This is a genomic window from Micromonospora purpureochromogenes (assembly GCF_900091515.1).
GTDB classification, from domain to species: domain Bacteria; phylum Actinomycetota; class Actinomycetes; order Mycobacteriales; family Micromonosporaceae; genus Micromonospora; species Micromonospora purpureochromogenes.
In genome coordinates this window covers 4694575-4749272 of the sequence record NZ_LT607410.1, presented here as the reverse complement: position 1 = coordinate 4749272, position 54698 = coordinate 4694575, and the positions used below count along the sequence as shown (strand labels likewise).

The window sequence follows — 54698 nt, the reverse complement described above, 5'->3', positions numbered from 1 at the left end:
GGTGGTCTCGGCGAAGGCCCGCATCATGTCGGTGCGGGACCGGGTCACGGTCTGCTGCCGCTCCGCCTCGGCCAGGGCCGCAGCGGCGGCGTCCACCGGCGTGGGGGAGTAGCGGGGCGCGCCGATCTTCTGCTTGGCCCGCCGCTCGGCGGCCCCGATCTGCTCCAGCAGCGACAGGTACTGGCCGAGCTTGCGCGGACCCAGTCCGGTCACCTCGCGCAGCTCCTTCTTGGTCCGCGCCTCCTTGCGGAGCAGCGCGGCCAGGTCGCGCAGCTCGGTGGAGTCCGGCAGGCCGCCGCTGAAGTAGCGTTGCAGCCCGACGTCCTCGGCGCTCCAGAGCAGCAGCACCCGGGCCGGCGCGCCGTCCCGGCCGGCGCGGCCGATCTCCTGGAAGTAGCTGTCCGGCGAGTCGGGCAGCGCCATGTGCACCACCCAGGCGATGTTCGGCTTGTCGATGCCCATGCCGAAGGCCGAGGTGGCCACCATGATCGGCACCTGGTCGGCGAGGAACGCCTCGTGCAGCTCGTGCCGGGCGCCGGTGGCCATCCCGCCGTGGTAGTACTGCGACGGGAAGCCGGCGTCGGTCAACCGCTGGGCCAGCTCCTCGGCGGCCCGCCGGGTCGGCACGTAGATGATGCCGGGGCGTTGGTCGTCGCGCAGCAGCGCCACCAGCCGCCGCCACCGGTAGTCGTCGGTGGGGCAGTGCGCGACCTCCAGGAAGAGGTTGGGCCGGTCCAGCCCGGAGACCACCACCTCCGGGTCGCGCAGCCGCAGCCGGGCGATGATGTCGTCGCGCACCGGGGGTGAGGCGGTGGCGGTCAGGGCCACCACCGGTGGCCGGCCGATGCCCTCGATCAGGTGGCCCAGCGCCAGGTAGTCGGGGCGGAAGTCGTGCCCCCAGGCCGAGATGCAGTGCGCCTCGTCGATCGCCACCAGCGCCGGCTTCAGCGCCCTGACCTCGGCCATCCGGTCGGGGTTGCTGAGCTGCTCCGGGGTGATGAAGAGGAACTCGGCCCGGCCGTCGCGGATCTCCTCGATGGCCTGGGCCTGCTGGGCCGGGGACTCGTCGGAGCTAATCCGTACCGCCCGCAGCTCGGGGCGCTGCCGTTCGTTGAGGGCGGCGATCTGGTCCTGCTGCAGCGCCAGCAGCGGGGAGATCACCACCGTCGGTCCGGGGATCAGGCTGGCTGGGATCTGGTAGATCGCCGACTTGCCGGCGCCGGTGGGCAGGACCACCAGGGCGTCGCGTCGCTTCATCACCGCGCGCATGGCGGCGAGTTGGTTGGGCCGCAGCGCGGTCCAACCGAAGAGGCTCCGCGCCGCGCGGCGCAACGTCGTCGAGTGCATGGACAGCTTCATCGAGGGCCGGAGGTACCCGAGGAGATCAGCGCCGAAACCGTTGACACCGGCCGATCAGCCCGCCCATTATGAACGGTGCTCATGAACATACGTTCATAACGGGGAGGCTCGATGGAGACGGTCGCCAACACCCACCAGGCGCAGGCGTGGAACGGCTACGAGGGTCGGCACTGGGCCCAGCACCACGACCGCTACGACGCGGTGAACGCCGGCTTCAACGCTCCGCTGCTGGCGTACGTCGGGCCGGGCGACCGGGTGCTGGACGTCGGTTGCGGCAACGGGCAGCTCACCCGGCTGGCCGCCCGCCGGGTCGGCGACGGCCACGCGGTCGGGATCGACCTCTCCGCGCCGATGCTCGACCGGGCCCGGGCCGGCGCGGCGGCGGAGCAGGTGCGCAACGTCCGGTTCATCCAGGGCGACGCGCAGGTGCACCCGCTGCCCGACGCCGCGTTCGACGTGGTTCTCAGCCGGTTCGGGGTGATGTTCTTCGCCGACCCGGTCGCCGCGTTCGGCAACCTCGCCCGAGCGTTGCGCCCCGGCGGCCGGCTCGCCTTCGTCTGCCTCGACGACATCCGGCACAGCGACCTGGGGCGGATGTTCGCCGCGCTGGCGGCCCACCTGCCGCATCCGGGCACCGACGGCACGGGCGCCGCCGAGCCGCTCTCCCTCGCCGACCCGGCGGTCGTCGAGCGGGTCCTCACCGAGGCCGGCCTGGTCGAGGTGGCGTGCGTCCCGGCCGAGGCGTCCCAGCTCTGGGGGCGCGACGCCGTCGACGCCGGGGAGTTCCTCGCCGGCTGGGGACCGGTGCGGCATCAGCTCGACCGGGTCGACGCGGCGACCGCGGGCCGGGCGCGCGCCGCGCTGACCGACGCGCTGCGCGCCCACGAGGGACCCGAGGGGGTACGCCTGCGCGGCACCGCCTGGCTGGTCACCGCCCGCCGTCCGGCGTGACCCGGTCCCTCCCGCGGCCGGATCGCCGCGCCCCTCGCGGGACGGGGCACGTCGTGACCGAGGCGGCCCTAGGATGCCGGTGATGTCACCGAGGAGAGCCGCGGCGCTGCGCGGCGGCGACCGGAGCCTGCGCGAGCACCTGATCGCCGCCGCGCGACGGTTGGTCGCCCGGCGTGGCACCGTCGGGGTGACGGTCCGCGACATCGCCCGCGAGGCACAGGTCGCCGACGGGGTGCTCTACAACCACTTCGCCGACAAGGAGGAACTGCTCGCGTACGCGCTGCACGCGCACGTGCGGGCCGTCGAGGCGGAGCTGGCGGACGCGCCCCCGCAGGCGGGCGCGGGCACGGTGGCGGCGAACCTGCGGGCGTACCTGTCGCGGGCGCTCGCGCTGCACGCGGCGATCCTGCCGGCCATGGCCGGCGTGTTCACCCAGCCCGGGATGCTCGCCCGGCTGGCCGAGCTGCCCAACCCGATCGGCGGCGGGGCCGGCCTGCGCGACGAACTCGCCGGCTACGTCCGCGCCGAGCAGGAACTCGGCCGGGTGGCCCCGGACGCCAGCGCCGAGGCGGTCGCCGCGCTGGTCGTCGGCGTCTGTCACGACCTGGTGCTCCGCCACGTGCTCGACCCCGCCGGCCCCGCCCCGGAGCCCGCACCCCGGCTGGTCGACGACCTGGTCCGCACGCTCCTGCGCGGCGTCACCCCGGACCCGGGCGGTGCGGCGGTCAGCTCATCCGGAAGACCGGGCCGCGCGGGGTGAACGGCAGCCGGGCGCCCGCCGGCACCAGGAACGCGTGGTCGCGCCGGATCCGCAGCACGTCGCACTCGCCGTCGGTGACGACCAGGATCGGGCCGTCCGACGGGAAGTCCTCGGCCCGTTCCAGCAGCCGGATCCCGGGTTGCAGCACGGTGCCGCCCCGGCCGCGTACCCGCACCCGGCCGGCGATCTCCTCCACCGGCAGGTAGCCGGCGTCGTACGCCACCGCGTCGCAGAACACCACCCGGGCCGCCGGTACGTCCCGGGCCAGCGCGTACGAGGCGACCGCGCCGAGCGCCCGCCCCATCAGCCGGGCGCTCATCGACCCCGAGGTGTCCAGCACCACCCCGAACGTCCGGCGGCGCTCCCGCTCCTCCGGGCGGTGCCAGCCGGGGCGGGGGATGCCCGGGGTGCTCGCCTGGCGGCGGGACGGGCGGGCGTACGACCGCTGCCGCTCACGGGCCGGGAAGTGCTCGTCGAACCAGCGGGCCAGCTGCACGTCCCACGGCGGGGGCGGCGCGTCGAGCACCCGGATCTCGGCCACCAGGCCGGCCGGCAGCAGGCCGCGCCCGGCCGACTCGTGGAACGCCAACCCGCTGGTCAGCGCGCGACGGTAGTACTCGTCGAGGTCGACCGCCCGGCGCGCCTCGCCGGGCCCGGGCGTCCGCTCGCCCAGCATGTCGCCCAGCCCGGCGCCGCGCAGGGTGGCCAGCCTGCGGTGCCGGCGCAGGTCGGTGGCGATCCGGTCGTAGACCGCCTCGCTCGACAGCCCGCGCAGCTGCGGGTCGTGCAGCAGCCCGTCCGGCATGACACCGACGCCCATCTCCACCAGCCAGCCGTTGATGACGTAGTCGGTGGCGACGTTCCACAGGAACGGGTCGCGGTGCGCCACCCGGTCGGCGTGCCGCAGCGCGGCGTGCAGCATCTCGTGGGCCAGGACGAACCGGCACTCCTCCTCCGGCATCGCCCGCAGCGGGTTGACGTAGATCTCCCCGGCGTGCGCGTCGACCGCCGCCACCGCGATGTCCCAGGACCGGGCCAGCTCCACGTCGGCGACGATCCGGAAGCCGGCCGCCAGCGCCCCCAGCAACGGGTACGACGAGACGAACCAGCGCCGCGCCCGCTCCCAGGGGTTGTCCCGGGTGACACCCCCGGGGCCCGGCCTCGGCGCCCCGGCCTCCTCCACCGCCGCGCTCGCCGCCGCCGCCAGCCCCACCGCGAACCGCTCCGGCCAGCTCTGCCAGCGCACGCCGGGCGGCGGCCGCCAGCCGTACCGGTCGGGTGGCCGGGGGCGGCGGTCGAGGTCACCGCCGTGCCCGCCGACGCCGCACCCGGCGTACCCGTCGGGAACGCCGCTCGCCCGCCACCGGGCGGCCAGCCGGGCCTCGTCACCGGCCGGCAGCGGGGTGGGCAGCTCGGCCGGCGGCCGGCCCAGCTTGGCGTCGTGCTGGAACCGGGCCACCACCAGGCAGGCGGCGGCCTGCTCGGCCCGGTCGGCCGGGCCCTCCCGCTCCGGGGCGAGGTGGTCGAAGCCGAGGTGCAGCAGGCAGTGCACCAGCACCCAGTACCACTCGTCGGCGTCGGCGCGGCGCCGCCGGTTGACCACGACCTTCCCGTCCTCGCGGACCCGCGCCCACCCCCGCTGGTCGGCGAGCTCGTCGTCGTCGCACCAGGCGAACCAGGCGTTGCGCGCGCCGGCGGAGCAGAGCGGCCGGAACATCGGGTGCGCGGTCACCCGCTGCCTGGCCTGGCGGAACGCCTCCTCGTTCGGGTCCGGCCGGCGGCCGGCGCGGCGGGCGGCCACCGCTCAGGCCCGGGCCGCGACGAGCCGGGGCAGGTCCCGGGTCACCTCGACCAGGAACCACGCCGGCAGCACCGGCATCCCGTCGTCGTCGGTGGCGACGACCAGCTGGGCGCACTCCAGGGAGATCTCGGCCAGCTCCACCAGCAGGCCCTTGGCGCGCAGGGCGAAGTCGCGGACCGGGCGGGAGGCGTGGTCCCGGTCGGCGGGCAGTTCCTTGACCAGCCGCGCCCGGAACGCCTCGGCGAAGAAGTAGAGCAGGTCACGGTCGGTCGCCGCGCGCGGCCAGCCGGCGTCGCCCCGGACGATGGCGTCCAGGCCGTACCGGTGGCGCACCGTCTTGACGTACGCGGTGAAGCCGGCCGCGTGCTGCCCGGTCAGCGTGCCGGCCGCCAGCAGCCGGACGGTCGCCTCGTCGACGCCCTCGCCGAAGGAGCGCAGCGCGTCGGAGAGCATGTGCCAGCTGCGCGGGGTGGAGAACGGCTCCTCGGTCTTCGGCGGCGCCACCCACAACTGGTCCGGGCGCTCGGTCAGGTAGTCCAGCACCCACGGGTGCAGGCCCGCGCCGGCCGCCCAGGCCAGCCAGTCGGTGGCCGAGGCCCGCAGGTGCACGTGCACCAGCCGGTTGACCAGGGCGGACGCCATCGGCCGGGCGAGCGCGTTGTCGGTGGCCCGGTTGCCGGCGCCGATCACGATCGAGCCCGCCGGCAGCTCGTACGAGCCGATCCGGCGGTCCAGGATCAGCGAGTAGAAGGCCTTCTGCACCTCGGGGCTGGAGGAGTTCAGCTCGTCCAGGAAGAGGCAGTACGGCTCGGTGCGGGCGATCGACTCGGGCGGGGCGAAGCGGCTGCGCCCGTCGCGCAGCTCCGGCACGCCGATCAGGTCCTCGGCGGCGAGCTGGGTGCCGACCAGCGTCACGCAGGGCAGGCCGAGCGAGTCGGCGAAGGCCCGGACCAGCGAACTCTTGCCGATGCCCGGTGCGCCCCAGACGAAGACGGGCCGGACCACCGCGACGTGCAGCAGCAGCGCGGGCAGTTCGGCCGGGGTCACCGTGAGGGCGGAGTGCACGCCGATCATGATCGGGGCCGGGACCGGGCGGCGCACCCGAATATCGCGCCCGGGCCGGCGCCGATCCGGCCCGGGTGCCCCGGGTCAGCGCAGGCGGGGCAGCACCTCGCGCTGGTAGAGGTCGAACAGGCCCTGGGTGTGCGGGCCGGTGTTGGCGACGTAGACCTCGTCGAAGCCGGCCTTGGCGTACTGGTCGATCATCTCCAGGTGCGCGTCGGCGCTGTTGCCGCAGACGAACGACTTCTTCATCATCTCCGGCTTGACCAGCTGGGCGACCTGCTCGAAGTGGCGGGGGGAGGGCAGCACCTGGGACAGCTCGCCGGGCACCCCGGCGTTCGGCCACTTCTCGTACGCCAACCGCGCGCCCTCCTCCTCGCTGTCGGCGTACGCCGCCTTGAAGCCGGCCTGGCACGGCTTGTCGCCGCCGCCGCTCTCCCGGAACCGGCGGACCATGTCGGCGTCGGGCATGACGCTGATGTAGCCGTCGCCGATCCGGGCGGCCAGGTCGATCGCCTTGGGACCGAAGCCGGAGACGTAGACCGGTGGGGGCGCGTCGGGCAGCGTGTAGATCCGGGCGTGCTCGACGGTGTAGTGCTTGCCGTGGTGGTTGACGAATCCGCCCTGCCACAGCTCGCGCATCACCTCGACCGCCTCCTGCAGCATCTCCAGCCGGACGTCGGTCTGCGGCCAGGCGTCGCCGAGGATGTGCTCGTTGAGCGCCTCGCCGGAGCCCACGCCGAGCACGAAGCGCCCGGAGTGCAGGACCGCGCTGGTGGCCGCGGCCTGGGCGAGCACCGCCGGGTGGATGCGGACGGTCGGGCACGTCACCGCGGTGGTGACGGGCAGCGAGCAGACCTGGCTGAGCGCGCCGATGGTCGACCAGACGAAGGGACTCTGCCCCTGCGCCTCCACCCAGGGGTGGTAGTGGTCCGAGATCCACAGCGCCTCGAACCCGGCGCGTTCGGCGCCGCGCGCCTGCTCCAGCAACTCCGCCGGGGTGAACTCCTCACTGGACAGGAAGTAACCGATCTTCATCTTTCCCCCTCGCCGTCGCCCGGCGCCGGACGCGCCGGGCTGACCAGGGATGCCCTACCCCGGACTCGGGGGATCAGTCAGCGGCGGCCGAACATGGCCCGGATGGCGGCGAGCAGCAGCAGGCCGCCGACCACGACGCCGAGCAGGCGCACGCCGGGGACGTCGGCCGGCGAGGTGGCGTCGGCGAGCGGCAGCAGATCCATTCCCGCACTGTCGCACGCCGCCCCGGAGGGCGCCAGACGGTAACAGTAAGGTTTATTGACTATTTCGTTGCCCGGTGTGACCATGGCAGCACCGCGACGGCGAGAGGCCGTCGGACGACCACACGGGGGTACGGGGGCCGCATGAGCGAGCGCAACCTGGCAGGCCTGGCGGCCGCCGTCCTGCAGCCGGGTTTCGTCGGCACCAGCCCGCCCGACTGGGTCTGCCGCTGGCTCGGCGAGGGGCTCGGCTCGGTGGTCCTGTTCGCCCGCAACGTCGTCGACCCCGGCCAGCTGGCCGCGCTCACCGCGACCCTGCGCGCCGAACGGCCGGACGTGCTGGTGGCCATCGACGAGGAGGCCGGCGACGTCACCCGGATCGAGTCGGCGCTGGGCAGCTCCCGCCCGGGCAACTTCGCCCTCGGCGCGGTCGACGACCCGGCGCTGACCGAGGAAGTGGCCCGGGACCTCGGCGCCGACCTCGCCGCCCTCGGCATCACCCTCAACTACGCCCCGGACGCCGACGTCAACAACAACCCGGCCAACCCGGTGATCGGCGTCCGGTCCTTCGGCGCCGACCCCCAGCTGGTCGCCCGGCACACCGCCGCCTGGGTACGCGGCCTCCAGTCCGCCGGCGTCGCCGCCTGCGCCAAGCACTTCCCCGGCCACGGCGACACCCGGGTCGACTCGCACCACGACCTGCCCCGCATCGGCGCCAGCCGGGCCCGCCTCGACGCCGGCGAGCTGGTCCCGTTCCGAGCCGCCGTGGCGGCCGGGGTGCAGGCCGTGATGACCGGGCACCTGCTCGTGCCCGCCCTCGACGAGGAACTGCCCGCCACCCTCAGCCCCCGCATCCTCGGCGACCTGCTCCGCGAGGAGCTGGGCTTCTCCGGCGTGGTGATCACCGACGCGGTGGAGATGCGGGCGGTCACCGACCGGTACGGCTTCGCCGGCGCCGCCGTGCGCGCCCTGGCCGCCGGGGCCGACGCGGTCTGCGTCGGCGGGGAACGGGCCGACGAGGACGCCGCCCGCCACCTGCGCGACGCCATCGTCGCCGCCGTCATGGCCGGGGAACTGCCCGAGGAACGGCTCGCCGAGGCGGCCAAGCGGGTCGGTCAGCTCGCCGCCTGGACGGTGGCCGCCCGCGCCGACCTGCCGGCGGGGGGCGTGCCGGCCCACGACGGTTCGCCGGTCGGCCTGGCCGCCGCGCGCCGGGCCCTGCGGGTCAGCGGCGCCACCGCCGCTCTGCCGCTGGTCGCCCCCGCCCACGTGGTGGAGTTCTCCCCGCTGCGCAACATCGCCATCGGCCCGGAGACCCCCTGGGGCATCGCCGCCCCGCTGGCCGCGCTGCGGCCCGGCACCACCACCGCCCGGTTCGCCGAGTCCGAGGTGCCCGCGGATCCGACGGCCGGGGCCGGCGGCCGGCCGGTCGTACTGGTCGTCCGCGACCTGCACCGGCACGACTGGATGCGGTCCGCCGTCGAGCGGGCCCTCGCCGCCCGGCCGGACGCGGTCGTGGTCGAGCTGGGCGTGCCCGAACTGGTCGTCGGCCGGGTGCACGTGGCCACCCACGGCGCCACCCGCGCCGGCGCGCGGGCCGCCGCCGAACTGCTCGCCGGCCCCCGCTGACCACTCCGCCCCGCCGCACCGCGACGACGATCGCCCGGTGCGGCGGGCCCGGTGAGCGCGAGGAGTGAGCCGGGGTTGCGAGCCCCGCAGTCGCGAACGAAGGCGACCCGGTGAGCGCGAGGAGTGAGCCGGGGTTGCGAGCCCCGCAGTCGCGAACGAAGGCGACCCGGTGAGCGCGAGGAGTGAGCCGGGGTTGCGAGCCCCGCAGTCGCGAACGAAGGCGACCCGGTGAGCGCGAGGAGTGAGCCGGGGTTGCGAGCCCCGCAGTCGCGAACGAAGGCGACCCGGCGGCGGTCAGGCCGGCTCGAAGACCAGGTCGGCGTACTCGGGATGCCGCTCGATGTACGCCCGCACGAACGGGCACTGCGGCACCAACCGGCCGCCCTGCTCGCGCACCTGGTCAAGGGTGGCCCGGACCAGCGCGGCGCCGACCCCCATGTCCTGGAACTCCGGGCGCACCTCCGTGTGGGTGAAGATCCGCACCTCGCCGCGCGGCAGGTACGCCGTGAAGCCGGCCAGCGCGTCGTCGACCAGGATCTCGAAGCGATGCTTGGCGGGGTTCTCCTCGACCAGGTAGCTCACCGGCCCATTGTCTCCCGCTGCCGGGCCAGGGTGTGCAGTTCGCTGAGCAACCGGTCCACCTCGTCGGCCGTGTTGTAGTGGTAGACGCTGGCCCGGACCGCGCCGCCGGTCTCCCGCAGCCCCATCGTCCGGAAGTACTCGTAGGCGTAGTAGTCGCCGGAGGAGAGGCAGAGCCGCGCCTCGCCCAGCGCCGCCGCCAGCCCCGCCGGCGACCAGCCGGCGAGCCGGAACGACACCGTCGGGCAGCGCCGCGCCGCGGAGCCGTACACGGTCACCGCGGAGTTGTCGGCCAGCCCGGCCAGCAGCCGGTCGAAGAGCGCCTCCTCGTACGCCTGGGCGGCGGCCAGCCCGGCCCGGACCCGCTCCCGCCGGTCGCCGGTGGCGCTCGGGTCCAACCCGGCCAGGTGGTCCACCGCGGCGGCCACCCCGGCCAGCAGCGGGAAGCTCGGGGTGCCGGCCTCGAACCGGTCGGGCACCGCGTCGGAGGAGGGGACCAGCTTGGCCGGGTGCAGCGACTCCCACCGGGCCGGGTCGGCCACCATCGCGGCCAGGTGCGGGCCGGACCACTTGTAGGCGCTGGTGACCAGGAAGTCCGCGCCGGTCGAGGCGAGATCGGTCGGGCCGTGCGGCACGGAGTGCACCCCGTCGACGCAGACCAGCGCGCCGGCCGCGTGCGCGGTCTTGGCGATCGCCGCCACGTCCGGCATCGTGCCGACGGCGTTGCTGCCGGCGGTCACCGCGACCAGCCGGGTCCGCTCGCCGACCAGCTCGGCGTACTGGCCGGCGGGCAGCTCACCGGTGGCCGGGTCGAACTCCGCCCAGCGCACGGTCGCGCCGGCCGCCAGGGCCGCCTGCACCCAGGGCCGCACGTTCGCGTCGTGGTCGAGTCGGGAGACCACCACCTCGTCGCCGGGACGCCAGGTCGCGCCCAGGGTCCGGGCCAGCGTGTACGTCAGCGCGGTCGCGCTCGGCCCGAGCACCACCCCGCGCGGCGCCGCGCCGAGCAGGTCGGCCACCGCGGCGCGGGCGGCGTCGACCAGCTCCAGCGACCGGTGGCCGGGCGCGAAGGCGGGGGTGCGGTTGCCGAGCGCGGTGCCCATCGCCGCGCTGACCGCGTCGATCACCGACTGCGGGGTCTGGGTGCCGCCGGCACCGTCGAAGTGGGCGAAACCCTCGGTCAGGGCGGGGTAGGCGGCCCGGGTCCGGGCGATGTCGAACGGCATGACCGGACCCTAACGCGCGGCCCCGGGGCCCTGATGATCACGCGGGCGGTGCCGGTCCCGTCGCCGTCTCGTACCCTTGGTCGCGTGACGACGCAATCCGCTACCTCCCCGCTCACCCCCACCCGCCGCGTTGCCGGCCTGCTCGCCGGCCTGGCCCTCGGCGTGGCCGTGCTGGCCGGCTGCAGCTCCGAGGGGGCCGACACCGACTGCGGCCTGGACGCCTGCACGGTCACCTTCGACCGGGGCGTCGACGCCAGCGCGAACATCCTCGGCGTCGAGGCCAAGCTGATCGGGGCCCAGGGCGACCAGGTCACCGTCGAGGTGGCCGGCGAGCAGCTCTCGCTCACCGTCGGCCAGCAGGCCACCGAGGTGGGCGGCTTCGCGGTCACCCTGGACAGCGTCACCGACCAGCAGGTCAAGATCCGCGTGGCGCGCAACACCAGCAGCTGACGGCGTCGGGACGGCGCCGCGTCACGTTTGGGAATCTTCGCAATCGGAGATTGTGGCGCCATGTCTCTCACCGGGAACGCCGAAGCCACCGCCGCCCGCACCGCGGACAGCCGCTGGCTGGAACTCCTCACCCGGGCCGGTTTCATCGGCTACGGGGTCGTGCACCTGCTGTTCGCCTGGCTCGCCTTGCAGATCGCCTTCGGCAACTCCCGGGAGGAGGGCAACCAGAACGGCGCGCTGCGCACCCTGGGCGCCCAGCCCCTCGGCAAGTTCCTGCTGATCACGATCGCGGTCGGCCTGGTCGCCATGGCGATCTGGCAGGCGCTGGAGGCCGCCGTCGGGCACCGCTTCCTGCAGGGCAGGGACCGGCTCTTCGAGCGGATCACCTCCGTCGTCCGCACCGTGGTCTTCCTCTGGCTCGCCTGGACCGCCGTCAAGGTGTTCCAGGACGCCAGCTCCAACAGCGCCGACCAGCAGGAGGCCCTGTCCGAGAAGCTGATGACCTCCGCCGGGGGCCGCTGGCTGGTCGGGCTGGCCGGTCTGGTGCTCGCCATCGTCGGTATCGGCATGGTGATCTACGGGCTCAAGAAGAAGTTCGAGCGGAACCTGAAGACCGGCGAGATGAGCCCGAAGACCCGCACGCTGACCCGCCGGCTGGGCATGGCCGGCTATGCCGCCCGGGGCGCCGTGTTCGCGATCGCCGGCCTGCTGATCGTGGTGGCGGCGGTGAAGTACGACCCGGAGAAGGCCCGGGGCCTGGACGCCGCCCTGCGCACCCTGCGCGACCAGTCGTACGGCCCGATCCTCCTGGCGCTGATGGCGCTCGGCATCGCCGCCTTCGGGATCTACTGCTTCCTCCAGTCCCGGTACCGCAAGGTCTGAGGTGGTCGATTCCGGAACCACCGGGCACCATAGGGCCTTTGCCCGAAGCCCGGCCGGAGGGAGAGAGCGTGCAGGACTACCTGGAGACGATCGCCGCCGTGGCTGCCGCGGCGGCGATCGCCCTGTTGCTGGTCGAGGTGGTGCACCGGGTGATCCGGCGGTTCGGCCGGGGCTCGATGTTGATGACCGAGCTCACCGAGCACGCGCACCGCCCGTTCCAGATGGCCGGCACCGTCCTCGCCGTCCAGTTCGCGGTCCGGTTCACCACCGGGTACGCCGTCGGCAGGCCCTGGCGGCAGGTGGTGCTGCACGCCCTGGTGCTGGCCGTGGTCGCCGCCGTGGCCTGGCTGGTCGCCGCGCTGCTGGTCGCGATCGAGGACGCCGCCCTGGCCCGGTTCCGGGTGGACGTGCCGAACAACCGCCACGCCCGCCGGGTCCGCACCCAGGTGGTGCTGCTGCGCCGGCTGACCATCGCGGTGATCGTGGTGCTCACGGTAGGCGTGATGCTGATGACCTTCCCCGCCGTACGCGGCATCGGCGCCGGCGTGCTCACCTCCGCCGGTGTGGTGGGTGTGGTCGCCGCGCTGGCCGCCCAGAGCCTGCTCGGCAACGTCATCGCCGGCCTCCAGCTCGCCTTCAGCGACGCGGTACGCCTCGACGACGTGGTCGTGGTGGAGGGGGAGTGGGGCCGGATCGAGGAGCTGACCCTGAGCTACGTGGTGGTGCAGATCTGGGACGACCGCCGGCTGATCCTGCCCACCTCGTACTTCACCAGCAAGCCGTTCCAGAACTGGACCCGCACCGAGGCCGCCGTCCTCGGCACCGCCGAGTTCGAGGTGGACTGGGCGATCCCGGTGCAGGCGATGCGGGAGGAACTGCGCCGCCTGGTGGAGAGCACCGAGCTGTGGGACGGCCGGGTCTGCGTGCTCCAGGTGACCGACGCGACCGGCGGCACGATCACCGTCCGGGCGCTGGTCAGCGCCGCCGACGCGGGCAGCCTCTGGGACCTGCGCTGCCTGGTCCGGGAGCACCTGGTCGGCTGGGTGCGGGACCACCGCCCCACGGCCCTGCCCCGGACCCGCACCGAGGTCGGCGACGCCTCCGGCGCGCTGCCCTGGCAGTGGGCCCAGCCCCGCCGGCCGGTGCGCCGGCTCCAGGAGCCGGAGGTGCCCGACGACGCCCGCGTCTTCGGCGGCAGCCACGACGGCGACGCCCGCAGCGAGGCCTTCGTCGGCCCCGAGGAGCACGCCGACTCCCGCCGCTGAACCACCCGCTGACCGCACCCGCCGACCGGCCCGCGCGCCGTCGGCGGGTGCTTCGTCATAACGGCTTCCGCGTTTCGCCGGACGTTGCGGGTCCACCTGGGGTCAGATGTGGTTGGTCACTGCGCGCAGGATTGACGGGCGGCGACTCCGGGCATACAGCGCGGTGATGATGAAAGGAGGACAGCATGGCTGACGTCGCGAACCAACAGACGTCCCGGACCGGGAGCGAGCCGTCCACCGCCGAACTGGTGCAGCGGGCCACCGAGCAGGTCTCCCGCCTCGTACGGGACGAGTTGGCGCTGGCCCGGGCGGAGTTGACCCGGAAGGGCAAGCACGCCGGGATCGGAATCGGTCTCTTCGGCGGGGGTGGGGCGCTGGCCTTCTACGGGCTGGGCGCGCTGGTCGTCACCGCGGTGCTGCTGCTCGACCTGGTCATGCCGGCGTGGCTGGCCGCCCTGATCGTGGCGGTGGTGCTCTTCCTGGTCGCCGGGGTGCTCGCCCTGGTGGGCAAGAAGCAGGTCAGCCAGGCGGTCCCCCCGGTTCCGTCGTCGACAGTGCAGAGCGTCCGGGCGGACGTGGACGTCGTCACCGCCGCGGTGAAGGACAGGGGACGGGCATGACGGGCAACGGGACCGGCGACGCCGAGGCGCTCCGCGAGGAGATCCGGCGTACCCGGGTGGAGCTGGGCGAGACGATGGAGTTGTTGGTCGCCAGGGCCGACGTGAAGGCCCGGCTGCGGGAGTCCGCCGGCCAGGCGAAGGAGCGGATGCGCCAGCAGGCCGCGCAGACCGTCGCCCGGGTGCGCGGGCAGGCGGCGCAGAAGGCGGACGTGGCGCGGTCCCAGGCGCACGAGAAAGGGGCGACGGTCCGGAGCAACCCGGTGCCGTGGGCGACGGTGGCGGCCGGCGCCGTGGCGGCGGTGGTCGTGCTGCTGATCGTCCGGGGGAGGCGCAGGTGAGCAGGGGCATGGGCAGGGCCGCGTACAAGCCCGTCGGGGTGCTGCTCGGGCTGGCCGCCGGTACGGTCGCCGGGGCGATCTTCCGGCAGGTCTGGACGATGACGGCCGGCGACGGCGAGGCGCCGAGCGCGACCGACGAGGACCGTGGCTGGGGCGAAATCCTGGCCGCGGCGGCGTTGCAGGGCGCCATCTTCGCCGTCGTCCGGGCCGCTGTGGACCGCGGCGGTGCGGTCGGCGTACGACGGCTGACCGGCCGCTGGCCGGACTGAGTCGCAGAGGTCGAAGGTCCCCCTTCCGTATCGACGGGTGGGGGGCGTTTCGCACGGCCGCGGGCACCCGCCCAGCGATCTTCGGCATCCGTCAGGTCACATGTCGGAGAATTTCGGCCGGTAGGCTAGTGCGGAGTTTTTGCGTACGTGGTTTGCTGGTGCCCGCTGTTGCGAGATGGCGTGGGTTGAGAGAAGTCCTCCTTCGTGGGGGCCGCCTCAGGCGCCGCTGCTCGAAAACGGCCAATCGGCCGCACGGCGTGCTCGGCCGCCAGTTTTAGAAGGAGATAGACATGGCGCAGGGAACCGTGAAGTGGTTCAACGCTGACAAGGGCTTCGGCTTCATCACCGTCGACGGCGGGGGTGCTGACGTGTTCGTCCACTTCTCGGCCATCCAGTCCAGCGGCTACCGCTCGCTGGAGGAGAACCAGCGGGTGGAGTTCGAGATCGCCCAGGGTCAGAAGGGTCCGCAGGCCGAGCAGGTCCGCCCCATCTGAGTAGTGCCGGTCGGCAGCCGCCGGCCCGGGTGATCCGGCCCCCCGGATCGACGAGAAGCCCCGTGTCCTGCAGGGACGCGGGGCTTTCCGCGTGTCCGGGTCCGGTGCCGGCCCACCGCGCGCCCGCCCGGGCGCTCGCCGCGCGGGTCGGCGGCGGGTCGGTCAGGTGCGGCGGCGGGTCTTGAGGCCCTGCCAGAGCACCACGAGTCCGATCAGGATCACCACCGGGCCGACCAGCGCCCAGATCCGCTGGTCGGTCATCACGCTGCCGCCGACGTACCCGAGGCCCTGCACCGTCCACACCGCTCCGACCACCACGGCCAGCAGCCCGAGGGTGAGCGCCAGCCAGCCCCTCATCGGTTCCTCCTCACCCGCGCCGGTGGTCCCGGCCTCCGGTCAGCATGTGGCCCGTCCGGCCGGTACGCGAGCACCGCCCCGGCGCGGCTCACCACCGGTCGTGCACCCGGGCACGGACCAGTTCGTCGTAGACCGCCCGGACCCTGTCCCGCTCGGCGGCGGTCGGCGGCGGCAGGTCGGCCGCGGCGGCGTTGCCCCGCGCCTGCGCGGCGTCACGCGCGCCGGGGATGACCACGGTGACGCCCGGCTGGTCGATGATCCAGCGCAGCGCGAACTGGGCCATCGTGCGGTCCGTGCCGACCAGCGGGGCGAGCCGCCGCACGACCGCCAGGCCGAGGTCGTAGTCGACGCCGGAGAAGGTCTCCCCGATATCGAAGCTCTCCCCGCGCCGGTTGTAGGTGCGGTGGTCGTCGGCGGCGAAGGTGGTGCGCTCGTCGTACCGGCCGGAGAGCAGGCCGCTGGCCAGCGGCACCCGGGCGATGATGCCCACCCCGGCCGCGGCGGCGGCCGGCAGCACCCGCTCCAGGGGCTTGAGCCGGACGGCGTTGAGGATGATCTGCACGCTGGCGACGCCGGGCCGCGCGATGGCGGTGAGCGCCTGGTCGCAGGTCTCCACGCTGACGCCGTACCCGGCCACGCGCTCCTCGGCCACCAGCGTGTCGAGGGCGTCGAAGACCCGGTCGTCGGCGAAGACGGCCGTGGGCGGGCAGTGCAGCTGGACCAGGTCCAGGGTGTCCGTGCCGAGGTAGGCCCGGGACCGGTCGGTCCAGGCCCGGAAGTTGGCCAGGGTGTAGGCCTCGGGCGTCTGCTCCACCCGGCGGCCCATCTTGGTGGCCACGGTCAGGCCGTGCCCGGGCCGCTCGCGCAGGAACCGCCCGATCAGCTGCTCGCTGCGTCCGTCGCCGTAGACGTCGGCGGTGTCCAGGAAGGTGACTCCGGAGTCCACGGCGGCGGCGAGCACGGCCAGGGCGTCGCTCTCGCTGACCCCGCCCCAGTCGGCGCCGAGCTGCCAGGCGCCGAGACCGACCACACCCACCTGCCGGCCGAGCCGGTCGAAGCTGCGCTGTTCCATCGGAGAGAGCCTAGTGATCGCCTTGCCGGACCGCAGCGCGGGCCGTAGGGTCATAGCAAGACGTACGTACGGTTTGGAGGCAGCGATGTGGGATCCGACGACCTACCTGCGCTACGGCGACGAACGGTCCCGCCCGTTCCACGACCTCGTCGCCCGCGTCCCGGCCGACCGGCCGCGCGCCGTGGTCGACCTCGGCTGCGGGCCCGGCACCCTGACCGCCACCCTCGCCGCCCGCTGGCCGGCCGCCGAGATCCGCGGCCTCGACTCGTCCCCGGAGATGATCGACCGGGCCGCCGCCCTGGCCGCCCCGGTCGAGTTCACCGTCGGTGACGTCCGGGACTGGCGGCCCGCAGCCGACGTCGACGTGGTCGTCTGCAACGCCGTGCTCCAGTGGGTGCCGGAGCACCGGGAGCTGCTCGCCCGCTGGGCTCGCGAGCTGCCCGCCGGCGCCTGGCTGGCGTTCCAGGTCCCCGGCAACTTCGACGCCCCCTCGCACCGGGCGCTGCGCGAGGTCGCCCGCCGGGACCGCTGGGCCGCCACGCTGGCGCCGCTGCTGCGCGAGACCCCGGTCGACGACGCCGTCGGGTACGCCGCGTCGCTGGCCGCCGCCGGCTGCGCGGTCGACGCCTGGGAGACTGTCTACGTGCACCTGCTGCCGGCCGATTCCGCCGCCGACCACCCGGTGCTGGCCTGGATGGAGGGGACCGCGCTGCGACCGGTCCGGGCCGCGCTGGACCGCGCCGGCTGGGCTGACTTCCGGGCCGAGCTGGGGGTACGCCTCGCCGAGGCGTACCCGGTGCGGCAGGGTCAGGTGTACTTCCCGTTCCGCCGGATCTTCACCGTCGCCCGTACCGGCGCCCGCGCAGAGGAGAACCTGTGACCGATCTGCCCACCTTCATCGCCGGACTGCCCAAGGTGGAGCTGCACGTGCACCACGTCGGCTCCGCCTCGCCCCGCATCGTCGCCGAGCTGGCCGCCCGGCACGAGGGGCGCAGCCCGGTCCCGGCGGACCCGGCCGCGCTCGTCGACTACTTCGCGTTCCGCGACTTCGCCCATTTCATCGAGGTGTACCTCAGCGTCGTGGATCTGATCCGCGACCCGGAGGACGTCTGGATCCTCACCCACGAGGTGGCCCGCGAGCTGGCCCGCCAGCAGGTCCGGTACGCCGAGCTGACCATCACCCCGTACTCGCACGTGCGCCGGGGCATCCCCGCCCCGGCGTTCTGCGAGGCGATCGAGGACGCCCGCAAGCGGGCCGAGGCCGACTTCGGCATCGCCCTGCGCTGGTGCTTCGACATTCCGGGCGAGGCCGGGCTGCCGGCGGCCGAGGAGACCCTGCGGATCGCCCTGGAGGAGCGGCCGGACGGGCTGATCAGCTTCGGCCTCGGCGGCCCCGAGATCGGGGTGCCCCGGCCGCAGTTCAAGCCGTACTTCGACCAGGCCCGGGCGGCCGGGCTGCGCTCGGTGCCGCACGCGGGGGAGACCACCGGCCCGCAGACGGTCTGGGACGCCCTGCGCGACCTGGGCGCCGAGCGGATCGGGCATGGTATCTCCGCCGCCGAGGACCCGGAGCTGCTGGCGTACCTGGCCGAGCACCGGATCGCGTTGGAGGTCTGCCCGACCTCCAACGTCCGTACCCGGGCCGTGGCGCGGCTGGCGGAGCACCCGCTGCGGCGGCTGGTCGACGCCGGCGTGCTGGTCAGCATCAACTCCGACGACCCGCCGATGTTCGGCACCACCCTCAACGACGAGTACGCGGTGGCCGCCGCGCTGCTCGACGTCGGGCCCGAGGGGGTCGCCGCGCTGGCCCGGGACGGGGTGACCGCCTCGTTCCTCGAACCGGGCGAGAAGGCCCGGATCAGCGCCGAGATCGACGCCTGGTCGGCAGCCGGGACGCGCTGAGCCGGCGGGTCCCGCGCCGACCACGGCGGCCCAAGGCAGCAGCCGGGTCACGGACGGGCTCATCGGGTCACCGCACGACTGTCGCTGAGAGGTGGGGCGCGCGGCGGGAGCGGGTGTGGGGGGACCGTGCCCCCGCCGCGCGCTCGGGCTCCACCGGCCGGCAGTTGTCAGGGGCGACAGACCGGTGGAGCTGATGGGTTCTCCCTGATCCTGGCAGCGTCCGGCCGCGCCGGCGTCCGCGTTAAGCCGGATCTAAGGAAGACTTGCGCCACCCCACAACCAGCGCCCGCCCGCCTCGCCGCCGGGGCGTCCCGGTGGCCGGACCGCCGCTGCCGGTCGCGGTGCGTCAGTCGTCGGCGGGACGCTGCCGGGGCCACCGGCGCCCGCCGGTCTTCTGCTCCCGGGCCTCCCGGGCCATCCGGCCGACCAGCCCGAAGCGGTTGACCTGCCGGGGCGTCGCCTCCGGGTCGGCCAGCAGCATCACCACGCTGGCCCCGCCCAGCCGGGCCCGGTCGATGCTCACCGAACCGTTGGCCTGCAAGGCCACCCGCTTGGCGATGTCCAGCCCCAGCCCGGTGGAGCCCTGGTCGCTGGCGCCCCGGCGCAGCGCCCGGTCCGGGTTGGCGATGCCGGGGCCGGCGTCGTCGATCCGGATGGCCACGTAGCCGTCCCGGCGGGAGACCGCCACCTCGAACGCCGTCCCCTGCGGGGTGTAGCGGAACACGTTGCCGATCACCGCGTCCAACGCGGCGGCCAGCTCGGCGCGCGGCACCAGCGCGGGGATGCGCAGCTGGGCGCCGCTGACCCGGTGCGGCCGGTTCTGGTCGCCGGCCAGCGCCGCCCAGAACACCATCCGGTCCCGGACCACCTCACTGACGTCGCACTCCGCCGGCCCGGCCTCGTGGGCCACCGCCTTGCGGGTGGTCTTGATCAGCACGTCGATCTCGCCCTCGAGGGTGACGATCGCCTGCCGGATGCGCCGGATCGTGCGCCGCCGGTCCAGCTCCGCCGGGGTGAACGAGCCGACGCTGGTGTCGTCGGAGTCCAGCCCCTCGGCGTCCAGCCGCAGCACCGTCAGCGGCGTCCGCAGCCGGTGCGACAGGTCCGCCACCAGCTCCCGTTCGTCGGTGCGGGAGGCGACCAGCCGGTCGGCCATCCGGTTGAACGCGTACCCGGCCTCGGCCAGCTCCCGCGGGCCGCTCGGCTCGACGCGTACGCCGAGGTCGCCGTCGCCGACGGCCAGGGCCGCCTTGACCAGCCCCCGGGTGGAGTCGACCGCGCGGGCCGCCACCCGGTCCACCACGATCACGGCGGCGCCGACCAGGGCAACGGCGACGGCGGTCAGCAGCAGCCAGGTGGCGCCGAAGCCCTCGTCGAGGTCGGCCTCGGGGACGAACACCTCCACCACGGCCACCCGGCCGTCGAGCACCACCGGATCCAACCGCAGCACCCCGCCGGAGACGTCGGTGACCACCGACCGCTTCTCCGTACGGGCCCGTTGCAGGTCCGCATCGAGGGCCCGGCCGGCCGTCTCGTCCCCGCCCAGCCCGTGCACCACCGGCCGGGTCGCCGGGTCGTCCCCGGTGGCCTCCACGGCCCGCCGCACGGCCGCCGGTTCCGTGCTGACCGCCAGCGCTCCGGTGACCAGCGCGCTGCGCCGCGCCGCGTCGGCCAGCGCCTCGTCGCGGACGTCGTCGCGCAGGCTCACCCCGAGCGGGATCAGGAACGCCAGCGCGACCAGCGCGCACATGCCGGCCGTGAGGTAGGCCAGCGCCAGCCTCAGTCCGGGGCCACCAGTCGGAAGCCCACCCCCCGCACGGTGCGCAGGTAGCGCGGCTTCGCCGCGGACTCGCCCATCTTTCGGCGTAGCCAGTACAGGTGAACGTCGATGGTCTGGTCCTCGCCTACCGACGGCTGCCGCCATACCTCCTCCAAGAGCTCCCGCCGGGACACTACCCGGCCGGGTCGGGCGGCGAGATACGCCAGCAGGTCGAATTCCTTGCGGGTCAGCGCCAGCGGCTCCCCGTCGAGCACCGCGCTGCGCTCGCCCACGTCCACCCGCAGGCCGCCCACCGTGTGCACCGCCGGCTGCACCGTCCGGCTGGCCCGGCCGACCCGGCGCAGCACGGTGGTGATCCGGGCGTCCAGGTGCGCGCCGGTGAACGGCTTGACCATGTAGTCGTCCGCGCCGGCCCGCAGCAGCCGGACCACCGACTGCTCGTCGTCGCGGGCGGTGGCGATGATGATCGGTACGTCGGTGATGCCGCGCAGCATCCGCAGCGCGTCCGAGCCGTCCAGGTCGGGCAGGCCGAGGTCGAGTACGACGAGGTCGGGGGTCTCGGCGGCGACCCGGCGCAGCGCGTCCAGCGCCGTGCCGACCGCGTGCACCGCGTGCCCCCGCTCGCTGAGTGAACGCAGCATCGCGCCGCGTACGACGTGGTCGTCTTCGACCAGGAGCACGGTGGCCACGTCAGCACCGTACTGCCCGTGGCAAGTTGATCGCGTTGCGGAGGGCTCGCGCACCGGGCAAGCTGGCACGACGATGACGTTCACCCTGTTTCCCGACACCCGGCTGGCCCTGGCCCGGGACAGCCTCACCGGTCTCTCCGTCGGCGACGCCCTGGGCGGGATGTTCTTCGTGCCGGGGCGGGGCGTGGCGCCCTGGCGGGACGGCCTGCCGGCCGGGCCGTGGCCGTGGAGTGACGACACCGAGATGGCCTGTTCGGTGGTCGGCTGCCTGGCCGACGCCGGCACGATCGACCGGGACGCCCTCGCCGCCGCCTTCGCCGCCCGCTACGACCCGGCCCGCCGCTACGGCGCCGGCGCCGTCGAGCTGCTCGAACTGATCCGCGCCGGCACGCCCTGGCCGGTGGCTGCGGCGTCGGCGTTCGACGGGCAGGGTTCCTGCGGCAACGGCGCGGCGATGCGGGTCGGGCCGCTGGGCGCCTGGTTCGCCGACTCCACCACCCGCGCGGCGGCGCAGGCCCGCGCCTCCGCCGAGGTCACCCACGCCCACCCGGAGGGGATCGCCGGCGCCGTGGCGGTGGCCGTGGCCGCCGCGCTCGCCGCCCGGGCCCGCCTGGACGGCGACCGCCCCGACCCGGCCCGGCTGCTCGCGGCGGTCGCCGCCGCGCTGGACCCGGCCGCCGAGGTGCACCGCCGGGTACGCCGCGCCGTCGGGCTGCTCGGCCGCGGGCTGCCGGCGGCGGTCGAGGCGCTCGGCAACGGCTCCCGGGTGACCGCCCAGGACACCGTGGCCTTCACCCTCTGGGTGGCCGCCACCCACCTCGACGACTACCCGGCGGCGATCCGGGCCTGCGTCGAGGCGGGCGGGGACGTCGACACCACCGCCGCGATCGTCGGCGCGATCGTCGCCGCCCACACCGGGGTCGGTACGCCGGGCGGGGTGCCCGACGGCTGGCTGGCGGCGCGGGAGCCGCTGCCGGACTGGGCGCGCTGACCTCAGCGCGACCTCACCGGCTCGCCCCGCACACCGGCGGTGGAGCGCTCGCCCTCGGGCTGCTCGTCCGTCGACGGCTCGCCGTCGGGCTGGTCGCCCTCGACGTCGTCCGCCGGCTCGGCCCGGTGCCGTGCCCGGCTCACCGCCCAGCCGACCAGGGCGCCACCGCCCAGGCCGATCAGCAGACCGCCGCCGAGCAGCACGTCCGCGCTCGGACCGCCGTCCTCCGCGTCCGGGTCGGCCGCCGCCTCGTTCCGGCCGTCGGCCGGCGCGGCGTCCGGGCCGGCGTGGCCGTGGCCGGTCGCCGCCCCGGGGGCCGCCGGGAGCAGGGTCAGGGTCGGCGCCGGGTGCGCGCCACCGGCCGGGTCGGCCCAGCGCACCACCGTGCCGTCGGAGTACGTCTGCACCAGTTCGAAGCTCATCCGGTCGGTCTGCGGCAGCGGGCCCATCGCCAGGGCGAGCCGGGCGGGGCCGGGCTGCGGCTTCCCGGCGGCCCGGGTCCAGACCACCGCGGCGGTCACCGTGGTCACCGAGGGCGCGTGGATGCCGGCCACCGGGGCGTCCAGGTTCCGTGAGGTGATCAGGGGTGCCCAGCCGTCCACCGACAACGGGTAGACCTCCCCGATCGGGGCGTCCGGGGGCAGCTTGACCTCGATCTTCTCGGTGCGCGCGCCGGGCCGTTCCTCCGGCACCACGAACGTCAGCTCCACCGCGTCGCCCTGGTTCGCCTGCGTCGGCGTGGTCGTCACGTCCGCCGCCAGCGCCGCGCCCGGCCAGGCCAGCGCCCCGGTGACCGCGGCGGCCAGCACGAGACCCGCCCGTCGGCCGCCGTTGCGGGTGATCGCCATCTGTGCCCCCATCCGTCTCCACGCGGCCGGCTCCGGTTTCCGGCCACACCGGGTAGTTCGGATCGCGGGTCGGAAAGGTTCAATCCGCGCCGGCACGATCTGCGCGGCGGGCGGGACACGCGGGCCCATCCTTTCCCGACGACCGGGCGGAAACGGGCGACCGATAGCATCGCAGGGAGCCGGAACCGGCAGCATCCGTACCGTCTGCAGCTGAGGAGTCACCGTGTCCGCACCCCGTACCCCCGTCGTGGCCGACCCCGTCGTCGTCGCCGCCGGGACCACGGCGGCCGACGCGGTGGCCGCGGCCGGGCTGCCGATGGCCGGGCCGAAGGCGATCGTGGTGGTGCGCGACCCGCAGGGTGTGCTGCGCGACCTGGACTGGAAGCCGGCCGAGGAGACCAGCGTCGAGCCGGTCACCCTCGACTCGCCGGAGGGGCTCAACGTGCTGCGCCACTCGACGGCGCACGTGCTCGCCCAGGCCGTGCAGGACGTCTTCCCGGAGGCCAAGCTCGGCATCGGCCCGCCCATCGAGAACGGCTTCTACTACGACTTCGCCGTCGACAAGCCGTTCCAGCCGGACGACCTGAGCAAGCTCGAGAAGCGCATGCAGGAGATCATCAAGTCCGGCCAGCGGTTCCGCCGTCGCCGCTTCAACAGCCTGGACGAGGCGAAGGCCGAGCTGGCCGCCGAGCCGTTCAAGCTGGAGCTGATCGACGTCAAGGGGGAGGGGCTGGACTCCTCCGAGGTGATGGAGGTGGGCGGCGGCGAGCTGACCATCTACGACAACCTCGCCGCGAACGAGGACAAGGTCTGCTGGTCCGACCTGTGCCGGGGGCCGCACCTGCCCACCACCCGGCTGATCGGCGCGTTCAAGCTGATGCGCTCGGCCGCCGCGTACTGGCGGGGGTCGGAGAAGAACCCGCAGCTGCAGCGGGTGTACGGCACCGCGTGGCCGACCCGGGACGAGCTGAAGGCGTACCTGAAGCTCCTCGAGGAGGCCGCCCGGCGCGACCACCGCAAGCTCGGCGCGGACCTCGACCTGTTCAGCTTCCCCGACGAGGTCGGCTCGGGTCTGGCGGTCTTCCACCCCAAGGGCGGCATCATCCGCCGGGAGATGGAGAACTACTCGCGCCGCCGGCACGAGGCGGCCGGGTACGAGTTCGTCAACACCCCGCACATCACCAAGGCGCACCTGTTCGAGACCTCCGGGCACCTGCCCTACTACGCCGAGACGATGTTCCCGCCCATGCAGCTGGAGGGCGCGGACTACTACCTCAAGGCGATGAACTGCCCGATGCACAACCTGATCTTCAGGGCGCGCGGGCGGTCCTACCGCGAGCTGCCGCTGCGGCTGTTCGAGTTCGGCACGGTCTACCGGTACGAGAAGTCCGGCGTGGTGCACGGCCTCACCCGGGTCCGCGGCCTCACCCAGGACGATTCGCACATCTACTGCACCCGCGAGCAGATGCCCGGCGAGCTGTCCACCCTGCTGTCGTTCGTGCTCGACCTGCTGCGCGACTACGGCCTGGACGACTTCTACCTGGAGCTGTCCACCCGCGACGACTCGCCCAAGTTCATCGGGTCGGACGAGGACTGGGCGGAGGCGACCGAGGCGCTGCGCACCGCCGCCGAGTCGTCCGGGCTGGACCTGGTGCCCGACCCGGGCGGCGCGGCCTTCTACGGCCCGAAGATCTCGGTGCAGGCCAAGGACGCCATCGGCCGGACCTGGCAGATGTCCACCATCCAGGTCGACTTCAACCAGCCCGAGCGGTTCGGCCTGGAGTTCCAGGCGGCGGACGGCAGCCGGCAGCGGCCGGTGATGATCCACCGGGCCCTCTTCGGCTCGATCGAGCGCTTCTTCGGCGTGCTCACCGAGCACTACGCGGGCGCGTTCCCGGCCTGGCTGGCCCCGGTGCAGGTGGTCGGCATCCCGATCCGCGAGGACCACACCGACTACCTGCACGGCTTCGTCGCGGCGCTGCGCGCCGAGGGGATCCGCGCCCAGGTGGACGCGGGTGACGACCGGATGCAGAAGAAGATCCGCACCGCCCAGCAGCAGAAGATCCCGTTCATGGTGATCGCCGGCGACGACGACGTGGCCGCCGGCACGGTCTCCTTCCGCTACCGCGACGGCTCCCAGCGCAACGGCGTCCCGATGGCCGAGGCGGTCACCCACGTCCTCGACGTGGTCAGCTCCCGCTCCAACTCCGGCCCGTCCGCCAAGAGCTGACCCCGCCGGGCCCACCGCCCACCCCACGACCCGCGCACTTTCCGAGAAAGAGTGGCTGTTCCTCGCCGGATGGCCACGCTTTCTCGGAAAGTGCGCGCGAGGGGGGAGCGCGGCCCGGGTTCGGGTGGGGCGGTGGGGACGGGTGGGGTGCGTCGCGGTGACCGTAGGATCGGCGTGTGACTGGGGCGGCGCGGCACTCTGACGACGGCACGGACATCACCGGCGACACCGGCCTGGCGGACGGGCTGGAGCGGCTCTGGACGCCGCACCGGATGACCTACATCTCCGGCGAGGACCGTCCCGAGGGCGGCTACGAGAAGCCCACCGGCTGCCCGTTCTGCCTGGCCCCCGGCCTGCCCGAGGGGGAGAGCCTGGTCGTGGCGCGCGGGGAGCACGTCTTCGCGGTGCTCAACCTCTACCCGTACAACCCGGGGCACCTGCTGGTCTGCCCGTACCGGCACGTGGCCGACTACACCGACCTGGACCCGGCGGAGACCATCGAGCTGGGCGTGTACACCCAGACCGCGATGCGGGTGGTCCGCACGGTCAGCAACGCGCACGGGTTCAACCTCGGCATGAACCAGGGCGGCGTCGCCGGCGCCGGCATCGCCGCCCACCTGCACCAGCACGTGGTGCCGCGCTGGGGCGGCGACGCCAACTTCATGCCGGTGATCGGCCGGACGAAGGTCCTGCCGCAGCTGCTGGCCGACACCCGCGACCTGTTCGCCAAGGCCTGGCCGGCCTGACCCCCGCGCCGGGACGGCTCGCGCGGCCGGCCGGGCATACGATCTTGTGCATGGCCCTGCTGCACCGCGCCACGCTGCGCCCCACGAAGCTGGAACTGCTCACCGAGTGGCTGCCCGGCCGAGGCTGGTACGACGGACCCGCCGGCGTCGAGGTGGTGCGCGTCGCGGGCTACCGGTTCGACGACCCCGCCGGGGAGGTCGGCGTCGAGACCCTGCTCGTCCGGGCCGGTGACGGGCCGGTCCACCAGGTCCCGCTGACCTACCGGGGCGCGCCGCTCGACGGCGCCGACGACTGGCTGGTCGGCACCACCGCGCACTCGGTGCTCGGCCGGCGCTGGGTCTACGACGCCTGCGGCGACCCGGTCTACGCCGCCGCGCTGGCCGCCGCGATCCTCACCGGATCCGGTCAGGCCGAGGAGTTCTTCGAGGTCGACGGCGGGCAGGAGCGGCGGGCGCCGACGATGGCCATCGACAGCAGCGGGGCCGACGCCGCCGAGCTGCCCGAGGTGGGTACGCCCCGCCGGGTGGTGGACGCCGACCCGACGCTGATCGTCACCGACACCGTCGAGCTGGCGGTCGTCCGACGCCTCGACCGCGGCACCTCGCCGGCCGGTGCCGTGCTGACCGGCACCTGGGAGGGCCGGCCGACCCCGCTGCCGCTCGCCTCCGCGATCCGGCGCTGACGGCTGCCACTCGTCTCCGCGTTCGGGCGCTGACGGCTGCCACTCGTCTCCGCGTTCGGGCGCTGACGGCTGCCACTCGTCTCCGCGTTCGGGCGCTGACGGCTCCCGCTCGTCGCCGCCCCCGCGCTGACGGCCGCCAGCCGCTCGCCGGGCCGTACCGCCATCCGGTTCGCGGCGGATGGCGGGTGTCGCGGGGTCAGCGTCGGTCGGCCGTGCCCTTCGCGGCGTCCGCCGAGATCCGCGCGAGGAGCTCCGGCCAGCTCTGCACTCGCTGCACGCCGGCCAGGTGGGCCCGCTGCGCGGTCACCTCGTCCTCCCGGGGCTGCATCAGGTACCGGTGCGGCACCGTGTCGAGACAGCTCAGCACCTCCAGCCGGTCGTCGACGAAGTGGGTCAGCCCCAGCTGCGCGGCGATCGGCCCCTTCTCCGGCCGGGTACGGCAGAAGCGCAGCTGCTCCGGGCCGATCCCGGTGCGGGCGTGGAAGTCGTGGTGGGCCAGCCAGTCCCGGGTCCGCCGCTCGGTCGGCTCGGCGCACTTCGACACCACGTACACCTCGTCGAAGAGCGGGACCAGCGCGGCCAGCGCCTCGAACACCCCGTCCAGCGGGGGTGTGCGCAGGTAGTTGTCGCCGAAGAACGAGGTGTCCTCGTCCCCGTCGCTCAGCTCGATGATCACACCGCCGACGTCCACGCCCAGCCGTCCCATGCGGTCGATCCTGCACCACAGGTGACGTTCCCGCCCGGCTGTCGGGTGGAGGTGGCAGGATGCGGCGATGGCAGTGACGACGCGGACATTGGGCCGCAGCGGCATCGAGGTCAGCGCCCTCGGCATGGGGTGCTGGGCGATCGGTGGCCCCTGGGCCGAGGGGGCCCGGCCCTTGGGTTGGGGCAGGGTCGACGACGAGGAGTCGGTCCGGGCGGTACGCCGGGCGCTGGACCTCGGCGTGACCCTCTTCGACACCGCCGACACGTACGGGGCCGGGCACGGCGAGCGGGTCCTCGGCCGGGCGCTCGCCGGCCGCCGGGACGAGGCCGTGATCGCCACCAAGTGGGGCTACACCTTCGACGAGCAGACCCGCCAGGCCACCGGTGAGGACCCGTCACCGGCGTACCTGCGCCGGGCGGTCATCGACTCGCTGCGTCGGCTGGACACCGATCGGATCGACCTCTACCAGCTGCACCTGGGCGACCTGCCGCTGCCCCGGGTGGAGGCGCTGCTCGGCACGCTGGAGGACCTGGTCGCCGAGGGACTCGTCCGCGCGTACGGCTGGAGCACCGACCGGGCCGACCGGGCGGCGGCCTTCGCCGAGGCGGCCCCGCGCGCCACCGCCGTGCAGCACACCCTCTCCGTGCTCCGGGACACCCCGGTGATGCTGGCCGTCTGCGACAAGCACGACCTGGCCAGCGTCAACCGGAGCCCGCTCGGGATGGGGCTGCTGACCGGCAAGTACACCGCGGCGTCCACCCTGCCCCGCGACGACGTACGCGGCGTCGCCCCGACCTGGCTGGAGTGGTTCCGCGGCGGGCGCCCGGCGCCGGAGTGGCTGCGCCGGGTCGCGGCGGTACGTGGCGCGCTCACGGCGGACGGGCGCACCCTCAGCCAGGGCGCGTTGGGCTGGATCTGGGCGCGCAGCGCCCGCACGGTGCCGATCCCGGGGTGCCGTACGGTCGCCCAGGTCGAGGAGAACGCCGCCGCGCTGCGCCTCGGCCCGCTCGCCCCGGACCACTTCGCCGAGGTCGAACGTCAGCTCGCCGCCCTGCGCACGGCCGCCCTGCGCGACGCCGACCGCCCCCACTGGCCGATGCCCCCCATCCCCACCGCCCGCCCCTGACCCCCTCCGCCGCCCCCCGCCTGCACCCCTGAGCCGCACACACCTTCCGAGAAAGCGTGGCCATCCAGCGGAAAATAGCCACTCTTTCTCCGAAAGTGCGCGCCCGGCCGCGCCCGGCCGCGCCCGGCCGGGCGGGGCGGACCCGGGCGATGCGGCGGGGCGGGGTGCGGGGCGACGGGTGCAAGAGCCGGGCACTTTCCGAGAAAGCGTGGCCATCCAGCGGGGAATAGGCACTCTTTCTCTGAAAGTGCGCGGCGCAGGAGGCCCGGGGGCGGGGTGGGTCAGGGGTGGGTGGTGTGTTCCTTGCGGGCCTGCTCGGCCAGGTGGGCGGGCATGGGGTCGTAGCGGGCGAAGTCGCGGGTGAAGGTGCCGGTGCCGTGGGTCATCGAGCGGAGTTCGACCGCGTAGCGGAGCAGTTCGGTGGCGGGCACCTCGGCGCGGACCAGGGTGTGCCCGTCGGCGTCCGGGTCGGGCTCGGTGCCGAGCACCCGGCCGCGCCGGCCGGACAGGTCGCCCATCACCGCGCCGACCGAGCCGTCGGGCACCCGGATGACCACCTCGTCGACCGGCTCCAGCACCGCCGGCTGCCCCTTCTCGGCGGCGTCGCGCAGCGCCAGCGCGCCGGCGGTCTGGAAGGCCGCGTCGGAGGAGTCGACGCTGTGCGCCTTGCCGTCGACGAGGGTGACCCGCAGGTCCACCACCGGGAAGCCGGCCACCAGGCCGCGTTCCATCTGCGCCCGCACGCCCTTCTCCACCGACGGGATGTAGTTGTGCGGGACCGCCCCGCCGACCACCCGGTCGACGAACTCGAAGCCTTCGCCGCGCGGCAGCGGCTCCACCTCGATGTCGCAGACGGCGTACTGGCCGTGGCCGCCGGACTGCTTGACGTGCCGGCCGTGGCCCCGGCCACCGACGGTCAGCGTCTCGCGCAGCGCCACCCGTACCGGCTCGGTCTCCAGCTCCACGCCGCCGCTGCGCAGCCGGTCCAGGACCACGTCGGCGTGCGCCTCGCCCATGCACCAGAGCACCAACTGGTGGGTCTCCGGGTTGCGCTCCAGGCGCAGCGTGGGGTCGCCGGCGACCAGCCGGCCCAGGTTGCGGGCCAGGGCGTCCTCGTCGGCCCGGCTCTTCGCCACGATCGCCACCGGCAGCAGCGGCTCGGGCATCGCCCAGGGGGCGACGAGCAGCGGCTCCTCCTTGGCGGAGATGGTGTCGCCGGTCTCCGCGCTGCCCGACTTGGTGATCGCGCAGAGGTCGCCGGCCACGCAGGCGGTCACCTCGCGCAGCGTCGCGCCCAGCGGGGTGTAGATGTGCCCGACCCGCTCGTCGGCGTCGTGGTCGGGGTGCCCGCGTTCGGCCATGCCGTGCCCGGAGACGTGCACCACCTGGTCGGGGCGGAGCGTGCCGGAGAAGACCCGTACCAGCGAGACCCGGCCGACGTGCCGGTCGACGGTCGTCTTGACCACCTCGGCGACCAGCGGGCCGTCCGGGTCGCAGCTCAGCGGCGGCCGGGGCGAGCCGTCCACGCCGGTGACCGCGGGCACCTCGTGCTCCAGCGGGGACGGGAAGGCGGCCACCAGCCCGTCCAGCAGCACGTCCAGGCCGACGCCGGACTCCGCGCAGACCGGCACCACCGGGTAGAAGTGACCCCGTTCGACCGCCTTCTCCAGGTCGGTGATCAGCACCTCGGTGTCGATCTCCTCGCCGCCGAGGTAGCGGTCCATCAGGGTCTCGTCCTCGCTCTCGGCGATGATCCCCTCGATCAGCTCGTTGCGGGCCTCCAGGATCGCCGGCAGGTGTTCCGGGTCCGGCTCGCGCACGGCGGCGGGCAGCCCGGCGGAGTAGTCGAAGACCCGGCGGGTGATCAGGCCCATCAGGCCGACCACCGACACGCCGTCGTCGCCGAGCATCGGCAGGTAGAGCGGGAGCACGTTGTCGCCGAACACCCGCTGGCACAGCGCCACCGCCTCGTCGAAGTCGGCGCGCGGGTGGTCCAGCCGGGAGACCGCGACGGCTCGCGGCATGTCCACCGCGGCGCACTCCTCCCACAGGGCGGCGGTGGCCATGTCCATCCCGTCGGCTGCGGAGACCACGAACAGCGCGGCGTCGGCGGCCCGCAGGCCGGCTCGCAGCTCGCCGACGAAGTCGCCGTACCCCGGGGTGTCCAGCAGGTTGACCTTGACGTCCTGGTGCATGAGCGGCGCGCAGGCCAGGCTCACCGAGCGCTGCTGGCGTACCGCCGCCGGGTCGTGGTCGCAGACGGTGGTGCCGTCGGTGACGCTGCCGGCCCGGCTGATCGTGCCGCTGGCCGCGAGCAGCGCCTCGACCAGGGTCGTCTTGCCTGCCCCGGAGTGCCCGACGAGCACCACGTTGCGAACCCTGCCGGGCTCGGTCACCACCGGCGCCGCGCCGGTGACACCCTTCTCCTGGTTCTTCTGCGCCATCGCGGCGCACCTCCCTCAGCCGTGGTTGGTGGCGACCGCCGCTCGCGACGGGGAAGCGGGCCCGGGCGGGTGCCGCGGCGATATCCTCCGGTGCTCTCCTGGACGACGGGTATTCAGCCGGGTGAGCCGGTGAGCTGGCTCACCCCCCATACCCGATCTCACACCCGTTACCGACCCGACACAAGCCTGCGCCACGCGGGTCGGACGACCGGCTGTGTCGCCGACCGCTGCCGGCCGTTATCGTGGGACCGCCATGGCGAAGATCTTCCAAGTGACGGCCCGCGCGGGGATGACCCGCGTCGTGGAGCCGGTCGCGCGCGGCCTGCTCCGCGCCGGCGTGTCCCCCAACGCGGTCACCGTGACCGGTACCCTCGGCGTGCTCGTCGGCGCCCTCGGCTTCGGCGCCCGCGGTGACCTGGTCGCCGGCGCCCTCATCGTGACGGTCTTCGCGCTGACCGACCTGCTCGACGGGACGATGGCCCGGATGAGCGGCGGCTCCACCCGGTTCGGGGCGTTCCTCGACTCGAGCATGGACCGGGTCGCCGACAGCGCCGTCTTCGGCGCGGTGGCGTACTGGCTGGCCACCGAGCACGAATACTCCGGGGTGGCCGCGGCGCTGCTCTGCCTGGCCGCCGGCAGCCTGGTCTCCTACGTCAAGGCCCGCGCCGAGGGGCTCGGCATGACCTGCAACGTGGGCATCGCCGAGCGCACCGAGCGGCTGCTGATCGTCGGGGTGGGCGGCCTGCTCACCGGGTTCGGCGTGGACCGCGCTCTGGAGGTCGCGCTCTGGCTGCTCGCCGCCGTCTCGATCTTCACGGTGGGGCAGCGCATGGCCCACGTGTACCGGCAGGCCCAGCTGGTCGGCAAGGAGTGAACCTCACCGAGCTCGGCTACGTCGCCGGCTGGCGCCTGGCCCGCGCGCTGCCCCGGCCCGTGGTGGCCGCGGCCTTCTCCGTGGGCGCGGACCGCGCCCACCGCCGAGGCGGCCCGGGTACGGCCCGACTGCGCGCCAACCTGCGCCGGGTGGTCGGCCCCGACCTTCCCGAGGCGGAGCTGGACGCGCTGGTCCGGCGCGGGATGCGCTCGTACGCCCGGTACTGGATGGAGGCGTTCCGGCTGCCGGCGCTGAGCCGTACCCAGATCCTCGCCGGGTTCCGCCTGGACCCGGCCGGGGCGGACCTGCTCGCCGGCGACGTGGCCGCCGGCCGGGGCGCGGTGGTCGCCCTGCCGCACGCCGGCAACTGGGACGCCGCGGGCGCCTGGGTCGCCGCCACCGGCTGGCCGATCACCACCGTCGCCGAGCGGCTCAGGCCCGAGGCGGTCTACGAGCGGTTCCTCGCCTTCCGGCAGGGCCTGGGCATGGAGATCCTGCCCACCCACGGCGGCGGCCGGCCGGCCTTCGACGTGCTGGTGGACCGGGTCCGCGCCGGTACGGTGGTGCCGCTGCTGGCCGACCGGGACCTCTCCGCCCGGGGGGTGGAGGTCGACTTCTTCGGCGGCCGGACCCGGATGCCGGCCGGCCCCGCGCTGCTGGCGGTCCGCACCGGCGCCCCGCTCTACGTCGCGTCGATGTGGTACGAACCGGACGCCGCCTGCGCCTCGCTCGAGGGTCCGCTGCCGCTGCCGGACCCGGACTCGGCGCCGTTGGACCAGCGGGTCCGGTTGCTGACCCAGCGGATTGCCGATGCTCTGGCCGCGGGCATCGCCCAGCATCCGGAAGACTGGCACATGTTGCAGCGGATGTGGCTGGACCAGCGGAGCACGGACAGCGGCGCGACACCACCCGCGCCGGTCACCGGCCAGGCCTGACGGGAAGGGCGTCTACGTGCGGATCGGCATCGTGTGCCCGTACTCCTTCGACGTACCCGGTGGGGTGCAGAACCACGTCATGGACCTCGCCGAGGCGCTGATCGGGCTCGGTCACGAGGTGAGCGTGCTCGCCCCGGCCGACGAGGAGTCGGCGCTGCCGCCGTACGTGGTCTCGGCGGGGCGCGCCGTGTCGCTGCCGTACAACGGGTCGGTGGCCCGGATCGCGTTCGGCCCGGTCTCCACCGCCCGGGTGCGCCGCTGGCTCACCCGGGGCGACTTCGACGTGCTGCACGTGCACGAGCCGCTGACCCTGAGCCTCTCGATGCTGGCGGTGCTCTCCGCGCGCGGCCCGGTGGTGGCGACCTTCCACACCGCGATGACCCGGTCCCGGGTGCTCGCCGCCGCGCAGGGCGTCCTGCAGATCGTGCTGGAGCGGATCACCGCCCGGATCGCGGTCAGCGCCCTGGCCCGCAAGGTCCAGGTCGAGCACATGGACGGCGGCGCGGTGGAGATCCCCAACGGGGTGGCGGTGGCCAAGTTCGCCGGCGTGCAGCCGTTGCCCGGCTGGCCGGGGGAGTGCGCGCCGGGCACCGGCGGCACGCTCGGCTTCCTCGGCCGCTTCACCGAGGCCCGCAAGGGGTTCCCGATCCTGCGCGACGCCTTCGTCGCGCTGGCGCCGCACCGGCCCGGCCTGCGCCTGCTGGTGGCCGGCCCCGGTGACCCGGACGACCTGTTCGGGCGGTTCCCGGCCGAGCTGCGCGACCGGGTGACCTTCCTCGGCATGGTGCCGGAGGAGAAGAAGGCCCGGATGCTGCACAGCGTGCACCTCTACGTCGCCCCGAACACCGGCGGCGAGTCCTTCGGGATGATCCTCACCGAGGCGCTGGCCGCCGGCACCACGGTGGTCGCCAGCGACCTCGACGCGTTCCGCCGGGTGCTCGACGGCGGGCGGGCCGGCCGGCTCTTCCCGACCGGGGACGCGGCCGCCCTGCGTACCGCCCTGGCCGACCTGCTCGACGACCCGCAGGGCCGGGCCGCGCTGACCGCCTGCGGCGACGAGGTGGTGGCGCACTACGACTGGCCGGTGATCGCCCGCCGGGTCCTGGAGGTCTACGCCGCGGCCATCGAGGCCACCGACGGCCGGGTCATCGACCAGGAATGGGTGGGGCTGGGCGGGGCGGTGTGAGCACTACGATGCCGCACATGTGGTGGGTGGTGGGCGCGACGGTGGTCGTCGCCCTGGTCGCGGCGTACCTGATCTGGACGGCCGGCCGCGTCGAGCGGCTGCAGTCCCGGGCGGAGTCGGCGGCCCGGGCCCTCGACGCGCACCTGCTGCGCCGGGCGGCCGCCGCCGCGGTGCTGGCCGAGCGGCGCTACGGCGTCGAGCTGTACGCGGCGGCGCGGATCGCGCTGGACGCCCCGCCGGAGGAGCGGGAGGCCGCCGAGAACGACCTGACCCGGCAGCTGCGCACGGTGCGGCTGGACCCGGCCGACCCGGTCTGCGAGGCGGTGATCGCCGCCAGCCGGCGGCTGGCGCTGGCCCGGCAGGTGCACACCGACCTGGTCCGCGACGCCCGGGCGGCGCGCAGCCGGCCGCTGGTGCGGCTGTGCCGGATGGGGCGCCGGCACCCGTGGCCCCGCTACTTCGACGTCGACGACCCGACGCTCGTGGTCGCCGCCGAGGCTCCCGCGAGCTGACGTCGACTTTCGGCACCGGTGGTGCCCGCTGCCCGGTTTCGAGACGGTCCTCCGTGGTGTCCGATCCCGGGTGATGGCAGCCACAGTGCAGGCCACCGGGGGTCTGATTGGCTGTCGGACCGGCGTTGAACCCGCCGTAGCATCAGCCGTAGCCACCCCCCGAGCAGGTCCGAGGAGCGATAACCCGTGCCCGAAACCACCTCCCAGAACGCCAACGCCACCTCCCTCGTCGGCACCGCCCGCGTCAAGCGCGGCATGGCCGAGATGCTCAAGGGCGGCGTGATCATGGACGTGGTCACCGCCGAGCAGGCCAAGATCGCCGAGGACGCCGGCGCCGTCGCCGTGATGGCGCTGGAGCGGGTGCCCGCCGACATCCGCGCCCAGGGCGGGGTGTCCCGGATGAGCGACCCGGACATGATCGACGGCATCATCAACGCCGTCTCCATCCCGGTCATGGCCAAGGCCCGGATCGGCCACTTCGTCGAGGCGCAGATCCTGCAGTCCCTCGGCGTCGACTACGTCGACGAGTCCGAGGTGCTCACCCCGGCCGACTACGCCAACCACATCGACAAGTGGGCCTTCACCGTCCCCTTCGTCTGCGGCGCGACCAACCTCGGCGAGGCGCTGCGCCGGATCACCGAGGGCGCGGCGATGATCCGCTCCAAGGGCGAGGCCGGCACCGGCGACGTCTCGAACGCCACCATGCACATGCGCAAGATCCGGCAGGAGATCGCCCGGCTCAGCTCGCTGCCGGCCGACGAGCTGTTCGTCGCCGCCAAGGAGCTCCAGGCCCCGTACGAGCTGGTCAAGGAGGTCGCCGAGACCGGCAAGCTGCCGGTGGTGCTCTTCACCGCCGGTGGTATCGCCACCCCGGCCGACGCCGCGATGATGATGCAGCTCGGCGCCGAGGGTGTCTTCGTCGGCTCCGGCATCTTCAAGTCCGGCAACCCGGCCCAGCGCGCCGCCGCGATCGTGAAGGCCACCACCTTCCACGACGACCCGGACGTGCTGGCCAAGGTCTCCCGGGGCCTCGGCGAGGCGATGGTCGGCATCAACGTCGACGAGATCCCGCAGCCGCACCGGCTGGCCGAGCGCGGCTGGTGACCCCGGCGGGATCGGGCAACGACGAGAGGACGGTGCGCATGGGCGGGACGCCGGTCATCGGTGTGCTCGCGCTGCAGGGTGACGTCCGCGAGCACGTCGCGGCCCTGGCCGGCGCCGGCGCGGACGCCCGCCCGGTACGCCGCCCGGCCGAGCTGGACGCGGTCGACGGGCTGGTCATCCCCGGCGGCGAGTCCACCACGATCAGCAAGCTGGCCGACATCTTCGAGATGCGCGAGCCGATCGACAAGCGGATCGCCGGTGGGATGCCGGTCTACGGGTCCTGCGCCGGCATGATCATGCTGGCCACCGAGGTCCTGGACGGCCGGCCCGACCAGCGCGGCTTCGCCGGCATCGAGATGACGGTGCGGCGCAACGCCTTCGGCCGGCAGGTCGACTCGTTCGAGGCGCCGGTGAAGATCGCCGGGGTCCCGGGCGAGCCGTTCCACGCGGTCTTCATCCGGGCCCCGTGGGTCGAGCGGGTCGGCGACGGCGTCGAGGTGCTCGGCCGGGTCAGCGACGGCCCGGCCGCCGAGCGGATCGTCGCGGTCCGGCAGGGCAACCTGCTGGCCACCTCGTTCCACCCGGAGCTCACCGGCGACCTGCGGCTGCACCGCTACTTCGTGGACCTGGTCCGCGCCGCCTGAGCGGATACGTGCGGGGCCCTTCCGATCCGGAAGGGCTCCGCACGCGTGCCGGGCCGGCATGTTTCCCGGTCCGCGCGGGTTGTCTCCTTCATGGCCCGGGTGCCCCGACGCCGCCCGGACGGGTGCCGGGTGTGACAAGCCGGGGCACCACCTCGGTAGGATTGCCGCGGTTCGGCAGGGCCATCGCCCGCCGCAGCCCTCCACGTGGAGCCGACCGGCCGTCCTGTCGCCGGTTGCGGGGTGGAGTCGGCGCGGGCTGTCGACGCAGGCGTGGAATGACAGACGGAGGTACGAGATGTCCGGCCACTCAAAGTGGGCGACCACCAAGCACAAGAAGGCCGTCATCGACGCCAAGCGCGGCAAGATGTTCGCCAAGCTGATCAAGAACGTCGAGGTCGCGGCCCGCACCGGCGGCGGCGACCCGGCCGGTAACCCGACGCTCTACGACGCCATCCAGAAGGCCAAGAAGAACTCGGTACCGAACGACAACATCGACCGCGCGGTCAAGCGGGGCTCCGGCCTGGAGGCCGGCGGCGCCGACTGGCAGACGATCATGTACGAGGGCTACGGCCCGAACGGCGTGGCGATGCTCATCGAGTGCCTGACCGACAACCGCAACCGGGCCGCCACCGAGGTCCGCACCGCGCTGACCCGCAACGGCGGCTCGCTCGCCGACGCCGGCTCGGTGTCGTACATGTTCTCCCGCAAGGGCGTGGTGATCGTCCCCAAGGCCGGCACGACCGAGGACGACATCATGATGGCCGTGCTCGACGCGGGCGCGGAGGAGGTCAACGACCTCGGTGAGGCGTACGAGGTGGTCTCCGAGCCGACCGACCTGATTCCGGTCCGCACCGCCCTGCAGGACGCCGGGATCGAGTACGAGTCGGCCGAGTCCTCGCTGATCCCCAGCGTCAACGTGCCGCTGGACGCCGACGGCGCGCGCAAGGTCTTCAAGCTGATCGACGTGCTCGAGGACTGCGACGACGTGCAGAACGTCTACGCCAACTTCGACGTCTCCGACGACGTCCTGGCCGCGGTCGACGCCTGATCCCGATGACCGGACGGCGATTCCCGCCGGGCGACGTGGTCGTCCGGCGGGAGGTGCTGCGCGGCGAGGTCTGGTTCGGCTGCCCGACCATCTGCGTCGAGGACTCCGCCGACCTGCTCGCGCTCTACCTGCCGCCCGGGGCCGAGTTCGGCTTCCCGGAGGGCGGCACCTTCCCCTGTGGACGGCACCCCTGGCAGACCGCCGGCCACACGGCCTGGTCCGGGCACGGCAAGCTGATGCTCCAGCGCCCGGGTGAGGCGCACTCGGTGGACGTCTTCTGGTCCGGCGAGGACCGCGCCTTCGCCGGTTGGTACTTCAACCTCCAGGACCCGTTCCGGCGTACCCCGATCGGGGTGGACACCCTCGACCACGAGCTGGACCTGTGGTGGCCGGCGGGCGCCGACCGGTACGTCTGGAAGGACGTGGAGATGTTCGCCCAGCGCCTCACCGAGGGGCGCTACCCGGGCATGGCCGATGCCATCCGCGCGGAGGGCGACCGGATCGCCGCCCTGCTCGACGCCGGGCGGCGCTGGTGGGACGAGGGTTGGGCGAACTGGCGGCCGGACCCCTCGTGGGACGGGCCGCGCCTGCCGGCCGGCTGGGACACCGTTCCCTGTTGACGGCGGCGGCGAAACTCGGCTGACCGGCCGCCCGGTCCCGCCGTAGCCTGCCGGGATGCTCGTCCCCGATCTCCCGCTGCGCACCGACCGCCTCGACCTGCGGTTGTTCACCGCCGACGACCTCGCCGCGCTGCACGGCTACCAGTCCCGCGCCGACGTCACCCGCTACCTCTACTTCGCGCCGAACGACGAGGCCGCCAGCCGCGAGGCGCTGGCCCGCAAGCGTGCCCGGGTGGCGCTGCGCGCGGAGGGCGACGTGCTGAACCTGGCGCTGGTGCTGCGGGAGACCGGCGCGGTGATCGGTGACGTGCTGCTGATCTGGACCAGCGTCGCGCACCGGCAGGGCGAGATCGGGTACGTCCTGCACCCCGACCACGCCGGCCACGGGTACGCCACCGAGGCGGCCCGGGAGATGCTGCGGCTGGGCTTCGACGAGCTGGGCCTGCACCGGATCGTCGGCCGGCTGGACGCCCGCAACACCGCCTCGGCCCGGGTGCTGGAGCGGCTCGGCATGCGCCGGGAGGCGCACCTGCGGGAGAACGAGCTGGTCAAGGGGGAGTGGACCGACGAGGCGGTGTACGCGCTGCTGGGCCGCGAGTGGCGGGCCGGCGGGCGCTGATCCGGCCCGGCGCCCCCGTGCGCGCCGGGCCGGATGCCTCTCTCAGGCCTCGCGGCGGCGGGCCTTCAGCACGCCGTGTCGCTCTACCGGCCGAGGGGCGCCGGCGGGATGCCGGCGCCCCTCGGTGCGGGCGGGTTCAGCAGGAGTGGCCCTGCCGGAAGCCGCGCTCGACGAAGTCCGCGCGTCCGGCCTCGAACCAGCCGACGCCCGGGCGGATCGGGTGTCCGGTGAACAGCTCCACCCGGCTGCCGAACCGGACCAGGTACGCCGTGGCGTCGCCGGCGTCGTTGCTGATCAGCTCACCGCGCCGGCCGTAGATCTCCTCCAGCTCGGCGAAGGACATGCCGACGCTCGCTCCGGCCGGCGAGCGGGGCGGCGCGGTGGCGGTGCCGACCGAGACCAGCCGCCCGTCCCGGAAGGCGAGCAGGATCTTCCCGGCCCAGTCGCCGGTGACCCCGGCGTTGACCACACCGTCGCAGCCGGCGGCGGTCCAGTCGATCAGGCCGGCCGCCGACAACCGGGTCAGGCGTGCGCCGATCCGGAACGGTCCGGCACCCCGGACGCTGAGCAGGTCGACCGAACCGGCAACCTGGACGATCGTGGCCTGCGCCGGGCGACGCCGGTCGGTGGACGCGGCGGCGACGGCGGCCGAGGCCCCGGCGGCGGTGCCGGGACGGGTCGGAGCGTCGGCGGCGGGCCGCGCGGCGGCCGGGCCGGCCAGCGCGGGTACGACGGCGCAGAGGGCCAGCGCGCCGGCGAGAACAGTGGACGACAGACGGTTCATGACGGAACTCCTTCGTAGTGGTGTTGTCCTGTCGTCTTGTTCGTCTCCGCTCCGGCCACATCGGTTCGTCGGGTTTCCGACCGGACCGCCCGCACCGGTCGGACCCGCTCCCGGCGGTCTGCGCCACCGCGCTCCGGCGGTCCCCGCCACCCGTCCGCACCGGTTACCGTCGCAGCGGGGACTGCCGACGAGGGTGGGGCGATGAGCACTCCGGCGTGGATCGGCTCCTACCGGATCGAGCGACTGCTCGGCGCGGGCTCGTTCGCGACCGTCTGGCTGGGCCACGACCCCGTCCTGGACTCCCGGGTGGCGATCAAGGTGCTGGCCGAGAACTGGAGTCACGACCTGCGGGTGCGGGAACGGTTCCTGGACGAGGCGCGGCTGCTGCGGCGGCTCGACCACCCCCGGCTGGTCCGGGTGCACGGCGTCGGCGAGCTGCGCGACGGCCGCCCGTACGCGGTGCTGGCCTGGGCCGACGGCGGCAGTCTGCGGGACCGGCTGGCCACCGGGCCGCTGCCGACGGCGCAGGCGCTGGCCCTGCTCGGCGAGATCGCCGCCGGGGTCGCGGTCCTGCACCGGCACCGGGTGGTGCACCGCGACCTGACCCCGGGCAACATCCTGTTCGCCTCCGGTCCGACCGGCGAGCGGGTGCTCATCGCCGACCTGGGACTGGCCAAGGCCCTGGCCGCCGCGTCCGGGCTGACCGCCCGGGCCGGTACGCCCGGCTACATGGCCCCCGAGCAGGACGATCCACTGGCCGTGGTGAACACCCGCAGCGACGTGTTCGGACTCGGTCGGCTGGGGCTGCGGCTGCTCGGCGACCCCGACGGCGGTCCCGCCCTGACACCGCGATGGCAGCAGGGCGTCCCGGCCGCCGTGCCGTCGGTGCTGCGCCGGGCCACCGCGGTCCGCCCCGCCGACCGCTACCCGGACGCCGACGCCTTCGGGGCGGCACTGCGCCGTGCCACCTCCCGTGCCGCCGTCGACGCGGACGACGGGCACCCGGCCCGCCCGGGGCGGGGGCCGGGCCGCCGGTTCGGCCTGGCCGGCGCGGGTGCCCTGACGCTCGTCGCACTGGGCGCCCTGGCCGGTGACGGCGGCCTGCCCCACCCCGACGGCATCCGGGGGACCAGCGGGCCGCTCAGCGTCGCGCTGCCGGCCGGGTGGCGGGCCACCGGCACCGGCTGGGCTGGACAGTACGGCGACGACGGCAGGCTGGAACCGGCGCTGATCGTCGCGGCCGACCCGGGTCGCTGGGCCGCCGACCCGGGCGTGCCGGGCGCCTTCGTCGGCCTCTCCGCCAGCGCCGCCCGGCGTACCACGCCGGAGGGGTTCGTCGCCGAGCGCCCGCACGCGGACTGCGTGGCCGCGCCGGTGCGGCGTACCCGGCAGGCCGGCGTCGACTGGGTGGTGGCCCGGTACGCCTGCCCGGCCGGCCGGCCGGTGCTCGTCGAGGCGGCCGGGCTCGCCGCCGGCCGGGACGCCTTGCTCTACGTGCAGGTGGCGCCGCCTGCCGACGGCGGGACGGACTTCGTGGACGCGCTGCTGGCCGGGGTGCGGGTGCGCGCGCCCTAGACCCAACGCCGTTCAGTTAAGGCGGTGTGGTGGGTTGTCAAGCGTGTCGTAGAGACGAAGCAGCGGAGCTCCGGTATAGAGGGCGGTCACTCTAAGACGCCCTGAACACCTGGAGCTCCGCTGGCTGACCAGATTGCCATAACCCGGACGGTGAAGGTAGCCGCGGGGGTGTTCGCGCCGGGACACCTCGGCGAGTCGACCCGGCTGATCCCATTCGAGATGGTCGATGATGCCCTGGCCGCGACCGGCGCCGTGCAATCACGGATACGGCTGATTCCGGCCCGGGTCACGGTCTATCTGCTGCTCGCGGGCTGCTTGTTCGCCGAGTTGGGCTATTCGCAGGTCTGGCAGCGGCTGACCGCCGGACTCACCGGGCTGGGCCTGGCGACCCCGACCGGCAGTGCCCTGCGTCAGGCCCGGCAACGTCTCGGCCCGGCCCCGTTACAGGCCTTGTTCGACCTGCTCCGCGGGCCGGCCGCTACGACAGCGTCCCACGCAGTGCACTGGCACGGCCTGCTGACCTGCGCGATCGACGGCACTCACCTGACCGTCGCGGACAGCACCGCTAACACCGGCCGTTACCCGAAAAAACGCGGCAACCACGGCGGATCCGGCTACCCGATACTGCGGCTGAGCGCCCTGCTGACCTGCGGGACCCGCTCGGTACTCGACGCCGTGTTCGACCCGATCAGCGTCGGTGAACTCGACCAGGCCCGACACCTGGCCCGCAGCCTGCGGCCCGGGATGCTGCTACTGGCCGACCGTAACTACGCCGCAGCCGACCTCATCAACACTCTCGTGGCGACCGGCGCTGACCTGCTGATCCGCTGCAAGAACGGCCGGAAACTCCCACTGAACCGCCGCCACCGAGACGGATCCTGGCAGACCGTCATCGCCGGCCGGCCGATCCGTGTGGTCGAGGCCCGGATCGCGATCACCACCACCAGCGGCACCCGCACCAGCGACTACCGGCTACTCACCACCCTGCTCGACCCCGACACCCACCCCGCCGCGCAGCTGATCGAGCTCTACCACCAGCGCTGGGAGATCGAGACCGCCTACCTCGAGCTCAAATCCAGCATCCTCAGCGGACGAGTCCTGCGCGCACGCACACCGGCCGGCATCGACCAGGAAATCCACGCCCTGCTCGTCACCTACCAGATCCTGCGCACCGCCATGACCGACGCCACCGACAGCCAGCCCGGCCTCGACCCCGACCGGGCCAGCTTCACCACCGCCCTGAACACCGCCCGCGACCAGCTCATCAACGCCGCCGGCATCATCGCCGGCACGATCATCGACCTGGTCGGCGTCATCGGCGCCACCATCCTGTCCAACCTGCTGCCCGACCGGCGCGTCCGCATCAAAACCCGCATGATCAATCGCTCCAACAGCAAATACCAGGCCCGCGGACCCAACATCGACCGGCGCAGCTACCAGGCCACCACCAGCATCCACATCATCAGCCCAGACCCTTGACACCCCACACCACCGCCTAACTGAACGGCGTTGGCCCTAGACCACCACCACCGCGACCGGGTGCGCCTCGCCGCCCTGCGGAATGGTCACCCGGACCGTGCCGGCGCGCAGGAACCGGATGTCCTGCACCCCGGCCTCGTAGCTGCGGGAGACCAGGTCTTCCCGGTCCACGGTCACCTCGCCCGGGCCGATGCCCTGGATGCGCAGCACCCCACCGGCGGCCAGACACAGCGACTTCAGCAGGGCCACCTCGGTCTCGGCGAGGACCAGGTCGTAGCGGACCGGGCCGAGGCAGGCGCTCGACCGCGGGCTCGGCGACGGTGAGCGCGTACCTCTGCCACCGGTCGGCGCGGGTCCGACCGGGGCGGGCGGTCGCGGCGTGGCGGCGAGGGTGGTCGAGCCGGGCGGCGCGGACGGGGCCGGCGCCGCGGGGGTCGACGCGGTGGCCGCCGGGGTCGGCGGTCGCACCGGCAGCGGCGCGACCGGGGTCTGCTGCCCGCAGGCCGCCACCGACGCGAGCACGCCCAGCGTGGCCACCGGAACCACCCGCCGCCGGGCCGACGCGAGCAGGGCGACGGCCCGGCGGTGCCCGGTCTCAGTCACCGGACATCCGCTGCCGGACCTGCTTGCGGGCCAAGTGGACGCGGGACTTCGCGGTGCCCTCCGGCACGTCGAGCAGGGCGGCGATCTCGCGGTAGTTCAGCCCGAGCACGTCGCGCAGCGTCACCGCCTCGGCGAGTTCGGGGCGCACCGCGTCCAGCGCGTCGAGCAGGTCCAGCCGGGTGCCGGCGACCACGCTGGTCCGCCTCGGGTCGGGCGGATCGGGCAGCGGCACGCCGCCGGACTCGACCAGCCAGCGCCGGCGCAGCGCCCGGTACGTCGAGCGGGCCCGGTTGGCGGTGAGCCGGTAGAGCCAGGTGTGGAACGTCGACCGGCCCTCGAACCGGTCGATGCCCCGGGCGAGCGCGAGCAGGGCGTCCTGGCACGCCTCCTCGGCGTCCTCCCGGTGCGGCAGCAGCCGGGCGCAGAGCCGCAGCACCTCGGGACGCACGGCCGCCAGCAGCGCGTCGACCGCGCCCGGTTCGCCGCGCGCGGCCGCCCTGGCCAGGTCGTCGATGTCGTCCGCGAGAAGCATCACACCGTCCCCGGTCCGCCGGTGCGCCGTGCCGTCCAGGCTACGGCCCCGCCGGGCTTCCCGGGATCCCCGAGTCGGGCAGGCGACCCGGCCGCGACCCCCTCGGGGCGGGCTCTCCGGGAGATCCACACCACCCGACGGCGGTCTGTCCGCGCGGCTGCTGGAGACGTCCCTGGGCCCGGGGATAGGGTGGGCCGACCGACTTCCGACCACCCATGAGACCGACCCGGGGGGGCGCCACGCATGGGCGATTCGTTCGCGCATCTGCACGTACACACCGAGTACTCGATGCTCGACGGGGCGGCCCGGCTCAAGGACCTCTTCGCCGAGGCGAACCGGCTCGGGATGCCGGCGGTGGCGATCACCGACCACGGCAACATGCACGGCGCGAACGACTTCTACAAGCAGGCGATGGCCGCCGGCATCACCCCGATCCTCGGCGTCGAGGCGTACGTCGCGCCGGAGTCGCGCTTCCACAAGGCGCGGGTCAAGTGGGGCCGGCCGGAGCAGAAGAGCGACGACGTCTCGGGTAACGGCGCCATCACCCACAAGACCATGTGGGCGAAGAACGCCACCGGCCTGAAGAACCTCTTCACCCTCAACTCGCGCGCCTCCATGGAGGGCCACTACGTCAAGTGGCCCCGGATGGACATGGAGCTGATCGCCGAGCACGCCGAGGGCATCATGGCCACCACCGGCTGCCCCTCCGGCGCGGTGCAGACCCGGCTTCGGCTGGGCCAGTTCGACGAGGCGCTCAAGGTCGCCGCCAGCTACCAGGACATCTTCGGCAAGGAGAACTACTTCCTGGAGATCATGGACCACGGCCTCTCGATCGAGCGCCGGGTCCGCGACGGGCTGACCGAGATCGCCCGCAAGCTGGACATCCCGCCGGTGGTCACCAACGACTCGCACTACACCCACGAGGCCCAGGCCACCGCGCACGACGTGCTGCTCTGCGTGCAGACCGGCAGCAACATCGACGACCCGAACCGGTTCCGGTTCGAGGGCGGCGGCTACTTCATCAAGTCCGCCGAGCAGATGCGCGCGGTCGACTCCTCGGAGCTGTGGCAGCAGGGCTGCCGCAACACCCTGCTGGTCGCCGAGAAGGTCGACCCGACCGGGATGTTCGAGTTCCACAACCTGATGCCGCGCTTCCCGGTGCCCGAGGGGGAGACCGATGAGTCCTGGTTCCGCAAGGAGACCTTCGCCGGCCTGGCCCGCCGCTACCCCAACGGGATCCCGGAGGGGCACGTCGCGCAGGCCGAGTACGAGCTGGGCGTCATCAACCAGATGGGCTTCCCCTCGTACTTCCTCGTGGTCGCCGACTTCATCCAGTGGGCCAAGAGCCAGGGCATCGCGGTGGGCCCGGGCCGTGGCTCGGCCGCCGGCTCGCTGGTCGCGTACGCCCTGGGCATCACCGACCTGGACCCGATCCCGCACGGCCTGATCTTCGAGCGGTTCCTCAATCCCGAGCGCGTCTCGATGCCCGATGTCGACATCGACTTCGACGAGCGCCGGCGCGGTGAGGTGATCAAGTACGTCACCGACAAGTGGGGCGAGGACAAGGTCGCCCAGATCGCGACCTTCGGCACGATCAAGGCGAAGGCCGCGATCAAGGACTCGGCCCGGGTGCTCGGCTTCCCCTACGCGGTCGGCGACCGGATCACCAAGGCGATGCCGCCGGCGGTGATGGGCAAGGACATCCCGCTCTCCGGCATCTTCGACCCGAAGCACCCGCGCTACGCCGAGGCCGGCGAGATCCGCGGCCTCTACGAGTCCGACCCGGACGTCCGGAAGGTGATCGACACCGCGAAGGGCATCGAGGGGCTGATCCGGCAGACCGGCGTGCACGCCGCCGGCGTCATCATGTCCGCCGAGCCGATCATCGACCACATCCCGCTGATGCGCCGGGACGCCGACGGGGCGATCATCACCCAGTTCGACTACCCGACCTGCGAGTCGCTCGGGCTGTTGAAGATGGACTTCCTCGGCCTGCGCAACCTGACGATCATCGACGACGCGGTCAAGAACATCCAGCTCAACCACGGCCGGGAACTCGACCTGCTGGCCCTGCCGCTGGACGACAAGGCCGCCTACGACCTGCTGGCCCGGGGTGACACCCTCGGCGTGTTCCAGCTCGACGGCGGGCCGATGCGCTCCCTGCTGCGGCTGATGAAGCCGGACAACTTCGAGGACATCTCCGCCGTGCTGGCGCTGTACCGGCCCGGCCCGATGGGCGTCGACTCGCACACCAACTACGCGCTGCGCAAGAACGGCCTCCAGGAGATCACCCCGATCCACCCGGAGCTGGAGGAGCCGCTGCGGGAGATCCTGGCGCCCACCCACGGCCTGATCGTCTACCAGGAGCAGGTGCAGCGCGCCGCGCAGATCCTCGCCGGCTACACCCTGGGCCAGGCCGACCTGCTGCGCCGGGCGATGGGCAAGAAGAAGAAGGAGATCCTCGACAAGGAGTTCATCCCGTTCCGGGACGGCTGCCGCGAGCGCGGCTACTCCGACCAGGCGATCCAGGCGGTGTGGGACGTGCTGGTCCCGTTCGCCGGTTACGCCTTCAACAAGGCGCACTCCGCCGCGTACGGGCTGGTGTCGTACTGGACGGCGTACCTCAAGGCGCACTACCCGGCCGAGTACATGGCGGCGCTGCTCACCTCGGTCGGTGACGACAAGGACAAGATGGCGCTCTACCTGTCGGAGTGCCGCCGAATGCGGATCCAGGTCCTGCCGCCGGACGTGAACACCTCGGCCGGGCCGTTCACCCCGGTCGGCCAGGACATCCGGTTCGGCCTCGCCGCCGTCCGCAACGTCGGCGCGAACGTTGTGGCCGCGATCATGCGGTGCCGGGAGGAGAAGGGCGAGTACGCCGACTTCTACGACTTCCTGGCCAAGGTGGACGCGGTGGCCTGCAACAAGAAGACCATCGAATCCCTGATCAAGGCCGGCGCCTTCGACTCGCTCGGGCACACCCGCAAGGGCCTGCTCGCCGTGCACGCCGACGCCATCGACGCGTACGCCGACGTCAAGCGCAAGGAGGCGGTCGGCCAGTACGACCTCTTCGGCGCCGGCTTCGGCGACGCCGACACCGGCGGCAGCACCACGGTCATGCCGACCATTGCGGGCAGCGAGTGGGACAAGCGGGACAAGCTCGCCTTCGAGCGGGAGATGCTCGGCCTCTACGTCTCCGACCACCCGCTCTTCGGCCTGGAGCACGTCCTCGGCGCGGCGGCGGACACCACGATCGCCGCCCTGTCCGAGGAGGGCACCGTCCCGGACGGCGCGGTGGTCACCCTGGCCGGCATCCTCTCCGGCGTGCAGCGCCGGGTCACCAAGCAGGGCCGGGCCTGGGCCTCGGCCACCCTGGAGGACCTGGCCGGCGGCGTGGAGACGCTGTTCTTCCCGAACACCTACGAGGTGATCGGGCAGTACATCGCCGAGGACGCCATCGTGGTGGTCAAGGGCCGGGTGGACCGTCGCGACGACACGCCGCGGATCATGGCGATGGACATGTCCATGCCGGACGTCAGCAGCAACCCGGCCAACAAGCCGGTCACCCTCACCATCCCGGTGCACCGCTGCACGCCGCCGCTGGTGGAACGGCTCAAGGAGACCCTGGTGCTACACCCCGGCGACACCGAGGTGCACGTCAAGCTGCTCAACGGCGGCAAGACCACGACGCTGCGGCTGGGTCCGTTCCGGGTGGCGGCGACCACCGCGCTGATGGGCGACCTGAAGAGCGTGCTCGGCCCGGCCAACGTGAGCTGACCCGGCCGGGGGACGTCGCGCCAGGGTGGCGGGCAGCCGCTCGCCACCGCAGAGCACCGCGACCGGCAGCCGGCCGGGTGTCGGTCAGGTCGGCCGGTACTCGACCTCGGGGCGCCCGGGTGTGCCGTAGCGGGGGCTGCGGACCGCCCGGTCGATGGTCACCAGGTACTCCAGATAGCGGCGGGCGGTCACCCGGGAGATGCCGGTGCGCCGGCTCACCTCGGTCGCGGACAGCCCGGCCTCGGCCTCGGCAGGCGTGGTTCGCGGCCGGTCGGCGAGTGCGGAGAGCACCCGGTGCAGGGTGTGCACGTCCAGCCCCTTGGGCAGGGTGTGCGGGGCGGCACCGCGCAGGGTGGCGAACATCCGGTCCACCTCGTGCTGGGCGGCCACCTCGCCGTCGGCGAGCGCCTGCCGGCGGTAGTCGGCGTAGCGCTCCAGCTTGTCGCGGAAGGCGGCGAAGGTGAACGGCTTGAGCAGGTAGTGGGTCACCCCGAGGGAGACCGCGGCACGGACCACCGCCAGGTCCCGGGCCGAGGTCACCGCGAGCACGTCGACGCTGCTGCCCGCCGCTCGCAACGCCCGGCAGACGTCCAGGCCGTGCACGTCGGGCAGGCGGAAATCCAACAGCACCAGGTCGACGTCCGCGCCGCCGCGCCGGCGCAGCGCCGCCATCGCCTCCCGGCCGGTGTGCGCCACCCCGGCCACCACGAAACCCGGCACCCGCTCGGTGTACGCGGTGTGCGCCTCGGCCAGCAACGGCTCGTCCTCGACCACCAGCACCCGGATGTCGTTCATCGGGCCTCGCCGCCCCCGGTCGGCAGCCGGACGGTGAACAGGCTTCCGCCGTCGTTCGAGCGGTCGACCTCGTAGCTGCCCCCGTGCCGGCGGACCACCTGCCCGACCAGCGCCAGGCCGAGGCCGCGGCCGGCGCTCTTGGTGGACCAGCCGCGCCGGAACGCGTCGTTCACCCGCTCCGGGTCCAGTCCCGGGCCGTTGTCACCGACCCGGACCACCAGTTCGCCGTCGACCGCGCCGACGAAGACCTGGACCCGCCGCGGCGGCGGGTTGCCGGCGACCGCCTCCAGCGCGTTGTCCACCAGATTGCCCACCACGGTGAGCAGGTCGGCGCTGGGCAGCGGGCTGCCGTCGAGCCGGCACTCCGGGTCGATCACCAGGTCCACGCCGCGCTCACCGGCCTGGGCGGACTTGCCGAGCAGCAGGGCGGCCAGCGCCGGCTCGGTCACCGCGCCGACCACCCGGTCGGTGAGCTGCTGCGCCGCGGCCAGGTCCCGGGTGGCCAGGCGCACCGCCTCGTCGGTACGGTCCAGCTCCACGAGAGTCAGCACGGTGTGCAGCCGGTTGGCCGACTCGTGGGTCTGCGCCTGCAACGCTTCCGTCAACGCACGTACCGAGTCGAGTTCGCTGGCGAGCGTGCGCAGCTCGGTCTGGTCGCGCAGGGTGAGCACCGTGCCGAGCGCGATGCCCTCGAAGCGGGCGGTCCGCTGGTTGGCGACCAGCACCCGGTCACCGGCCAGGACGGGCTCGTCGCGAGCGTCCCGGGCCGACGTCAGCAGCTCGGCCACCGCGGGCGGCAGGTCGATCCCGGCCACCGGCCGGTCGGTCAGCGGCGCGTCCGCGTCCAGCCCGAGCAGCCGGCGGCCCTCGTCGTTGACCAACGCCACCCGGCGGTCGGTGGTCAGTACCAGCAGGCCTTCCCGCACCGAGTGCAGCACCGCGTCGTAGTACTCGTACATCCGGGTCATCTGGGCCGGCCCGAGGCCGTGCGTCTGCCGACGGAGCCGACGGCTGAGCAGCCAGGAGCCGGTGGCCGCGAGGGCGAGCGCCGGTGCGGCGACGCCGAGCAGCACCGGCCACTGGCCGAGCAGCTTGCGATCGATCGCCTCGGTGGTGATGCCGACCGAGACCAGGCCGACGATCCGCTCGTCGTCGTACACCGGCACCACCGCGCGCACCGACTCGCCGAGCGTGCCCACGTTGGTGGTGGTGAACGGCCGGCCGGCCAGAGCCGGCGCGATGTCGCCGACGAACGGCTGACCGATCCGCTTCGGGTGCGGGTGCGAGTAACGGGTGCGGTCGGGCGCCATCACCACCACGAAGTCGGTGCCGGTCGCCACCCGGGTGGACTCCGCGTACGGCTGGAGGGCCGCGCTGGGGTCGGCCGTACGCAGCGCCGCACGGACGTCGGGAGAGCGGGCGACGGTCTGCGCCACCGCGAGCACCTCCTCCTGCGCCGCCTGCCGGGAGTCGCTGCGGGCCAGCCAGACGGCCCCGGCGGCGCCGGCCAGGACGAGCAGGGTCACCACCACGGCCTGGAGGGCGAACAGTTGCCCCGCGATGCTCCACTGCCGCCGGGCCATGTTTCCCCTCCTCGTCCGCGCCGTCGTCACCGACACGGGTCGCGCGTGCTCCGACGGGATGAACAGAATGACCGCAAGGCTGCCTTGTGGTGAGACGCGCTTCACATTGTCGACATGGACACCACCACATCCACCGCCACACCGTCACCCCCGGTCCGTCGGGACCGTACCCGGTACCTCTACCTGGCCGTCATCGTCGCCGTGCTGGCCGGCGTCGTGGTCGGCCTCGCCGCTCCCGAGGTCGGCAAGGAACTCAAGCCGCTCGGAACCGGCTTCGTCAACCTGATCAAAATGATGATCAGCCCGGTCATCTTCTGCACCATCGTGCTCGGCGTCGGCTCGGTCCGGCAGGCGGCGAAGGTCGGCAAGGTCGGCGGCCTCGCCCTCGGCTACTTCCTGGTCATGTCGACCGTCGCGCTCGCCATCGGCCTGGTGGTCGGCAACCTCATCCACCCCGGCTCGGGGCTCGACCTGGGGCAGGACCTCGCCGGCTCGGGCAAGGCCGCCGCCGGCGACGAGGCCGGGGGGACCGTCGACTTCCTGCTCGGAGTCATCCCGACCACGCTCTTCTCCGCGCTGACCGAGGGGGAGGTGCTCCAGACGCTGCTCGTGGCGCTGCTGGTCGGCTTCGCCGTGCAGAGCCTGGGCCGGCGCGGCGAGCCGGTGCTGAACGCCGTGGGCCTGCTCCAGCGGGTGGTCTTCAAGGTGCTCGCCATGATCATGTGGCTGGCCCCGATCGGCGCGTTCGGCGCCATCGCCGCCGTGGTCGGCGCCACCGGGATGGACGCGCTGAAGAGCCTGGCGCAGATCATGCTCGGCTTCTACGCGACCTGTCTGATCTTCGTGCTGGTGGTGCTGGGTGCGCTGCTGTGGTTCGTGGCCCGGATCCCGATCTTCTCGCTGCTGCGCTACCTGGGCCGGGAGTTCCTGCTGATCCTGTCGACCTCGTCCTCGGAGTCGGCGCTGCCGCGGCTGATCGCCAAGATGGAGCACGTCGGGGTGAGCAGGTCGGTGGTCGGCATCACGGTGCCGACCGGGTACTCGTTCAACCTGGACGGCACGGCGATCTACCTGACCATGGCGTCGCTGTTCATCGCCGACGCGCTGGGCAAGCCGCTGTCGATCGGCGAGCAGGTGTCGCTGCTGCTGTTCATGGTCATCGCGTCGAAGGGTGCTGCCGGGGTGACGGGTGCCGGGCTGGCCACGCTTGCCGGTGGGCTCCAGTCACACCGTCCGGACCTGGTCGACGGGGTCGGTCTGATCGTGGGGATCGACCGGTTCATGTCGGAGGCGCGGGCGCTGACCAACTTCGCCGGCAACGCGGTCGCGACCGTGCTGGTCGGGACCTGGACGGGGGAGTTCGACCGGGACAAGGCCGGTCGGGTGCTGCGCGGCGACGACCCGTTCGACGAGTCGACCATGCTCGATGAGGACGCCGACGAGGGCGAGCCCGCCACCCGGCGGCCGGCCGACGACTCGACCGCCCCGGCCGGCGTACCAGCCTGACGCCGCCGTCGCGGAACCACCAGGGGCCGCGCCGGCGCCACCTCCACCGACAGCATCGCTGCCGGTGGAGGTGGCGTCGTGGCTTCGCGCCGGTGCGAGACCCGTCAGGACCGAGCGGACCCTCAGTCCCAGCTGTCGATCTTGACGTCGTGCGGATGCGGAGCGCCCTTTCCGGTCTCGATCAACGACTTCAGGCTCAGCAGGTAGACCGCCCACTTGGTGCTGCAGTGGTGCATGAAATCCACCGGCTCCTTCCAGCCCCGGTGGCTGAAGAGCACGACGGCGTAGTCGTCGACCTGGGCAAGGCGCCAGTCCACGTGTGTGCCGATCCACTCGTCGGGTCCGTCGACCACCTCCCACAGCACGCGCCTGCCGGGGTCGAGCTCGAGGACCTTCATGTCGAATCCGCCGGCGGCGAACCGGAACTGGAGCACGCCGCCGAGGCGGTCGCCGACGCCCCGGGTGTTGGTCGTCCACCAGCCGGCAAGTCCCTCGACGGTGGTCAGAGCCGTGTAGACCTCGGCCGTGGACGACGGGATTCCGACTTTGTGCAGGATGTCCACCATGTTCGATCTTCTCTCCGGTGTCGGTTTTCGGATGACTCTCATGACGTCACTGCTGGATGCCGCGCTGGTCCTTCGTGCGCTGGACAGCCTCGGCGATCCGCTTGATGCGCAGGAGCCGGGCGTCCCACGCCGCTCCGACCGAGGACAGTTGCGCGACTGCCCGGGCGAGCTGCGCCTCGTCCACCCGGTACCTTCGCTCGCGCCCGGCGGGGGCGGAGCGCACCAGGCCCACCCGGTCGAGCACGCCGAGGTGTTTCGCGATGGCCTGCCGCGTCACGGGCAGCCGCTCACTGAGGCTGGTGGCCGTGCCGTCGCCGTCGGCCAGAAGCAGGTCGAGCATCCGCCGACGGGTCGGATCCCCCACCGCCGACCACAGGTCGTCGTCGACGGCGGCGGTCACCGGGTCGAGACCAGCCGGGCGAGGTACTCCCCGAGTCGGGGGACGAAGGTGTCCCAGCCGGCGACGTGGTCGCGGTACTGCTCCTCCAGCTTCGCGGCCTCCCAACCCATCTCCCGGAACCCGGTCTCGGTGAGCCGGATCCTGGTGCCCGTGCCCGACGGGGTGAGCTCGAAGGTGACCAGCAGCGAGGTGGCCCGGTCGTCGACCTTGCCCTCGGGATGACACCAGCGGAACGAGAACAGTCGAGGAGGCTCGGCGTCCACCACGACCATCGGGACGACCTGTGCCCGGTCACCCCAGACGAGCTCACCGACCGTGCCGGGAGTCGCCTCGAAGGCGGCATCGTCGGTCCACCATTCCGAGATGTGCTCGGGGCTGCTGACGACCTCGAAGACCACCTCCGGCGAGGCGTCGACGTGGATCTCTCGTTCGATGCTGGCGTACTCCATGCTCTGCCACCTCTTGATATGCAACCGTTGGTTGCACATCACGCTAGCCGACCACCCGGCGTTGCGCAACCATTGGTTGCATGTTGGCGGAGGGGGTGGCTGGGCCGCGCACGGGAGCGCGGGAGGCAACCCGGCGTGGCACGATTTCGCGATGGCAAGCTATGACGTGGCGCTCGTGCTGCTCGTCGACCCCTCGGGAGCGATCCTTCTGCAGCACCGCGACGCGCACACCTCGGCCTCGCCGAACCAGTGGAGCCTGCCCGGCGGCCACCTCGAACCTGGCGAGACGCCGGAGGAGGCCGCCCGCCGGGAACTGCTGGAGGAGACCGGCCTGACCGCCGGTGAGCTGCACCTTTTCTGGACCGGCCCGCGCCCGTACGAGGACGGCTTTCCGCACACGGTCACGGTCCACGTCTTGGGCGGCAGTACGAACGCGCGCCAGGAGGACGTGGTGATCGGCGAGGGCGGAGCAATGGCCTTCGTCCCCCGCCACGAGGCACTCGATCGGGAGCTGGCGGTCTCCACCGCGCTGGTCCTACCTCTTCACCTCGACGCCGTCCAGGAGGGCGGAGCGGGTGGAGTGAGCCAGGCGAGCGGTTGTCCCGCGAGCGCGGCGTCGGCGAGGCGGTGAGCGGAGGCGGTCTTGAGAGCCGCGCGAGAGCTGTCGATCCGGCGGCTACGACGAGGACAGGGTGCGTGCCGATGTGCCGCAGGCCGCCGGTCGCCGATTGGCCGTGCCCATCCGAGGCCACCCCGCCTAGCGTCGGTGGGGTGAACATCGAGCAGGCGCAGCAGTTGTGGAAGCCGGAGCCCGGCTGGTTGAACACCGCCTCCTACGGGCTCCCGCCCGAGCCGGCCTGGACGGCATTGCAGGAGGCGCTGGCCGACTGGCGGACCGGAAGCAGCTCCTGGGAGGGCTGGGGGCAGTCGGTGGACCGGGCCCGGGCCGCGTTCGCCGGCCTGGTCGGCGTACCGGCCGGGGACGTGGCGGTCGGCGCGGCCGTGTCCCAGCTCCTCGCACCGGTCGCGGCGGCCCTCCCGGCGGGCGCGAACGTGGTGGTCCCCGAGGTCGAGTTCACCTCGAACCTGTTTCCCTGGCTGGCTCAGGAGGAGCGCGGCGTCAGGGTCCGCACCGTGCCGCTGACGGGGCTGGTCGACGCGATCGACGCCGACACCGATCTGGTCGCGTTCAGCCTGGTGCAGTCCGCCGACGGCGCCGTGGCGGCGTACGACGAGATCGTGGCCGCGGCCCGGGCGCACGGTGCGCTGGTCGCGGTGGACGCGACCCAGGCGTGTGGTTGGCTGCCGTTCGACGGGAGCCGGGCCGACGTGGTGGCGGTGGCCGGGTACAAGTGGCTGATGGGCCCGCGCGGCTCCGCGTACGCCTACCTGGCGCCCGAGCTGCGCGAGCGGCTGCGTCCGGACGCCGCCGGCTGGTACGCGGGCGCGGACCCGCACGCCTCCTACTACGGCCCGCCGCTGCGGCTGGCGGACGACGCCCGCCGATTCGACATCTCGCCCGCCTGGTTCAGCTGGGTCGGCGCGGCGCCCGCACTGGAGGTGGTCGCCGAGATCGGCGTGCCGGCGATCCGGGCGCACGACGTGGCGCTGGCCAACCGGTTCCTGGCCGGGCTGGGTCGGCCGGCGGGGGAGAGCGCCATCGTCGCCGTCGACGTGCCCGACGCCGAGCAGCGGCTGGAGCGGGCCGGAATCCGGGCGGCGGTGCGCGCCGGGCGGGTCCGCGCCTCCTTCCACGTGTACTCCACCGAGGCCGATGTGGACGCCGCCCTGACGGCGCTGACCGGCTGAGCCCGCTCCCGGGTGGGCGGCTGTCATCGCCGCCCACCCGAGCAGTCCGGCTCACCGGGCCGCCAACTCCTCGACCCGAGCCGCCGGCTGAGGCGTGCCGCGCCGGCCCGACCGGAGCAGGCGGGAAAATGAGGAGCCGGCGTGGACTCAGGCCAGGTGACCGCCGATCTTCGTGTACCCGCGCAGCAGGTCCCGCGAGATGATCAGCCGCTGCATCTCGTCGGTGCCCTCGAAGATCCGGTAGAGCCGCACCTGCCGGTACCAGCGCTCGACCGGCAGTTCGCGGGTGTAGCCCATGCCGCCGTGGATCTGGAGCACCCGGTCCACCACCCGGTTGACCATGCCGGCGCCGTAGAGCTTGCCCATCGAGGATGCGTGCCGGGGGTCCATGCCCTGGTCGACCGTCCAGGCGGAGCGCAGCACCAGCCAGCGGGCCGCCTCCAGCTCGGTCTCGGAATCGGCGATCATCCACTGGATGGCCTGGTTGGTGCCGATCTTCGCGCCGAAGGTCTCCCGGGTGTTGGCGTAGTCGATGGCCATCTGCAACGCCCGCTCGGCGATGCCGATGGCGTGCGAGGGGATGGTGTAGCGGCCCTTGCCGATCCACTCCATGCCCAGCGTGAAGCCCTGGCCGATCTCGCCGAGGATGTTGCGGTGCGGCACCCGTACGCCGTCGAAGATCAGTGACGCCGGCCCGCCCTCGCCCATCGTCTGGATGAACTCCGAGCGCCAGCCCATCGCCCGGTCCACCAGGAACGCGGTCGCCCCGCCGTTGCGGGCGCCCTTCTCCCGGTCGGTCAC

At 73.6% G+C, this 54698-nt stretch carries 54 protein-coding genes and 1 pseudogene (2 of these 55 only partly in view); 32 read left to right on the top strand and 23 right to left on the bottom strand.

Features of this window, described 5'->3' with window-relative positions:
• Positions 1 to 1359, bottom strand: the 5' portion of a protein-coding gene (locus tag GA0074696_RS21910; RefSeq protein ID WP_088962840.1) for a RecQ family ATP-dependent DNA helicase. 273 nt of this gene lie to the left of the window's left edge; only the first 1359 of its 1632 coding nucleotides appear in the window; the start codon lies at positions 1357 to 1359; the stop codon falls past the left edge of the window.
• A gap of 111 nt (positions 1360 to 1470) precedes the next feature.
• Here GA0074696_RS21910 and GA0074696_RS21905 point away from each other — a divergent pair, with 111 nt between their 5' ends.
• Complete coding sequence (locus tag GA0074696_RS21905; RefSeq protein ID WP_088962839.1) at positions 1471 to 2310, top strand: class I SAM-dependent methyltransferase; 840 nt, start codon at positions 1471 to 1473, stop codon at positions 2308 to 2310.
• 82 nt (positions 2311 to 2392) lie between these two features.
• Positions 2393 to 3070: a TetR/AcrR family transcriptional regulator gene (locus GA0074696_RS21900; protein WP_088964712.1), complete on the top strand. Its 678-nt coding sequence runs from the start codon at positions 2393 to 2395 to the stop codon at positions 3068 to 3070.
• Here GA0074696_RS21900 and GA0074696_RS21895 read toward each other — a convergent pair.
• The 4 genes from GA0074696_RS21895 to GA0074696_RS32310 form a co-directional block, all read right to left on the bottom strand.
• Complete coding sequence (locus GA0074696_RS21895) at positions 3036 to 4871, bottom strand: vWA domain-containing protein (protein ID WP_407940503.1); 1836 nt, start codon at positions 4869 to 4871, stop codon at positions 3036 to 3038. The genes GA0074696_RS21900 and GA0074696_RS21895 overlap by 35 nt on opposite strands.
• A gap of 3 nt (positions 4872 to 4874) precedes the next feature.
• On the bottom strand, positions 4875 to 5918 hold the full coding sequence (locus tag GA0074696_RS21890; protein WP_197700898.1) for an ATP-binding protein: 1044 nt from the start codon (positions 5916 to 5918) through the stop codon (positions 4875 to 4877).
• 102 nt (positions 5919 to 6020) lie between these two features.
• Positions 6021 to 6971, bottom strand: a complete 951-nt coding sequence (locus tag GA0074696_RS21885) for a TIGR03557 family F420-dependent LLM class oxidoreductase (RefSeq protein ID WP_088962838.1) — start codon at positions 6969 to 6971, stop codon at positions 6021 to 6023.
• A 77-nt stretch (positions 6972 to 7048) separates the two neighbouring features.
• A complete protein-coding gene (locus GA0074696_RS32310; protein WP_255541416.1) occupies positions 7049 to 7174 on the bottom strand; it encodes a hypothetical protein in 126 nt (41 codons plus the stop codon).
• 141 nt (positions 7175 to 7315) lie between these two features.
• Here GA0074696_RS32310 and GA0074696_RS21880 point away from each other — a divergent pair, with 141 nt between their 5' ends.
• Positions 7316 to 8800: a glycoside hydrolase family 3 protein gene (locus tag GA0074696_RS21880; protein ID WP_088962837.1), complete on the top strand. Its 1485-nt coding sequence runs from the start codon at positions 7316 to 7318 to the stop codon at positions 8798 to 8800.
• Between the two features lie 294 nt (positions 8801 to 9094).
• On the opposite strand, the gene GA0074696_RS21875 is transcribed toward GA0074696_RS21880, so the two are convergent.
• On the bottom strand, positions 9095 to 9382 hold the full coding sequence (locus GA0074696_RS21875; RefSeq protein WP_088962836.1) for a GNAT family N-acetyltransferase: 288 nt from the start codon (positions 9380 to 9382) through the stop codon (positions 9095 to 9097).
• Positions 9379 to 10605, bottom strand: a complete 1227-nt coding sequence (locus GA0074696_RS21870) for a cysteine desulfurase-like protein (protein WP_088962835.1) — start codon at positions 10603 to 10605, stop codon at positions 9379 to 9381. The genes GA0074696_RS21875 and GA0074696_RS21870 overlap by 4 nt, the downstream gene beginning before the upstream one ends.
• Before the next feature lie 84 nt (positions 10606 to 10689).
• Between GA0074696_RS21870 and GA0074696_RS21865 the strand changes: the two genes are divergently transcribed.
• The 7 genes from GA0074696_RS21865 (at position 10690) to GA0074696_RS21835 (ending at position 14923) form a co-directional block, all read left to right on the top strand.
• Positions 10690 to 11055: a hypothetical protein gene (locus GA0074696_RS21865; RefSeq protein WP_088962834.1), complete on the top strand. Its 366-nt coding sequence runs from the start codon at positions 10690 to 10692 to the stop codon at positions 11053 to 11055.
• A gap of 60 nt (positions 11056 to 11115) precedes the next feature.
• The gene (locus tag GA0074696_RS21860; protein ID WP_088962833.1) at positions 11116 to 11937 is read left to right on the top strand and encodes a DUF1206 domain-containing protein; all 822 of its coding nucleotides are present in this window, start codon (positions 11116 to 11118) and stop codon (positions 11935 to 11937) included.
• 68 nt (positions 11938 to 12005) lie between these two features.
• Positions 12006 to 13202, top strand: a complete 1197-nt coding sequence (locus GA0074696_RS21855) for a mechanosensitive ion channel family protein (protein WP_088962832.1) — start codon at positions 12006 to 12008, stop codon at positions 13200 to 13202.
• 185 nt (positions 13203 to 13387) lie between these two features.
• Positions 13388 to 13822 (top strand): phage holin family protein, encoded by a 435-nt coding sequence (locus tag GA0074696_RS21850; protein ID WP_088962831.1) that lies wholly within the window; start codon positions 13388 to 13390, stop codon positions 13820 to 13822.
• On the top strand, positions 13819 to 14160 hold the full coding sequence (locus GA0074696_RS21845; protein WP_088962830.1) for a DUF3618 domain-containing protein: 342 nt from the start codon (positions 13819 to 13821) through the stop codon (positions 14158 to 14160). The genes GA0074696_RS21850 and GA0074696_RS21845 overlap by 4 nt, the downstream gene beginning before the upstream one ends.
• The gene (locus GA0074696_RS21840; protein ID WP_088962829.1) at positions 14157 to 14429 is read left to right on the top strand and encodes a DUF4235 domain-containing protein; all 273 of its coding nucleotides are present in this window, start codon (positions 14157 to 14159) and stop codon (positions 14427 to 14429) included. The genes GA0074696_RS21845 and GA0074696_RS21840 overlap by 4 nt, the downstream gene beginning before the upstream one ends.
• Before the next feature lie 290 nt (positions 14430 to 14719).
• Positions 14720 to 14923 (top strand): cold-shock protein, encoded by a 204-nt coding sequence (locus GA0074696_RS21835; RefSeq protein ID WP_088962828.1) that lies wholly within the window; start codon positions 14720 to 14722, stop codon positions 14921 to 14923.
• 162 nt (positions 14924 to 15085) lie between these two features.
• Here GA0074696_RS21835 and GA0074696_RS21830 read toward each other — a convergent pair whose 3' ends face one another.
• Positions 15086 to 15280, bottom strand: a complete 195-nt coding sequence (locus GA0074696_RS21830) for a hypothetical protein (RefSeq protein ID WP_088962827.1) — start codon at positions 15278 to 15280, stop codon at positions 15086 to 15088.
• Positions 15281 to 15368: 88 nt separating this feature from the next.
• Positions 15369 to 16352, bottom strand: a complete 984-nt coding sequence (locus GA0074696_RS21825) for an aldo/keto reductase (protein WP_088962826.1) — start codon at positions 16350 to 16352, stop codon at positions 15369 to 15371.
• Between the two features lie 85 nt (positions 16353 to 16437).
• Between GA0074696_RS21825 and GA0074696_RS21820 the strand changes: the two genes are divergently transcribed.
• Both GA0074696_RS21820 and GA0074696_RS21815 read left to right on the top strand, forming a co-directional pair.
• Positions 16438 to 17232 carry a trans-aconitate 2-methyltransferase gene (locus GA0074696_RS21820; protein ID WP_088962825.1) on the top strand — a complete coding sequence of 265 codons (795 nt, stop codon included), beginning with the start codon at positions 16438 to 16440 and terminating at the stop codon, positions 17230 to 17232.
• Positions 17229 to 18254, top strand: coding sequence for an adenosine deaminase (locus GA0074696_RS21815; protein ID WP_088962824.1), 1026 nt, complete (start codon positions 17229 to 17231; stop codon positions 18252 to 18254). The genes GA0074696_RS21820 and GA0074696_RS21815 overlap by 4 nt, the downstream gene beginning before the upstream one ends.
• Before the next feature lie 346 nt (positions 18255 to 18600).
• Here the strand turns inward: GA0074696_RS21815 and GA0074696_RS21810 are convergent, their stop codons facing one another.
• Together GA0074696_RS21810 and GA0074696_RS21805 are read right to left on the bottom strand one after the other, a co-directional pair.
• Positions 18601 to 20004, bottom strand: coding sequence for a HAMP domain-containing sensor histidine kinase (locus GA0074696_RS21810; protein ID WP_088962823.1), 1404 nt, complete (start codon positions 20002 to 20004; stop codon positions 18601 to 18603).
• Between the two features lie 29 nt (positions 20005 to 20033).
• On the bottom strand, positions 20034 to 20723 hold the full coding sequence (locus GA0074696_RS21805; protein WP_088962822.1) for a response regulator transcription factor: 690 nt from the start codon (positions 20721 to 20723) through the stop codon (positions 20034 to 20036).
• Between the two features lie 73 nt (positions 20724 to 20796).
• Between GA0074696_RS21805 and GA0074696_RS21800 the strand changes: the two genes are divergently transcribed.
• Positions 20797 to 21714, top strand: coding sequence for an ADP-ribosylglycohydrolase family protein (locus tag GA0074696_RS21800; protein WP_088962821.1), 918 nt, complete (start codon positions 20797 to 20799; stop codon positions 21712 to 21714).
• A gap of 2 nt (positions 21715 to 21716) precedes the next feature.
• Here the strand turns inward: GA0074696_RS21800 and GA0074696_RS21795 are convergent, their stop codons facing one another.
• Entirely contained in the window at positions 21717 to 22574 is an 858-nt protein-coding gene (locus GA0074696_RS21795; RefSeq protein ID WP_172894375.1) for a DUF1775 domain-containing protein, read from the bottom strand.
• Between the two features lie 211 nt (positions 22575 to 22785).
• Between GA0074696_RS21795 and thrS the strand changes: the two genes are divergently transcribed.
• The 3 genes from thrS (at position 22786) to GA0074696_RS21780 (ending at position 26221) form a co-directional block, all read left to right on the top strand.
• A complete protein-coding gene (gene thrS / locus GA0074696_RS21790) occupies positions 22786 to 24792 on the top strand; it encodes a threonine--tRNA ligase (RefSeq protein ID WP_088962819.1) in 2007 nt (668 codons plus the stop codon).
• A 176-nt stretch (positions 24793 to 24968) separates the two neighbouring features.
• On the top strand, positions 24969 to 25538 hold the full coding sequence (locus tag GA0074696_RS21785) for an HIT family protein (RefSeq protein WP_373367479.1): 570 nt from the start codon (positions 24969 to 24971) through the stop codon (positions 25536 to 25538).
• Between the two features lie 50 nt (positions 25539 to 25588).
• Positions 25589 to 26221, top strand: a complete 633-nt coding sequence (locus tag GA0074696_RS21780) for a CG0192-related protein (RefSeq protein WP_088962818.1) — start codon at positions 25589 to 25591, stop codon at positions 26219 to 26221.
• Between the two features lie 196 nt (positions 26222 to 26417).
• On the opposite strand, the gene GA0074696_RS21775 is transcribed toward GA0074696_RS21780, so the two are convergent.
• Positions 26418 to 26927, bottom strand: a complete 510-nt coding sequence (locus GA0074696_RS21775) for a hypothetical protein (protein ID WP_088962817.1) — start codon at positions 26925 to 26927, stop codon at positions 26418 to 26420.
• A gap of 67 nt (positions 26928 to 26994) precedes the next feature.
• Between GA0074696_RS21775 and GA0074696_RS21770 the strand changes: the two genes are divergently transcribed.
• Positions 26995 to 28053 carry an aldo/keto reductase gene (locus GA0074696_RS21770; protein ID WP_088962816.1) on the top strand — a complete coding sequence of 353 codons (1059 nt, stop codon included), beginning with the start codon at positions 26995 to 26997 and terminating at the stop codon, positions 28051 to 28053.
• A 281-nt stretch (positions 28054 to 28334) separates the two neighbouring features.
• Here the strand turns inward: GA0074696_RS21770 and GA0074696_RS21765 are convergent, their stop codons facing one another.
• Entirely contained in the window at positions 28335 to 30497 is a 2163-nt protein-coding gene (locus GA0074696_RS21765; protein WP_088962815.1) for an elongation factor G-like protein EF-G2, read from the bottom strand.
• Between the two features lie 253 nt (positions 30498 to 30750).
• On the opposite strand from GA0074696_RS21765, the gene pgsA reads away from it, so the two are divergent.
• The 9 genes from pgsA to GA0074696_RS21720 all read left to right on the top strand — a co-directional run bounded on the left by pgsA (position 30751) and on the right by GA0074696_RS21720 (position 38039).
• The gene (gene pgsA / locus GA0074696_RS21760; RefSeq protein ID WP_088962814.1) at positions 30751 to 31371 is read left to right on the top strand and encodes a phosphatidylinositol phosphate synthase; all 621 of its coding nucleotides are present in this window, start codon (positions 30751 to 30753) and stop codon (positions 31369 to 31371) included.
• Positions 31368 to 32306: a phosphatidylinositol mannoside acyltransferase gene (locus GA0074696_RS21755; RefSeq protein ID WP_088962813.1), complete on the top strand. Its 939-nt coding sequence runs from the start codon at positions 31368 to 31370 to the stop codon at positions 32304 to 32306. The genes pgsA and GA0074696_RS21755 overlap by 4 nt, the downstream gene beginning before the upstream one ends.
• Before the next feature lie 16 nt (positions 32307 to 32322).
• The gene (locus GA0074696_RS21750) at positions 32323 to 33492 is read left to right on the top strand and encodes a glycosyltransferase family 4 protein (RefSeq protein ID WP_088962812.1); all 1170 of its coding nucleotides are present in this window, start codon (positions 32323 to 32325) and stop codon (positions 33490 to 33492) included.
• A gap of 17 nt (positions 33493 to 33509) precedes the next feature.
• Positions 33510 to 34004, top strand: coding sequence for a hypothetical protein (locus GA0074696_RS21745; protein WP_172894373.1), 495 nt, complete (start codon positions 33510 to 33512; stop codon positions 34002 to 34004).
• Positions 34005 to 34190: 186 nt separating this feature from the next.
• The gene (gene pdxS, locus GA0074696_RS21740) at positions 34191 to 35108 is read left to right on the top strand and encodes a pyridoxal 5'-phosphate synthase lyase subunit PdxS (protein WP_088962810.1); all 918 of its coding nucleotides are present in this window, start codon (positions 34191 to 34193) and stop codon (positions 35106 to 35108) included.
• A gap of 38 nt (positions 35109 to 35146) precedes the next feature.
• On the top strand, positions 35147 to 35752 hold the full coding sequence (gene pdxT / locus GA0074696_RS21735; RefSeq protein WP_088962809.1) for a pyridoxal 5'-phosphate synthase glutaminase subunit PdxT: 606 nt from the start codon (positions 35147 to 35149) through the stop codon (positions 35750 to 35752).
• A 295-nt stretch (positions 35753 to 36047) separates the two neighbouring features.
• On the top strand, positions 36048 to 36800 hold the full coding sequence (locus tag GA0074696_RS21730) for a YebC/PmpR family DNA-binding transcriptional regulator (RefSeq protein ID WP_088962808.1): 753 nt from the start codon (positions 36048 to 36050) through the stop codon (positions 36798 to 36800).
• Positions 36801 to 36805: 5 nt separating this feature from the next.
• Positions 36806 to 37420: a DUF402 domain-containing protein gene (locus tag GA0074696_RS21725; protein WP_088962807.1), complete on the top strand. Its 615-nt coding sequence runs from the start codon at positions 36806 to 36808 to the stop codon at positions 37418 to 37420.
• A gap of 55 nt (positions 37421 to 37475) precedes the next feature.
• The gene (locus tag GA0074696_RS21720) at positions 37476 to 38039 is read left to right on the top strand and encodes a GNAT family N-acetyltransferase (protein ID WP_088962806.1); all 564 of its coding nucleotides are present in this window, start codon (positions 37476 to 37478) and stop codon (positions 38037 to 38039) included.
• A gap of 136 nt (positions 38040 to 38175) precedes the next feature.
• Here the strand turns inward: GA0074696_RS21720 and GA0074696_RS21715 are convergent, their stop codons facing one another.
• Positions 38176 to 38823: a hypothetical protein gene (locus GA0074696_RS21715; protein ID WP_088962805.1), complete on the bottom strand. Its 648-nt coding sequence runs from the start codon at positions 38821 to 38823 to the stop codon at positions 38176 to 38178.
• Positions 38824 to 39024: 201 nt separating this feature from the next.
• Here GA0074696_RS21715 and GA0074696_RS21710 point away from each other — a divergent pair, with 201 nt between their 5' ends.
• Both GA0074696_RS21710 and GA0074696_RS21705 read left to right on the top strand, forming a co-directional pair.
• Positions 39025 to 40398 (top strand): serine/threonine-protein kinase, encoded by a 1374-nt coding sequence (locus GA0074696_RS21710; RefSeq protein WP_088962804.1) that lies wholly within the window; start codon positions 39025 to 39027, stop codon positions 40396 to 40398.
• Between the two features lie 168 nt (positions 40399 to 40566).
• On the top strand, positions 40567 to 41877 hold the full coding sequence (locus tag GA0074696_RS21705) for an IS4 family transposase (RefSeq protein WP_231925108.1): 1311 nt from the start codon (positions 40567 to 40569) through the stop codon (positions 41875 to 41877).
• Between the two features lie 36 nt (positions 41878 to 41913).
• Here GA0074696_RS21705 and GA0074696_RS21700 read toward each other — a convergent pair whose 3' ends face one another.
• Complete coding sequence (locus tag GA0074696_RS21700) at positions 41914 to 42480, bottom strand: hypothetical protein (RefSeq protein ID WP_231925107.1); 567 nt, start codon at positions 42478 to 42480, stop codon at positions 41914 to 41916.
• Positions 42473 to 43012 carry an RNA polymerase sigma factor gene (locus GA0074696_RS21695; RefSeq protein ID WP_088964707.1) on the bottom strand — a complete coding sequence of 180 codons (540 nt, stop codon included), beginning with the start codon at positions 43010 to 43012 and terminating at the stop codon, positions 42473 to 42475. Before GA0074696_RS21695 ends, GA0074696_RS21700 begins: the two co-directional genes overlap by 8 nt.
• Before the next feature lie 243 nt (positions 43013 to 43255).
• Between GA0074696_RS21695 and dnaE the strand changes: the two genes are divergently transcribed.
• Positions 43256 to 46789, top strand: coding sequence for a DNA polymerase III subunit alpha (gene dnaE / locus GA0074696_RS21690; RefSeq protein ID WP_088962802.1), 3534 nt, complete (start codon positions 43256 to 43258; stop codon positions 46787 to 46789).
• 84 nt (positions 46790 to 46873) lie between these two features.
• On the opposite strand, the gene GA0074696_RS21685 is transcribed toward dnaE, so the two are convergent.
• The gene (locus tag GA0074696_RS21685; RefSeq protein WP_088962801.1) at positions 46874 to 47584 is read right to left on the bottom strand and encodes a response regulator; all 711 of its coding nucleotides are present in this window, start codon (positions 47582 to 47584) and stop codon (positions 46874 to 46876) included.
• Positions 47581 to 49167 (bottom strand): sensor histidine kinase, encoded by a 1587-nt coding sequence (locus tag GA0074696_RS21680; protein WP_088962800.1) that lies wholly within the window; start codon positions 49165 to 49167, stop codon positions 47581 to 47583. The genes GA0074696_RS21685 and GA0074696_RS21680 overlap by 4 nt, the downstream gene beginning before the upstream one ends.
• Before the next feature lie 114 nt (positions 49168 to 49281).
• Here GA0074696_RS21680 and GA0074696_RS21675 point away from each other — a divergent pair, with 114 nt between their 5' ends.
• Positions 49282 to 50673 (top strand): cation:dicarboxylate symporter family transporter, encoded by a 1392-nt coding sequence (locus GA0074696_RS21675; protein WP_088962799.1) that lies wholly within the window; start codon positions 49282 to 49284, stop codon positions 50671 to 50673.
• Positions 50674 to 50795: 122 nt separating this feature from the next.
• Here GA0074696_RS21675 and GA0074696_RS21670 read toward each other — a convergent pair whose 3' ends face one another.
• The 3 genes from GA0074696_RS21670 to GA0074696_RS21660 are packed head-to-tail and all read right to left on the bottom strand — an operon-like array spanning position 50796 to position 52088.
• Positions 50796 to 51239, bottom strand: a complete 444-nt coding sequence (locus GA0074696_RS21670) for an SRPBCC family protein (protein WP_088962798.1) — start codon at positions 51237 to 51239, stop codon at positions 50796 to 50798.
• 46 nt (positions 51240 to 51285) lie between these two features.
• Positions 51286 to 51639: an ArsR/SmtB family transcription factor gene (locus tag GA0074696_RS21665; RefSeq protein ID WP_088962797.1), complete on the bottom strand. Its 354-nt coding sequence runs from the start codon at positions 51637 to 51639 to the stop codon at positions 51286 to 51288.
• Complete coding sequence (locus GA0074696_RS21660; RefSeq protein ID WP_088962796.1) at positions 51636 to 52088, bottom strand: SRPBCC family protein; 453 nt, start codon at positions 52086 to 52088, stop codon at positions 51636 to 51638. The genes GA0074696_RS21665 and GA0074696_RS21660 overlap by 4 nt, the downstream gene beginning before the upstream one ends.
• On the opposite strand from GA0074696_RS21660, the pseudogene GA0074696_RS32430 reads away from it, so the two are divergent.
• Positions 52003 to 52587 (top strand): annotated as a pseudogene (locus tag GA0074696_RS32430) (NUDIX hydrolase); the annotation flags it as partial. The gene GA0074696_RS21660 and the pseudogene GA0074696_RS32430 overlap by 86 nt on opposite strands.
• 272 nt (positions 52588 to 52859) lie before the next feature.
• Complete coding sequence (locus GA0074696_RS21650) at positions 52860 to 53897, top strand: aminotransferase class V-fold PLP-dependent enzyme (RefSeq protein ID WP_088962794.1); 1038 nt, start codon at positions 52860 to 52862, stop codon at positions 53895 to 53897.
• 147 nt (positions 53898 to 54044) lie between these two features.
• On the opposite strand, the gene GA0074696_RS21645 is transcribed toward GA0074696_RS21650, so the two are convergent.
• Positions 54045 to 54698, bottom strand: the 3' portion of a protein-coding gene (locus tag GA0074696_RS21645) for an acyl-CoA dehydrogenase family protein (protein ID WP_088962793.1). The gene runs 519 nt beyond the window's last position; 654 of the gene's 1173 nt are visible here — the last part of the coding sequence; its start codon lies beyond the right edge, outside the window — the gene reads right to left on this strand; it ends in the stop codon at positions 54045 to 54047.

What these genes read in the sequence shown, in the direction of transcription:
- GA0074696_RS21830 (WP_088962827.1), bottom strand. Translation starts at nt 15,280, where the DNA reads ATGAGGGGCTGGCTGGCGCTCACCCTCGGGCTGCTGGCCGTGGTGGTC.
- GA0074696_RS21745 (WP_172894373.1), top strand. Translation starts at nt 33,510, where the DNA reads ATGTGGTGGGTGGTGGGCGCGACGGTGGTCGTCGCCCTGGTCGCGGCG.
- GA0074696_RS21675 (WP_088962799.1), top strand. Translation starts at nt 49,282, where the DNA reads ATGGACACCACCACATCCACCGCCACACCGTCACCCCCGGTCCGTCGG.
- GA0074696_RS21795 (WP_172894375.1), bottom strand. Translation starts at nt 22,574, where the DNA reads ATGGGGGCACAGATGGCGATCACCCGCAACGGCGGCCGACGGGCGGGT.
- GA0074696_RS21880 (WP_088962837.1), top strand. Translation starts at nt 7,316, where the DNA reads ATGAGCGAGCGCAACCTGGCAGGCCTGGCGGCCGCCGTCCTGCAGCCG.
- pdxT (WP_088962809.1), top strand. Translation starts at nt 35,147, where the DNA reads ATGGGCGGGACGCCGGTCATCGGTGTGCTCGCGCTGCAGGGTGACGTC.
- GA0074696_RS21820 (WP_088962825.1), top strand. Translation starts at nt 16,438, where the DNA reads ATGTGGGATCCGACGACCTACCTGCGCTACGGCGACGAACGGTCCCGC.
- pgsA (WP_088962814.1), top strand. Translation starts at nt 30,751, where the DNA reads ATGGCGAAGATCTTCCAAGTGACGGCCCGCGCGGGGATGACCCGCGTC.
- dnaE (WP_088962802.1), top strand. Translation starts at nt 43,256, where the DNA reads ATGGGCGATTCGTTCGCGCATCTGCACGTACACACCGAGTACTCGATG.
- GA0074696_RS21905 (WP_088962839.1), top strand. Translation starts at nt 1,471, where the DNA reads ATGGAGACGGTCGCCAACACCCACCAGGCGCAGGCGTGGAACGGCTAC.
- GA0074696_RS21765 (WP_088962815.1), bottom strand. Translation starts at nt 30,497, where the DNA reads ATGGCGCAGAAGAACCAGGAGAAGGGTGTCACCGGCGCGGCGCCGGTG.
- GA0074696_RS21680 (WP_088962800.1), bottom strand. Translation starts at nt 49,167, where the DNA reads ATGGCCCGGCGGCAGTGGAGCATCGCGGGGCAACTGTTCGCCCTCCAG.
- GA0074696_RS21725 (WP_088962807.1), top strand. Translation starts at nt 36,806, where the DNA reads ATGACCGGACGGCGATTCCCGCCGGGCGACGTGGTCGTCCGGCGGGAG.
- GA0074696_RS21835 (WP_088962828.1), top strand. Translation starts at nt 14,720, where the DNA reads ATGGCGCAGGGAACCGTGAAGTGGTTCAACGCTGACAAGGGCTTCGGC.
- GA0074696_RS21845 (WP_088962830.1), top strand. Translation starts at nt 13,819, where the DNA reads ATGACGGGCAACGGGACCGGCGACGCCGAGGCGCTCCGCGAGGAGATC.
- GA0074696_RS21730 (WP_088962808.1), top strand. Translation starts at nt 36,048, where the DNA reads ATGTCCGGCCACTCAAAGTGGGCGACCACCAAGCACAAGAAGGCCGTC.
- GA0074696_RS21810 (WP_088962823.1), bottom strand. Translation starts at nt 20,004, where the DNA reads ATGTGCGCGCTGGTCGCGCTGGCGTTCCTGATCCCGCTCGGGGTGAGC.
- GA0074696_RS21825 (WP_088962826.1), bottom strand. Translation starts at nt 16,352, where the DNA reads ATGGAACAGCGCAGCTTCGACCGGCTCGGCCGGCAGGTGGGTGTGGTC.
- GA0074696_RS32310 (WP_255541416.1), bottom strand. Translation starts at nt 7,174, where the DNA reads ATGGATCTGCTGCCGCTCGCCGACGCCACCTCGCCGGCCGACGTCCCC.
- GA0074696_RS21695 (WP_088964707.1), bottom strand. Translation starts at nt 43,012, where the DNA reads ATGCTTCTCGCGGACGACATCGACGACCTGGCCAGGGCGGCCGCGCGC.
- GA0074696_RS21900 (WP_088964712.1), top strand. Translation starts at nt 2,393, where the DNA reads ATGTCACCGAGGAGAGCCGCGGCGCTGCGCGGCGGCGACCGGAGCCTG.
- GA0074696_RS21800 (WP_088962821.1), top strand. Translation starts at nt 20,797, where the DNA reads ATGACGTTCACCCTGTTTCCCGACACCCGGCTGGCCCTGGCCCGGGAC.
- GA0074696_RS21720 (WP_088962806.1), top strand. Translation starts at nt 37,476, where the DNA reads ATGCTCGTCCCCGATCTCCCGCTGCGCACCGACCGCCTCGACCTGCGG.
- GA0074696_RS21660 (WP_088962796.1), bottom strand. Translation starts at nt 52,088, where the DNA reads ATGGAGTACGCCAGCATCGAACGAGAGATCCACGTCGACGCCTCGCCG.
- GA0074696_RS21780 (WP_088962818.1), top strand. Translation starts at nt 25,589, where the DNA reads ATGGCCCTGCTGCACCGCGCCACGCTGCGCCCCACGAAGCTGGAACTG.
- GA0074696_RS21685 (WP_088962801.1), bottom strand. Translation starts at nt 47,584, where the DNA reads ATGAACGACATCCGGGTGCTGGTGGTCGAGGACGAGCCGTTGCTGGCC.
- GA0074696_RS21770 (WP_088962816.1), top strand. Translation starts at nt 26,995, where the DNA reads ATGGCAGTGACGACGCGGACATTGGGCCGCAGCGGCATCGAGGTCAGC.
- GA0074696_RS21775 (WP_088962817.1), bottom strand. Translation starts at nt 26,927, where the DNA reads ATGGGACGGCTGGGCGTGGACGTCGGCGGTGTGATCATCGAGCTGAGC.
- GA0074696_RS21715 (WP_088962805.1), bottom strand. Translation starts at nt 38,823, where the DNA reads ATGAACCGTCTGTCGTCCACTGTTCTCGCCGGCGCGCTGGCCCTCTGC.
- GA0074696_RS21860 (WP_088962833.1), top strand. Translation starts at nt 11,116, where the DNA reads ATGTCTCTCACCGGGAACGCCGAAGCCACCGCCGCCCGCACCGCGGAC.
- GA0074696_RS21670 (WP_088962798.1), bottom strand. Translation starts at nt 51,239, where the DNA reads ATGGTGGACATCCTGCACAAAGTCGGAATCCCGTCGTCCACGGCCGAG.
- GA0074696_RS21870 (WP_088962835.1), bottom strand. Translation starts at nt 10,605, where the DNA reads ATGCCGTTCGACATCGCCCGGACCCGGGCCGCCTACCCCGCCCTGACC.
- GA0074696_RS21885 (WP_088962838.1), bottom strand. Translation starts at nt 6,971, where the DNA reads ATGAAGATCGGTTACTTCCTGTCCAGTGAGGAGTTCACCCCGGCGGAG.
- GA0074696_RS21710 (WP_088962804.1), top strand. Translation starts at nt 39,025, where the DNA reads ATGAGCACTCCGGCGTGGATCGGCTCCTACCGGATCGAGCGACTGCTC.
- GA0074696_RS21850 (WP_088962831.1), top strand. Translation starts at nt 13,388, where the DNA reads ATGGCTGACGTCGCGAACCAACAGACGTCCCGGACCGGGAGCGAGCCG.